At 70.1% G+C, this 48372-nt stretch carries 47 protein-coding genes; 41 read left to right on the forward strand and 6 right to left on the reverse strand.

Translation table 11 applies throughout. The features are described 5' to 3' along the window. The 3 genes from ACZ6SF_RS00005 to coaD all read left to right on the forward strand — a co-directional run. Positions 1 to 696, forward strand: a 696-nt coding sequence (locus ACZ6SF_RS00005) for a biotin/lipoyl-containing protein (protein WP_466059255.1), incomplete at its 5' end; no start/stop codon positions are given. Next, positions 693 to 1286: a 16S rRNA (guanine(966)-N(2))-methyltransferase RsmD gene (gene rsmD / locus ACZ6SF_RS00010; protein WP_466059257.1), complete on the forward strand. Its 594-nt coding sequence runs from the start codon at positions 693 to 695 to the stop codon at positions 1284 to 1286. The genes ACZ6SF_RS00005 and rsmD, both read left to right, overlap by 4 nt. 3 nt (positions 1287 to 1289) lie before the next feature. Next, positions 1290 to 1775, forward strand: a complete 486-nt coding sequence (gene coaD / locus ACZ6SF_RS00015; RefSeq protein ID WP_466059258.1) for a pantetheine-phosphate adenylyltransferase — start codon at positions 1290 to 1292, stop codon at positions 1773 to 1775. Here coaD and ACZ6SF_RS00020 read toward each other — a convergent pair. Continuing rightward, on the reverse strand, positions 1743 to 2222 hold the full coding sequence (locus ACZ6SF_RS00020; protein ID WP_466061278.1) for a GtrA family protein: 480 nt from the start codon (positions 2220 to 2222) through the stop codon (positions 1743 to 1745). The two genes, coaD and ACZ6SF_RS00020, sit on opposite strands and share 33 nt — an antisense overlap. 325 nt (positions 2223 to 2547) lie before the next feature. Here ACZ6SF_RS00020 and ACZ6SF_RS00025 point away from each other — a divergent pair, with 325 nt between their 5' ends. From ACZ6SF_RS00025 to smc, 14 genes are all read left to right on the forward strand, one after another. After that, positions 2548 to 3294, forward strand: coding sequence for a DivIVA domain-containing protein (locus ACZ6SF_RS00025; RefSeq protein WP_466061279.1), 747 nt, complete (start codon positions 2548 to 2550; stop codon positions 3292 to 3294). A gap of 128 nt (positions 3295 to 3422) precedes the next feature. Further along, entirely contained in the window at positions 3423 to 4082 is a 660-nt protein-coding gene (locus tag ACZ6SF_RS00030; RefSeq protein WP_466059260.1) for a YceD family protein, read from the forward strand. A 2-nt stretch (positions 4083 to 4084) separates the two neighbouring features. Further along, a complete protein-coding gene (gene rpmF, locus ACZ6SF_RS00035) occupies positions 4085 to 4267 on the forward strand; it encodes a 50S ribosomal protein L32 (RefSeq protein WP_039825884.1) in 183 nt (60 codons plus the stop codon). A gap of 14 nt (positions 4268 to 4281) precedes the next feature. Then, positions 4282 to 5004: a ribonuclease III gene (gene rnc / locus ACZ6SF_RS00040; protein ID WP_466059262.1), complete on the forward strand. Its 723-nt coding sequence runs from the start codon at positions 4282 to 4284 to the stop codon at positions 5002 to 5004. After that, positions 5005 to 5880: a bifunctional DNA-formamidopyrimidine glycosylase/DNA-(apurinic or apyrimidinic site) lyase gene (mutM, locus tag ACZ6SF_RS00045; protein WP_466059263.1), complete on the forward strand. Its 876-nt coding sequence runs from the start codon at positions 5005 to 5007 to the stop codon at positions 5878 to 5880. It abuts the gene before it with no gap. Between the two features lie 103 nt (positions 5881 to 5983). Beyond that, a complete protein-coding gene (locus ACZ6SF_RS00050) occupies positions 5984 to 6565 on the forward strand; it encodes a dihydrofolate reductase family protein (RefSeq protein ID WP_466059265.1) in 582 nt (193 codons plus the stop codon). 3 nt (positions 6566 to 6568) lie between these two features. Beyond that, positions 6569 to 7627 carry a PHP domain-containing protein gene (locus ACZ6SF_RS00055; protein ID WP_466059267.1) on the forward strand — a complete coding sequence of 353 codons (1059 nt, stop codon included), beginning with the start codon at positions 6569 to 6571 and terminating at the stop codon, positions 7625 to 7627. A 51-nt stretch (positions 7628 to 7678) separates the two neighbouring features. Continuing rightward, the gene (locus ACZ6SF_RS00060; protein WP_466059269.1) at positions 7679 to 8764 is read left to right on the forward strand and encodes a winged helix DNA-binding domain-containing protein; all 1086 of its coding nucleotides are present in this window, start codon (positions 7679 to 7681) and stop codon (positions 8762 to 8764) included. 130 nt (positions 8765 to 8894) lie between these two features. After that, positions 8895 to 10421, forward strand: a complete 1527-nt coding sequence (locus tag ACZ6SF_RS00065; protein ID WP_466059271.1) for a PstS family phosphate ABC transporter substrate-binding protein — start codon at positions 8895 to 8897, stop codon at positions 10419 to 10421. 166 nt (positions 10422 to 10587) lie between these two features. After that, entirely contained in the window at positions 10588 to 10731 is a 144-nt protein-coding gene (locus tag ACZ6SF_RS00070) for a hypothetical protein (protein ID WP_466059273.1), read from the forward strand. Between the two features lie 51 nt (positions 10732 to 10782). Continuing rightward, positions 10783 to 11259, forward strand: a complete 477-nt coding sequence (locus tag ACZ6SF_RS00075) for an OsmC family protein (protein ID WP_466059274.1) — start codon at positions 10783 to 10785, stop codon at positions 11257 to 11259. A 1-nt stretch (position 11260) separates the two neighbouring features. Next, complete coding sequence (locus ACZ6SF_RS00080; RefSeq protein ID WP_466059275.1) at positions 11261 to 11557, forward strand: acylphosphatase; 297 nt, start codon at positions 11261 to 11263, stop codon at positions 11555 to 11557. A 129-nt stretch (positions 11558 to 11686) separates the two neighbouring features. Further along, positions 11687 to 12106 carry a DUF1707 SHOCT-like domain-containing protein gene (locus tag ACZ6SF_RS00085; protein WP_466059277.1) on the forward strand — a complete coding sequence of 140 codons (420 nt, stop codon included), beginning with the start codon at positions 11687 to 11689 and terminating at the stop codon, positions 12104 to 12106. A gap of 144 nt (positions 12107 to 12250) precedes the next feature. Beyond that, positions 12251 to 15877: a chromosome segregation protein SMC gene (gene smc, locus ACZ6SF_RS00090; RefSeq protein ID WP_466059279.1), complete on the forward strand. Its 3627-nt coding sequence runs from the start codon at positions 12251 to 12253 to the stop codon at positions 15875 to 15877. Positions 15878 to 15922: 45 nt separating this feature from the next. Here smc and ACZ6SF_RS00095 read toward each other — a convergent pair whose 3' ends face one another. Next, the gene (locus tag ACZ6SF_RS00095) at positions 15923 to 16312 is read right to left on the reverse strand and encodes a DUF2237 family protein (protein ID WP_280401323.1); all 390 of its coding nucleotides are present in this window, start codon (positions 16310 to 16312) and stop codon (positions 15923 to 15925) included. Between the two features lie 166 nt (positions 16313 to 16478). Between ACZ6SF_RS00095 and ftsY the strand changes: the two genes are divergently transcribed. From ftsY to ffh, 6 genes are all read left to right on the forward strand, one after another. Continuing rightward, positions 16479 to 18062, forward strand: a complete 1584-nt coding sequence (gene ftsY / locus ACZ6SF_RS00100; protein ID WP_466059280.1) for a signal recognition particle-docking protein FtsY — start codon at positions 16479 to 16481, stop codon at positions 18060 to 18062. 221 nt (positions 18063 to 18283) lie between these two features. Continuing rightward, positions 18284 to 19573: an ammonium transporter gene (locus ACZ6SF_RS00105; protein WP_466061280.1), complete on the forward strand. Its 1290-nt coding sequence runs from the start codon at positions 18284 to 18286 to the stop codon at positions 19571 to 19573. Positions 19574 to 19578: 5 nt separating this feature from the next. Then, entirely contained in the window at positions 19579 to 19917 is a 339-nt protein-coding gene (locus ACZ6SF_RS00110; protein WP_357423477.1) for a P-II family nitrogen regulator, read from the forward strand. A 116-nt stretch (positions 19918 to 20033) separates the two neighbouring features. After that, complete coding sequence (locus ACZ6SF_RS00115; protein ID WP_466061281.1) at positions 20034 to 22487, forward strand: [protein-PII] uridylyltransferase; 2454 nt, start codon at positions 20034 to 20036, stop codon at positions 22485 to 22487. Positions 22488 to 22610: 123 nt separating this feature from the next. Next, a complete protein-coding gene (locus ACZ6SF_RS00120) occupies positions 22611 to 22910 on the forward strand; it encodes a hypothetical protein (protein ID WP_466059282.1) in 300 nt (99 codons plus the stop codon). A gap of 97 nt (positions 22911 to 23007) precedes the next feature. Beyond that, entirely contained in the window at positions 23008 to 24582 is a 1575-nt protein-coding gene (gene ffh, locus ACZ6SF_RS00125) for a signal recognition particle protein (RefSeq protein ID WP_466059284.1), read from the forward strand. Between the two features lie 53 nt (positions 24583 to 24635). Here ffh and ACZ6SF_RS00130 read toward each other — a convergent pair whose 3' ends face one another. Next, the gene (locus tag ACZ6SF_RS00130) at positions 24636 to 26516 is read right to left on the reverse strand and encodes a vWA domain-containing protein (RefSeq protein WP_466059286.1); all 1881 of its coding nucleotides are present in this window, start codon (positions 26514 to 26516) and stop codon (positions 24636 to 24638) included. An 83-nt stretch (positions 26517 to 26599) separates the two neighbouring features. After that, positions 26600 to 28492 (reverse strand): vWA domain-containing protein, encoded by a 1893-nt coding sequence (locus ACZ6SF_RS00135; protein WP_466059287.1) that lies wholly within the window; start codon positions 28490 to 28492, stop codon positions 26600 to 26602. 340 nt (positions 28493 to 28832) lie between these two features. Between ACZ6SF_RS00135 and rpsP the strand changes: the two genes are divergently transcribed. The 4 genes from rpsP to trmD are packed head-to-tail and all read left to right on the forward strand — an operon-like array spanning position 28833 to position 30743. Further along, positions 28833 to 29276 carry a 30S ribosomal protein S16 gene (rpsP, locus tag ACZ6SF_RS00140; protein WP_357980826.1) on the forward strand — a complete coding sequence of 148 codons (444 nt, stop codon included), beginning with the start codon at positions 28833 to 28835 and terminating at the stop codon, positions 29274 to 29276. Then, positions 29276 to 29518: an RNA-binding protein gene (locus tag ACZ6SF_RS00145; protein WP_030521790.1), complete on the forward strand. Its 243-nt coding sequence runs from the start codon at positions 29276 to 29278 to the stop codon at positions 29516 to 29518. Before rpsP ends, ACZ6SF_RS00145 begins: the two co-directional genes overlap by 1 nt. Beyond that, positions 29519 to 30043, forward strand: coding sequence for a ribosome maturation factor RimM (rimM, locus tag ACZ6SF_RS00150; protein WP_466059289.1), 525 nt, complete (start codon positions 29519 to 29521; stop codon positions 30041 to 30043). It begins immediately after the preceding gene. A gap of 13 nt (positions 30044 to 30056) precedes the next feature. Beyond that, the gene (trmD, locus tag ACZ6SF_RS00155) at positions 30057 to 30743 is read left to right on the forward strand and encodes a tRNA (guanosine(37)-N1)-methyltransferase TrmD (protein WP_466059291.1); all 687 of its coding nucleotides are present in this window, start codon (positions 30057 to 30059) and stop codon (positions 30741 to 30743) included. Between the two features lie 10 nt (positions 30744 to 30753). Here trmD and ACZ6SF_RS00160 read toward each other — a convergent pair whose 3' ends face one another. Further along, the gene (locus ACZ6SF_RS00160; RefSeq protein ID WP_466059293.1) at positions 30754 to 31605 is read right to left on the reverse strand and encodes a helix-turn-helix transcriptional regulator; all 852 of its coding nucleotides are present in this window, start codon (positions 31603 to 31605) and stop codon (positions 30754 to 30756) included. 89 nt (positions 31606 to 31694) lie between these two features. Between ACZ6SF_RS00160 and ACZ6SF_RS00165 the strand changes: the two genes are divergently transcribed. The 13 genes from ACZ6SF_RS00165 (at position 31695) to ACZ6SF_RS00225 (ending at position 45032) form a co-directional block, all read left to right on the forward strand. Then, positions 31695 to 33326 (forward strand): AMP-binding protein, encoded by a 1632-nt coding sequence (locus ACZ6SF_RS00165; protein ID WP_466059295.1) that lies wholly within the window; start codon positions 31695 to 31697, stop codon positions 33324 to 33326. 183 nt (positions 33327 to 33509) lie between these two features. Continuing rightward, a complete protein-coding gene (locus tag ACZ6SF_RS00170; RefSeq protein WP_466061282.1) occupies positions 33510 to 35972 on the forward strand; it encodes a Tex family protein in 2463 nt (820 codons plus the stop codon). A gap of 28 nt (positions 35973 to 36000) precedes the next feature. Beyond that, positions 36001 to 36954, forward strand: a complete 954-nt coding sequence (locus tag ACZ6SF_RS00175) for a hypothetical protein (RefSeq protein ID WP_466059297.1) — start codon at positions 36001 to 36003, stop codon at positions 36952 to 36954. A gap of 128 nt (positions 36955 to 37082) precedes the next feature. Then, complete coding sequence (rplS, locus tag ACZ6SF_RS00180) at positions 37083 to 37424, forward strand: 50S ribosomal protein L19 (protein ID WP_030521783.1); 342 nt, start codon at positions 37083 to 37085, stop codon at positions 37422 to 37424. A gap of 113 nt (positions 37425 to 37537) precedes the next feature. Then, positions 37538 to 38326 carry a signal peptidase I gene (lepB, locus tag ACZ6SF_RS00185; protein ID WP_466059298.1) on the forward strand — a complete coding sequence of 263 codons (789 nt, stop codon included), beginning with the start codon at positions 37538 to 37540 and terminating at the stop codon, positions 38324 to 38326. 76 nt (positions 38327 to 38402) lie between these two features. Further along, positions 38403 to 39086: a ribonuclease HII gene (locus ACZ6SF_RS00190; RefSeq protein ID WP_466061283.1), complete on the forward strand. Its 684-nt coding sequence runs from the start codon at positions 38403 to 38405 to the stop codon at positions 39084 to 39086. Positions 39087 to 39212: 126 nt separating this feature from the next. Continuing rightward, positions 39213 to 39518: a DUF2469 domain-containing protein gene (locus tag ACZ6SF_RS00195; RefSeq protein WP_011210678.1), complete on the forward strand. Its 306-nt coding sequence runs from the start codon at positions 39213 to 39215 to the stop codon at positions 39516 to 39518. Positions 39519 to 39624: 106 nt separating this feature from the next. Beyond that, complete coding sequence (locus tag ACZ6SF_RS00200; RefSeq protein WP_466059299.1) at positions 39625 to 39981, forward strand: YraN family protein; 357 nt, start codon at positions 39625 to 39627, stop codon at positions 39979 to 39981. Next, on the forward strand, positions 39981 to 41486 hold the full coding sequence (locus ACZ6SF_RS00205; RefSeq protein ID WP_466059301.1) for a YifB family Mg chelatase-like AAA ATPase: 1506 nt from the start codon (positions 39981 to 39983) through the stop codon (positions 41484 to 41486). Before ACZ6SF_RS00200 ends, ACZ6SF_RS00205 begins: the two co-directional genes overlap by 1 nt. Then, positions 41483 to 42682 carry a DNA-processing protein DprA gene (dprA, locus tag ACZ6SF_RS00210; protein ID WP_466059303.1) on the forward strand — a complete coding sequence of 400 codons (1200 nt, stop codon included), beginning with the start codon at positions 41483 to 41485 and terminating at the stop codon, positions 42680 to 42682. Before ACZ6SF_RS00205 ends, dprA begins: the two co-directional genes overlap by 4 nt. A 112-nt stretch (positions 42683 to 42794) precedes the next feature. Further along, the gene (locus tag ACZ6SF_RS00215) at positions 42795 to 43718 is read left to right on the forward strand and encodes a tyrosine recombinase XerC (RefSeq protein WP_466059304.1); all 924 of its coding nucleotides are present in this window, start codon (positions 42795 to 42797) and stop codon (positions 43716 to 43718) included. Between the two features lie 172 nt (positions 43719 to 43890). After that, a complete protein-coding gene (locus ACZ6SF_RS00220; RefSeq protein WP_466059306.1) occupies positions 43891 to 44277 on the forward strand; it encodes a YidH family protein in 387 nt (128 codons plus the stop codon). An 11-nt stretch (positions 44278 to 44288) separates the two neighbouring features. Continuing rightward, a complete protein-coding gene (locus tag ACZ6SF_RS00225; protein WP_466059308.1) occupies positions 44289 to 45032 on the forward strand; it encodes a DUF202 domain-containing protein in 744 nt (247 codons plus the stop codon). Positions 45033 to 45192: 160 nt separating this feature from the next. Here the strand turns inward: ACZ6SF_RS00225 and ACZ6SF_RS00230 are convergent, their stop codons facing one another. Further along, positions 45193 to 45762 (reverse strand): M23 family metallopeptidase, encoded by a 570-nt coding sequence (locus ACZ6SF_RS00230; protein ID WP_466061284.1) that lies wholly within the window; start codon positions 45760 to 45762, stop codon positions 45193 to 45195. A 1588-nt stretch (positions 45763 to 47350) separates the two neighbouring features. On the opposite strand from ACZ6SF_RS00230, the gene rpsB reads away from it, so the two are divergent. Beyond that, a complete protein-coding gene (gene rpsB / locus ACZ6SF_RS00235) occupies positions 47351 to 48193 on the forward strand; it encodes a 30S ribosomal protein S2 (protein WP_466059310.1) in 843 nt (280 codons plus the stop codon). Positions 48194 to 48372 lie beyond the last annotated feature (179 nt).

Genomic DNA, 48372 nt, shown 5'->3' on the forward strand with positions numbered 1-48372 from the left:
TCGGTGATCGGTTTCCTGCGTGGTGAACTCGGTACCCCGGCGGGTGGCTGGCCCGAACCGTTCCGGGAGAAGGCGCTCGCCGGCCGCAGCGCCGCGAAACCGGAGACCCCGCTGACCGACGAGGACGAGGCCGGGCTGGCCGGTACCTCCGAACAGCGGCGGGCCACCCTGAACCGGCTGCTGTTCCCCGGCCCGACCGCGGAATTCCTGGCCCACCGCGAGAAGTACGGCGATACCACCGGATTGTCGGCGAACCAGTTCTTCTACGGGCTGCGTCACGGCGAGGAACACCGGGTCCAGCTGGAGAAGGGCGTCATCCTGCTCATCGGGCTCGAGGCGATCGCCGAACCCGATGAACGCGGGATGCGTACCGTCATGTGCATCCTCAACGGCCAGTTGCGGCCGGTTCCGGTACGCGACCGGTCCATCGCCAGCGAGATCCCGGCCGCGGAGAAAGCCGACCGCACCAACCCGCATCACATCGCCGCACCCTTCGCCGGTGTCGTCACACTGACGGTCGCCGAGGGCGATAGCGTCGCCCACGGCGACACCATCGGCACCATCGAGGCCATGAAGATGGAAGCGGCCATCACCGCGCCCCGCGGCGGTGTCATCGGCCGGGTCGCGATCACCCAGGTGCAGCAGGTGGAAGGCGGTGACCTGCTGGTCGAGCTGACCGAGCGCGAATCCGAATGACCCGGATCGTCGCCGGACGGGCCGGCGGACGGCGCCTGCGGGTGCCGCCCGCCGGCACCCGGCCCACCTCGGACCGGGTGCGGGAGGCCCTGTTCTCCTCGATCGAGTCCCGGATGGACCTCGACGGCGCGCGGGTGCTCGACCTCTACGCCGGATCCGGGGCGCTCGGCCTGGAGGCGCTGTCGCGTGGCGCCGAGGCGGCGCTGCTGGTCGAATCCGACCGGCGCGCGGCCGCGGTGCTGCGTGGCAATATCGCCGATCTGGGGCTCGCCGGTGCGCAGGTCCGGGCCGGTACGGTGACGCAGGTGCTGGCCCAGGGCGGCGCGGGCGCCTTCGATCTGGTCTTCGCCGATCCGCCCTACGATCTGCCCACCGACGCCGTCCGGGCCGATCTGGTGGCGCTCGCCGCCCACGGGTGGCTCGCCGCCGACGCGCTACTGCTGATCGAACGGTCCGCGCGATCGGCCGAAATCGAATGGCCCGCGGGGTTCGCGGCCGGCGCCGCGCGCCGCTACGGGGAGACCCGGATCGAGTCGGCGGTGTACCCGGGCGCTGACCCGGCCGAATCCGGCGAACCTGCTAGCGTCTGAACCATGGCAAAAGCTATGTGCCCGGGGTCGTTCGATCCGGTGACCAACGGCCATCTCGACGTGTTCCGGCGGGTCGCCGAGCAGTTCGACGAGGTCGTCGTCACCGTGAATGTCAACAAGAAGAAACAGGGCATGTTCTCGATCGACGAGCGGATCGAGTTGCTGCGCGACGCCACCGCGGACCTGCCGAACGTGCGGATCGCGTCCTGGGAGGGTCTGACGGTCGATTTCGCCCGGGAACAGGGCATCACCGCCATCGTCAAAGGTCTGCGCGACGCCGGGGACTTCGGCTACGAACTCCAGATGGCGCAGATGAACAAGAAGCTCTCCGGGGTGGACACCTTCTTCATCGCCACCAACCCGGCGTTCGGTTATCTGTCCAGCTCCCTGGTCAAGGAAGTGGCCGCGTTCGGCGGCGACGTCACCGATATGCTGCCGCCGCTGGTGCACAAACGGCTACTCGACCGGCTCGCCGAGCGCGCCGGCTGACCCCACCCGCTCCCGCTGCGCCGTCACTTCCCGTACCCGGCGCAGCGGGCGGAACACCAGGCCGCGCAGCGCCAGGAAACGCAGCCCGCCGACGGCGGCGCTGATCGCCAGCACGGCCCCCGCCTGGGCCGGTTCGGCCAGATCCGGCGCGAGAACCTCCAGGGTGGCCAGTGCCGCGGTGCTGATGCCCAGGCCGAGCAGTGCCAGGCCGCCGCCCTCCCACTGCGCGGTGAACCAGCCCACCCGCTCGGCCGCGTGGAAGGTGAGCCGGCGATGCAGTTCGTTGGCCAGAACGGTGCTGACCACCGAACCGACGATATTGGCGAGCAGCGTCCCGGCTCCGGTGAGGCTCAGGAACAGCAGCACGTAGGAGATATTGCTCAGCCCGCCGACCAGCGCGAACCGGATCAATTGGGGAAACGCGCGGTCGCCGCGCAGGTACCGCATCAATCGCTGCCGCCAGGCGCCGCGCACGAACGGTTCCGGCCATTCGAGATCCAGATCCCCGGGGTCCAGTGCCCGGGGGGAGGGCAGCTGCAGGATGGTCATGGGCGGTTCCGATCGGGCAAGGGATATCCGTCCCGCCGTGGTGCGGCGGGCGTTCTATGAATTTAACACCAAGCGGAGAAAGCGTCTCCATTTGATTGTCCGGAATCGCCTGAATCACGTCGAACCGGCGACACACCGAAAGTAGGTTCGGCACAGCCACCGGCCCGGGGCACACTGGGAACGGCGTGATATCTCGCCGAACGTCAGCAGGAGGACAGTGAGCATGTACCGGGTATTCGAGGCGCTCGACGAACTGGTCGCCATCGTCGAGGAAGCACGCGGGATCCCCGCGACGCGCAACTGCATCGTCCCGCGTCCGGACACCCTCGACCTGCTCGACGATGTACGCGACGCGCTGCCTGCCGAGATCGACGACGCGCAGGATGTGCTCGACCACCGGGACAAGATCGTCGACGACGCCCGCGGGCTCGCCGAGGAAACCGTCCGGGTCGCCGACGAGCAGGCCGCCGGAACCGTCGCCGACGCCCGCGCCGAGGCCGACCGGATCCTCGCCGAAGCGAAGGCACACGCCGACCGCATGGTGTCGGAGGCCACCGCCCACGCCGACCGGCTGGTCGATACCGCCGGCGCGGAGGCCGAACGGCTGGTCGCCGACGCCAAGGCCGAACACGAAGCGGTGACGGGCCGGGCCCGGGTCGAGGCCGATCGGATGGTCGAGGCCGGGAAGGCCGCCTTCGATCGTTCGGTGGCCGACGGTCAGGCCGAGCAGCGGCGGCTCGTCGAGGACACCGAGGTGGTCCGCGCCGCGCACGCGGAATCGGCCCGGCTCATCGATACCGCCCACGCCGACGCCGACCGGATGCGCGCCGACTGCGATCACTACGTGGACAGCAAACTCGCCGAATTCGAGGAGACGCTGGGCGGCGCTCTGCGCACCGTCGGCCGTGGCCGGCAGCAGCTGCGCAACGGGTCGGGGGTCCCGGACTACGCCTCGGAGTTCCGGCGTTGATGTGAAGCCGGCGGTCGGGAAGCGGCTGTGGTTTTACCGGGGGTGGGCGGGTCGCGTACTGTGGGGTGGTTGCCTGCCGATTCCGGCACGAACCCAACAATCCGAACGAACTCGAGTGGAGTGTTTCGATGCCTGCCGATACCACCGCGCGCTCGCGCTCCGGTGCACCACGTGCACACGGCGCGGGTTTCGTGCTGGATGTACGCAGCCTCGGTCGCGCCCCGGGATCGATGCGCGAGCTGGCGCGGACGGTCACCACGACCGAACGCCTCGGACTGGACCTGATCGGGGTGCCGGTCGGTTCCGACGTGGAGCTGGACCTGCGTTTGCAGTCGGTGTCCGAAGGAGTGCTGGTCACCGGCACGCTGACCGCGCCGCTGACCGGGGAGTGCTCGCGCTGCCTGGAGCAGTTCACCGATAGCCTCGAGCTGTCGCTGACCGAGCTGTTCGCCTATCCGGACAGCACCACCGATCAGACCTCCGAGGACGACGAGGTCTACCGGATGAGCGATGACCTGATCGACCTGGAACCCCTGGTCGTGGATCAGCTCGGCCTGGAACTGCCGCTGCAGCCGCTGTGCGCTCCGGATTGCGCGGGACTGTGCCCCGAATGCGGTGTTCGGATGGCGATTGCGGGATCCGATCACGGGCATGAGATACTTGATCCCCGCTGGGCCGGGCTGGCGAAATTCGCCCCCGGATCGCCCGGCAGCGGCAGCCCCGACGAGGGTGCGGCCACCGGAGATCATTCCACCGAGACAGCACGTAACAGTACAGAGGAGAAGTAGTCGTGGCCGTTCCCAAGCGCCGGATGTCCCGTTCCAATACCCGGTCGCGGCGCAGCCAGTGGAAGGCCGCCGCTCCCACCCTGATCACCTGCCCGAACCGGGCCTGCGGCCAGAAGACCCCGCCGCATATCGCGTGCCCGTCCTGCGGTACCTACAAGGGCCGCCAGGTCGTTTCGGCCGTCTGATCCCCGGTCTACCGTTGACCGCGGGCAAGGACGAATCCGGCGAGCGCAGCGATCACGCGGACCTGCTCGCCGCACTCGGCGTCGAGGTCCGGCCCGATCTGCTGCGCTTGGCGCTGACGCATCGCTCGTACGCGTACGAGAACGGTGGGCTGCCGACCAATGAGCGGCTGGAATTCCTCGGGGATTCGGTCCTCGGCCTGAGCATCACCGAACGGCTCTATCACGAGCATCCGGAGAAATCCGAAGGTGAGCTGGCCAAGCTGCGCGCCAGTGTGGTGAATATGCACGCGCTGGCCGAGGTGGCCCGGAATCTGGGCGACGGCGGCCTGGGTGTGCATCTGCTGCTCGGTAAGGGCGAGGAGCTCACCGGCGGCCGTGACAAGCCCAGCATCCTGGCCGACGGGATGGAGTCGCTGCTCGGCGCCGTCCATCTCGAGCACGGGATCGATGTGGCACGCGAGGTCGTACTGCGGCTGTTCGCGGATCTGCTCGAGCGCGGACCGCGGATGGGCGCGGGCCTGGACTTCAAGACCAGCCTGCAGGAGCTGACCGCCGAACGCGGTCTCGGCGTGCCCAGCTACGAGATCACCTCCACCGGCCCCGATCACGACAAGGAATTCACCGCGACCACCGTGATCGCCGGTGATGCCTACGGTCAGGGAGTCGGGCGTTCGAAGAAGGAAGCCGAACAGAAGGCGGCGGGTGCGGCCTACCGCGCTTTGACCGGCGAATCCTGAATGCCCGAACTTCCCGAGGTCGAGGTGGTTCGCCGCGGCCTGACCCAGCACCTGTCGGGACGGACCGTCGAATCGGTGACCGTCACCCATCCCCGGTCGGTGCGCCGCCATATCGCGGGCGCCGCGGATATGGCGGCCCGGCTCACCGGGCTGTCGGTGGACACCGCCGAACGCCGCGGTAAGTATCTGTGGCTCACCTTCCGCGATCCCGGCGGCCATCCGGCCGAGGACGCGCTGGTCGTGCATCTGGGTATGAGCGGGCAGATGCTGGTGCAATCCGCGGACGCACCTGTGGAGAAGCACACGCATATCCGCGCCACCCTCGACGACGGGCGCGAACTACGGTTCGTCGACCAGCGCACCTTCGGCGGTTGGGTGCTGGCCCCGCTGGTCTCGGTCGACGGGACCCGGTTGCCCTATCTGCTGGCGCATATCGCGCGGGACCCGCTGGACCCGTTCTTCGACGACGAGGCCGTGGTCACCGCCCTGCGGGCCAAACGCACCGAGATCAAACGGGTGCTGCTGGACCAGACGGTGGTCTCCGGCATCGGCAACATCTACGCCGACGAGGCGCTGTGGCGGTCGGAGGTACACGGCAACCGCCTCGCCGCCACCCTGACCAAACCCAGGCTGCGGCGCGTGCTCGCCGACGCCCGGGCCGTGATGGGTGACGCGCTGGCCGCGGGCGGAACCTCCTTCGACGCGCTGTATGTCAACGTCAACGGCGAATCCGGCTATTTCGAGCGGGCGCTGGCGGTCTACGGTCGCGGTGATCGGCCGTGCCGGCGCTGCGGGGCGGTCATCGTGCGGGAGAAGTTCATGAACCGCTCCTCGTACTCGTGTCCGCGCTGCCAGCCGCCGCCGCGGCGGCGCTGATCCTCCGGCCCGGAGTCTTCGTCCGGCCTCTCGCCTCGGAGCCCCTCGCGCGTTACGGTTTGTTCCGGGGCAAGATCACCCCGGTCCGTCTGGGAGGGACGCCATGCGCAAACTCACCTACTACGTCGCCGCCACCATCGACGGGTTCATCGCCACCGAGGACGGGTCGGTGGATTTCTTCCCGGTGGGTGGCGATCACGGGCCCACCATCACCGCGCAGTACCCGGAGACGCTGCCGTCGAAAGTGCGCGAGACGCTCGGAATCGAGCGGCCCAACGCGAACTTCGACACGGTGATCATGGGCCGGAAAACCCATGATTTCGGGGTCCGTACCGGCACCTCCAGCCCTTACGCCCATCTCCGGCAGTTCGTGGTGTCCACGACCTTGCCCGGCGCCCCGGACCCGGCCGTGGAACTGATCGCGGCCGATCCGCTGGCCCGGGTCCGGGAGCTCAAACGGGAGAAAGGGCTCGGCATCTGGTTGTGCGGCGGCGGGGAGCTGGCCCAGGTACTGCTGCCGGAGATCGACCAGATCTATCTGAAGTTGTATCCGATCGTGCTCGGGAAGGGCCGGCCGCTGTTCGGCACCGGCCCGCGGCTGCCCGAACCCGCCCATTTCCGGACCATCACCAGTCAGGTCTTCGAGGACGGTGTCGCGTTCGTGAAGTACGGCCGGAGTCGCTGACCCGTGACCGGCGCCGGACCGGACAGCACCGCGGCATCCGCGCCGGGGCCGGTGGCGGCGCTGCGCGAGATCGGGTTCTGGCTCGAACGGGCCCGGGAGCAGACCTACCGGGTCAAGGCCTACCGGCGGGCCGCCGACACCCTGGCCGGGCTCGGCGCCGACGAACTGGATCGTCACCGCGCCGCGACCAGCTGGCGGGAGCTACCCGGTATCGGGCCCAAGACCGCCACGGTCATCGAGGAGGCGTACGCGGGCCGGGTGCCGCGCTACCTGGCCGAACTACGCGCGGCGGCGACGCCGATCGGACCGGAGGGTGCGGCGATCCGGCAGCGGTTACGCGGTGATCTGCACACTCATTCCGACTGGTCCGACGGTGGCAGCCCGATCGCGGAGATGATGGTTTGTGCCGCGGCCCTGGGCCACGAGTACTGCGCGCTCACCGACCATTCACCCCGGCTTACCGTCGCCAACGGATTGTCCGCGCAGCGGCTGCGGCGCCAACTCGACGTGATCGCCGAACTGGCGGCCGAACTGGCGCCCTTCCGGATCCTCACCGGGATCGAGGTGGATATCCTCGACGACGGCTCGCTGGATCAGGACGCCGATCTGCTCGAACAGCTCGATATCGTGGTGGCCAGCGTGCATTCCCGGTTGCGCGACGATCGCGACACCATGACCCGGCGGATGGTGTACGCGGTGGCGAACCCGCGGGTGGATGTGCTCGGTCACTGCACCGGGCGTCTGGTCGAGGGCGGACGCGGGACGCGGCCGGAATCGGATTTCGACGCCGAGATCGTGTTCGAGGCCTGCCGCCGCTACGGAACCGCGGTCGAGATCAACAGTCGTCCCGAACGCCGGGATCCGCCGTCGCGGCTGCTGCGCCTCGCCGCCGAGATGGGCTGCGATTTCGCGCTCGATACCGATGCGCACGCCCCGGGCCAGCTGGACTGGCAGGGTTACGGGTGCGCCCGCGCGGCGGCCTGCGGGATCGACCCCGGCCGGATCATCAACACCCGGCCGGTGGACGAACTCCTGGAGTGGACGCGCGCCTCCGGCGGCTGACCCGGCTCGGAACCGGACGAATTGTCGGTGCCGCCACCGATAATGCCCGGTATGCGCGAACTCTCCCTGCGGGCACTGAACCGGACCCTGCTGGTGCGCCAGCATCTGACGGCCCGCGCCGAGCTGGAGCCCCATGATCTGATCCGGCATCTGGTGGCGGTGCAGGGACAGGAGCCGAACTGGCCCTATATCGGGCTGTGGTCGCGGCTTTCCCGGTTCGGGCCCGACGATCTCGCCGCCCTGCTGCGCGACCGGAAACTGGTGCGGTCGACCACCCTGCGGCGCACCGTGCATCTGAGTACGGCCGAGGATTTCCGCTGGCTGCGCCCCACCGTGCAGCCCTTCGTGGCCGGAGCCCTCAACACCGCGTACTACCGCACCGAGATCGACGGTATCGACCTGCCGGCGCTGGCGGCCGCCGGGCGCGAACTGCTGGCCGGTCGGCAGCTGTCGCGCAGGGACCTGGGCCGCGAACTGGCCGGACGCTTCCCGGGGCGGCATACCCGCCGGCTCGCGGAGTCGGTGGAGGTGCTGGTGCCGATGGCGCACGGCGCCGAATCGGGTGAGTGGGGGCGCTGGCGCAATCGCTACGTCACCATCGGCCTGGCCGACGAATGGATCGGGGCGGCCCTGGCGGCGCCGGATCCGGGCACGCTCATCGTCCGCTACCTGGCGGCCTTCGGCCCGGCGACCGTCGCCGATATCCAGGCCTGGTCGGGTCTGACCCGGCTGGGGGAGGTGATCGTCCCGCTCCGGCCGCGATTGCGGGTGCTGCGCGGTCCGGAGGGCGCGGAGCTCTTCGATCTTCCCGACGCCCCGCTCGCCGATCCCGGTCTGGTGGTCCCGGTTCGTTTCCTGCCCGCGTTCGACAACGCCGTACTCGGCTACCGGGACCGGCGCCGCATCGTCTCCGAGGAGGACAGGCGGCGCACCGCGCGCGAGGCATCCGGCGGTGTGCCGGTGTATCTGGTGGACGGGTTCGTGCACGGCCGATGGGCACTGGACGGGACGACACTGCGGATCCAGCCGTGGCATCCGCTGGGCGCCGGTGCGCGGGACGAGGTCGTGACCGAGGCGCGCCGGCTGCTCGCGTTCGTGGGCGCGGACCCGGACGGCGCGGTCGTCTTCGACGAGTGAGCGTGACCCGGGCGGGCCGCGGATGTCCGGGTGGTGAACGATGGCCGAACAGTTGCCGGGTGCCGCCGCTTTCGGCGGTGACTGTCGAAAGATAAAGGCAACAGGGATGTTTCGGGGAGGGTAGCCGCCGGTGGGTGCACTGCTGTTCAATATCGTTCTCCCGCTGGCCGGTATCGCCATTCCGGTGGGCGCGTTCGTCTGGGAATTCGTCTTCGTCGGACGGAAGCGGCTCGGCTGGCGGGTGCAGATGGACACCCCGGTCACCGGTGAGGCCGATTCGGGGCACGCCGGTGCCTTACGGCATCTGCGGCAGACCGACGACGGCCCGGACCGCAACCTGCAGGATCTGTCGGTGGTCCTGGTCCGGATCGAGAACAGCGGGGCCACCACCATCACCGCCGCCGACTACGTGACCGCGGCGGACGGCCGGGCAGGTCTGCATCTGCTCTTTCCCGACCGCCGGGTGATCGGGATGGCGGTCACCGAACTCAGTGACGACGGACTCGCGGTGTGCTTCGAACCGGAATCCGGGTTCGCGCACCGGGAACTGCCCGGATCGCAGCACATCGGCGTGATCGACCTGCCGAAGGTGCCGCTCAACCGGTCGCAGCACTACAAGATCCTGGCGACTCTGGAACGCACCGCGGGCACCGGCGAGTATCCCGAACCCACCATGCAGGGGGTGGTGACCGCGGGCGGTGTCGCGAAAACCCGCGGCCGCACCGGTGTCTCGATGCTGATGGTGGCGCTCGTCGGATTCCTGGTCACCGTGATCGCCGCGATGACGGTGATCGATGCCGTCGAGCCCGAACCCGCGCCGGCCGGATGCGCCACCGGCACGCTCACGGTCGTGGGATCCACCGCGTTCGAACGGGTGCTGCGGGAGGCCGGCGAACTCTACGAACGAACCTGCCCCGGTTCGGACTTCGCATACGGGTTCGAGGGCAGCGAACGCGGTATGGCGGCGGTGGCCGATGAAAAGGGCCGTGACGGAACGCTGCTGGCGATCGGTGACGCGCCCAAGGACGCCGGCTACCCCGCACTGGTGCAGCGACCGCTGGCGCTCTCGCTGTTCAGCGTGGTCGTACACCCGGATACCGGCGTGCGGGATCTGTCGGTGGGGCAGATCCGGGATCTGTTCCTGGGCCGGGTCACCAATTGGCAGCAGGTGGGAGGCGCCGATCGGCCGGTACGCGTCGTGAACCGCTATCCGGGGTCGGGCAGCCGGTGGAACCTCGAGACGCGGTTGCTCGACTCGGCGCAGCAGTTCGAGGCGGGAATCACCTGCAACGAATTGCGGCGCGGCACCGGGTCCGGCCGGTGCCAGACGCTGACCACCGCCGATGTGCTCGCCGAGGTCACCCAGACCAGCGGTGCGGTCGGTTACAGCGAGAGTGCCGACGCCGCAGCCACCGAGGGCGTGGTGAGCGTCACGATCGACGGGCGGCCGGCGACCCGCGAGGAGGCCGCCGCCCGGGCCTACCCGTTCTGGGGTGTGGAGTACGCGTTCTCCCAGGGTGACTTCGCGCCGGGTTCGCTCGGGGCGAGCTTTCTCCGGTTCCTCACCGCCGAGGCCGGTCAGGACGTGATCCGGTCGTACGGGAACCTGCCCTGTGCCGAACTCGCGGATCCGTCGTGGTGCCGGCCCGGCGACTGAGCGGCGGCCGCCCCGCGCCGACGTGTGCGACGCGACATCGGCGGGGGCGTAAAGATCGCGCAAGCGGCCGGTTCTGCTCCGTGGAACGCGGGTAGTTTCACAGCGCGGCACCGTAGTGGCGGCCGGAGACACCGGTCCCGCGCGATGCGTGAGGGAGAGGACGAGCATGTCCGTGGTGGCGTGTGCGTTGATCGCAGTTTTCATCGCCGGTCTGTTGCTGCTGCGAGTGACCGCGGCGGCGCTGGAGGCCCGGGAACACCGCGCGATACGGGTGCCGGTCCGGGCACCGCGCCCGCCGGGCAGGCGCTGACCGGCGGCGGACGGGTTCGTTCCCCGCGGCCGGGGATGGCAGGATCGCAGCATGGCTGAAGACACCACCGCGGCGCCGGCCGGCGATACGTCCCCCGCCGCCGCACCCGGTCCGACCACGCTGTGGGTCGAGCGCACCGGCACCCGGCGCTATACCGGCCGCAGCTCGCGCGGCGCGGAAGTGCTGGTCGGCTCCGACGGCGTACCGGGGGTCTTCACACCCGGTGAACTGCTCAAGATCGCGTTGGCCGCCTGCTCCGGGATGAGTTCGGATTTCCCGCTGTCGCGCCGTCTCGGTGACGACTACGACGCCACCATCCGGGTGTCCGGCGCGGCCGACCGCGAGAACGAGGTCTACCCGCAGCTCGACGAGGTGTTCGAACTGGACCTCAGCGAACTCGACGAAGCGGCCCGGGAACGGTTGCTGGTCACGGTGCAGCGGGCCATCGACAAGGTGTGCACGGTCGGGCGGACGCTGAAGGCCGGGAGCAAGGTGACGTTGTCCTTCGAGATCGATACCGCCGACTGAGATGACCGGCGGCGTCGACGAGACGAGCCCGGTGCGGTTGAGCGCCTGGGTGCACGGGCTGGTGCAGGGTGTGGGTTTCCGCTGGTGGACCCGGTCCCGGGCGCTGGAACTCGGGCTCACCGGTCAGGCCACCAATGCCCCGGACGGCCGGGTGCACGTGATCGCGGAGGGCGGACGCGACGCGGCGGGCCGGCTGCTGGCACTGCTCCGCTCGGGAGAGACGCCCGGCCGGGTGGATCTGGTGGTGGAATCCTGGGAGCCCGCGCGCGGCGGGTTCGCGGGGTTCGTCGAACGCTGAGGAGCACCGCGCTCGCGGGTCCGTGGGCAATGGGGCGGGCGGCCGCGAACCCTTGACATTCCATTGTGGAAGTAGGATCCTGGATTGAGTTCCACAGTGGAATGTGGGTCGACCTCAAAGGGGAACGCTATGGAGATCTCGACGGGAACCCGGGCCTCCGACGCCGAACGTGATCGCATCGTGGGGGAGCTGGGCCGGCACCTGGGCGAGGGGCGCCTCGACCTCACCGAATACGACCAGCGGGTCGCGCAGGTCTACCGGACCACCACCCGCGAGGATCTGCGGGCCGTCCTGGCGGATCTGCCCGCCGCGCCCGCGCCGGCGCCGAGTCGCCGCCGGCGGCGTTTCCCGATCTGGCAGCGGATCGAGGCGAGCGCCTGGCTGTCGGTGAGTGTGCTGGTGCTGGTGATCTGGGCCGCCGTCTCGCTCGGTGTCGGAGCCTTCACCTACTTCTGGCCCATCTGGGTCATCGGGCCGTGGGGTGCGGTGCTGGCGGTACGCGCGGCCACCGGTCTCGAAGCGGGTGTCTGCCATGGCCGTAAGGCATAACGGCCGGTAGCCTCGGCGCCCGTTCCGGCAATCGGACGGCCACGGCCGGTGCGCCGGATGGGGGCATGACGACGCGGACCTATACGATGACTGATCGGCCTGGGTGAGGCGAACAGTTCATGGAGGCGGAAAGGGTCGTCGGCGTTGCACCTGAAGAGCTTGACGTTGAAGGGGTTCAAATCCTTCGCGTCCGCGACGACTCTGCGGTTCGAACCCGGCATCACCTGCGTGGTGGGCCCCAACGGGTCGGGGAAATCCAATGTCGTCGACGCGCTCACCTGGGTGATGGGCGAACAGGGGGCGAAAGCGCTGCGCGGCGGCAAGATGCAGGATGTCATCTTCGCCGGCACCTCCGGCCGCGCGCCGCTGGGGCGCGCCGAGGTCACGCTGACCATCGACAACTCCGACGGCGCGCTGCCCATCGACTACGCCGAGGTCTCCATCACCCGCCGGATGTTCCGGGACGGCGCCGGCGAATACGAGATCAACGGCAACTCCTGCCGCCTGATGGACGTGCAGGAACTGCTCAGCGATTCCGGTATCGGCCGGGAGATGCATGTCATCGTCGGCCAGGGGCAGCTGTCGGCCATTCTCGAATCGCGGCCGGAAGACCGCCGCGCCTTCATCGAAGAGGCCGCCGGTGTGCTCAAACACCGCAAACGCAAAGAAAAGGCCGTCCGCAAACTGGATGCCATGCAGGCCAACCTGGCCCGCCTCACCGATCTCACCGCCGAATTGCGCCGCCAGCTCAAACCGCTGGGCCGCCAGGCCGAGGTCGCGCGCCGCGCGCAGACGGTGCAGGCGGATCTGCGCGACGCCCGGTTACGTCTGGCCGCCGACGATCTGGTGACCCGCCGCGGCGAACTGGAGAGCCAGCAGAGCAAAGAGGCCTACGCGCGCGAACAGCAGATCACCGTGCAGAGCGAACTGGACGCCGCGCAGGCCGCGCTGGCCCAGCAGGAATACGAACTCTCCCGGCTGACTCCCGGCGCCGAGGCGGCCGGGCAGCTGTGGTTCCAGCTCTCGGCGCTGACCGAACGGGTGAACGCGACCATCCGTATCGCCGGTGACCGGGCCCGCCACCTGGACACCGCGGCCCCCACCGGCACCGGTCGTGATCCGGACCAGCTCGAAGCCGAGGCCGACCGGGTCGAGGCCGAGGAGGCCGAACTCCGCGAGGCGGTGGAGATGGCGGGTGAAACCCTCGAAGCGGCCCGCGACGGACTCGCCGACCGTGAACACGCGGCGAAGGCCGCCGAGCAGGCCCATCTGGCCGCGGTCCGGGCGATCGCGGACCGGCGGGAAGGGCTGGTGCGGTTGTCGGGCCAGGTCGACAACCTGCGCACCAAGGCCCAGACCGCCGATGCCGAGATCGTGCGCCTGTCGACCACACTCGCCGAGGCGCGGGCGCGGGGCACCGAGGCGCAGACCGAGTTCGACTCCGTTCAGGACGAACTCGTCGAACTGGACGCGGGTGAAGCGGGTCTCGACGCCCAGCACGAACACGCGGTGGAAGCGCTGACACTGGCCGATCGGCGGGTCACCGAACTGCGTGCCGAGGATCGCGACGCGGGGAAGAAGGTCGCCTCGCTGACCGCGCGGATCGAGGCACTCGGCATGAACCTGGCCAGCCGCGACGGTGCGGCCTGGCTCACCGAGAACCATCCGGCCGGATTGCTGGGCCCGCTGTCGGAACAGTTGCGGGTGCACACCGGGTACGAGACCGCGGTCGCCGCGGTCTTCGGCCCGGTGGCCGAGGCACTGGTCGCCGATACCGGCGATACCGCGCGCAGCGCCCTGCGCGCCCTCGGTAAGGCCGACGGTGGCCGGGCCGCGCTGGTCTACGCGGGTTCCGGCGGTTCGCCCGGCGCCGAACCGGGGGAGGCACTGCCCGATCCGGCCCGCTGGCTGCGGGATGTGCTCGATTGCCCGGATACCGTGCACGCCGCCGTGGCCGCGCTGACCCACCGGGTGGCGGTGGTCCCGGATCTGGACGCGGCCGCCGCCCTCCTCGGCTCCCACCCGGAACTGCGGATCGTCACCCGTGACGGAGATCTGGCCGGAACCGGGTGGCTCATCGGCGGGTCCGACCGGTCGCCGAGCCGGCTCGAAGTGCAGGCGCAGATCGATGCGGCCGAATCGGAACTGCGCGCCGCGCAGCGCCGTGCCGAGGAATTGGAGGCGAGCCTGGCCGGCGCGCTCGACGAGCAGTCCGACCGCAAGGACGCGGTGGATCAGGCCCTGCTCGCCCTGCACGAATCCGATCAGACCCTCAATGCCGTCTACGAGCGGCTCGGGCGGCTGGGCGCGGCGGTGCGTACCGCCCAGACCGAGTCCGAACGGGTCATCGGTCAGCGGACCACCGCCGAAACCACCCGGGAGCAGACGCTCACCGCGCTTGCCGAACTCGAGGAGCGGCTGCGCCACGTCGAACGCGAACAGGCCGATTCCGGCGGCGACGAGGCCGGCGCCGCCGGAACCGAGGCGGCGGCGCTGGCCCGGGAAGAGGCCGCCGCCGCGCTGGCCGAGGCCCGGACGATGGAGGTCGAGGCCCGCCTGGCGGTGCGCACGGCCGAGGAGCGGGCCGAATCGGTGCGCGGTAAAGCGGATTCGCTGCGCCGCGCCGCCCGGGCCGAACGCGACGCGCGGGCCCGGGCCGAACGCGCCCAGGCGGCCCGGCGCCGGGCCGCGCAGGTGGCCGCGGCCGTGGCCGAATCCGGTGGCGAACTGGCCACCCGGCTGGAACAGGTGGTGGCCGCGGCGGGCGCCCGGCGCGACGATCTGGTGCGCCGGCGTACCGAATGCGCGACCGGTGTGGACCAGATCAAGGAACGGGTCCGGGCATTGAGCACCCAACTCGGGCAGCTCACCGACGCGGTGCATCGCGACGAGGTCGCCAAGGCGCAGGCCGCGCTGCGGATCGAGCAGCTGGAAACCACTATCGCCGAGCAGTTCGGTATCGCGCTGGACGATTTGATCGCCGAATACGGACCCGACGTCGCGCTGGCGCCCAGCGAACTCGAGATGCGGGAATACGAGCAGGCCAAGGAACGCGGGGAAGCGGTCACCGCGCCCGCGCCGATGCGGTTCGATCGCGCCTCGCAGGAGCGGCGCGCCAAACGCGCAGAAAAGGATCTGACCACTCTCGGCAAGGTGAATCCGCTGGCGCTGGAGGAGTTCGCGGCCCTCGAGGAGCGCTACAACTTCCTGGCGACCCAGCTCGAGGACGTCAAGAAGGCCCGGCAGGATCTGCTCGACGTGGTGTCGGAGGTGGACGCGCGCATCCTGCAGGTGTTCACCGACGCCTACGCCGATGTGGAGCGGGAGTTCGTCCAGGTCTTCTCGGCGCTGTTCCCGGGCGGTGAGGGCCGGCTACTGCTCACCGACCCCGGCGATATGCTCACCACCGGTATCGAGGTGGAGGCCCGCCCGCCCGGGAAGAAGGTGAAGCGTCTGTCGCTGCTGTCCGGCGGCGAGAAATCGCTGACCGCCGTGGCGCTGCTGGTGGCCATCTTCCGGGCCCGGCCCTCGCCGTTCTACGTGATGGACGAGGTGGAGGCCGCGCTCGACGACACCAATCTGCGCCGGCTCATCGGGTTGTTCGAACAGCTGCGCGAGAAGAGCCAGCTGATCGTCATCACCCACCAGAAGCCGACCATGGAGATCGCCGACGCCCTCTACGGCGTGAGTATGCGCGGCGACGGGATCACCCAGGTCATCTCGCAGCGACTGCGCGGACAGGATCTCGCTTCCACCGGCTCCGCCGGCTGACCGCGCGACCGCGGCCGGGACACCGCGGCGCCGGGGCCGCGGCGTTCACAGCAGATCGCTGACGTCGTCGGGCACATCCACCGCGTATTTGCGCAGGATCTCCATCGATATCACTTCCAGGGCATTCTCATGGGTCGCCGCCAGCACCACCGGCGCGGCGACACCGTCCTCGTGCGCGTGCAACCAGCGCACCGCCACCACACACCATCTGTCCCCGGGCTGCAGGCCGGGGAAATTGTTCTCCGGACGCGGTGTGCTCAGATCGTTGCCGATGGACGCCTGGTGTTCCAGGAACTCGGCTGTGACGACCGTGCACACGGTGTGGCTGCCCAGATCCTCCGGGCCGGTGCTGCAGCAGCCGTCCCGGTAGAACCCGGTCAGAGGATCGGTGCCGCACTCTTGTAGCGGACCCCCAAGCACGTTTCGATCGGTCACATCGCCGATCCTATTGTCCTGTCGCGAGAAGTTCCGCAGGACAAGAAATCTCATCGGCCGTGTTCCGGGCCCTGAGCTGGGAAAGCGCTGGATGCGTCCATTTGCTCCGGCCTCCCGCCGCGCGGGCCGGGCCGGGTCGCGGGCGGCCCGGTGGCCCTCTGCAAGGATGGTCGGCGTGAGTGCGCAAGCCTGGATTCTGATCGCAGTGATCGCTGCCGTACTGCTGGTCGCGCTCGTGGCCGGTTTCGTCCGGTACAAGCGCGGCCGCGTCTCGCTGGCGCCGCCGGCGGGGAAGGAGGAACTCACCGACCGCTCGGGTGGATATCAGGCGGCGGGTGGTTTCTCCTTCAGCCAGGGCGGCCGGGGAGCGACCGCGACCCCGGCGCCGCCGAGTCCCACTGAGCGGACCGATACCGAGGGTCAGCCCCATATCGGGGACGACGCGGCCGTCCCCCGGGACGCGCCGCGCCGCGGGATCACCGACGTCACACTGCCCGATACCGTGGATTCCGGCGCGGGCACCGCCCCCGCCGAACCGGATGCGGGCGGGTCCGCCGAGACCGCCGCGCCGCCGACTCCCGGGGAGTCGGACACCGCCGATACCGGAACCGCGCCCGGCGCCACCGCGGATACGGCCGAAACCGCCGCCGAATCGGCCGCGGCCTCCGAAGCCGCCACATCCGGCACGGGTACGGCGACCCCCGAAACGCCGGCTCCGGAAACGAAGGCGCCGGCGGCGGAACCCACGGAGGCGGACACCTCCGGCGCCACGGTGATCGCTCCCGACACCGCGGCCGACGCCCATCTGGTGCCCGAGGTCGAGGAGATCGAACCCACCTCCGGCCGGCTGACCCGGTTGCGCGGGCGGCTCTCGCGGTCCCAGAACGCCGTCGGTAAGAGCCTGCTGGGCCTGCTGGGCGGCGGCGATCTGGACGAGGACTCCTGGGAAGAGGTCGAGGACACCCTGGTCCTGGCCGATATCGGCACGGCGGTCACCACGGTGATCGTGGAGCGGCTGCGCGAGGAGATGGCCGCGCGCAGCGTGCGCACCGCCGACCAGGCCCGGGCCGTACTGCGCGATGTGCTCATCGAATCGCTGCGACCGGATCTGGATCGTTCGGTGCGGGCGCTGCCGCACGCCGATCACCCGTCCATCCTGCTGGTGGTCGGGGTCAACGGCACCGGGAAGACCACCACCACCGGCAAGCTCGCGCGGGTGCTGGTGGCCGACGGCCGCCGGGTGCTGCTCGGCGCCGCCGATACCTTCCGCGCCGCCGCGGCCGACCAGTTGCAGACCTGGGGGGAGCGGGTCGGCGCGGAGACCGTGCGCGGGCGTGAGGGCGCCGATCCGGCCGCGGTGGCCTTCGACGCGGTGTCCACCGGTATCGACACCGGGGTCGATGTGGTCCTGGTCGACACCGCCGGCCGCCTGCACACCAAGACCGGGCTCATGGACGAACTGGGCAAGGTCAAACGGGTGGTGGAGAAGAAGGCCTCGGTGGACGAGGTGCTGCTGGTGCTGGACGCCACGGTCGGGCAGAACGGTCTCATGCAGGCCCGGATCTTCGCCGAAGTGGTGGATATCACAGGCGTCGTGCTGACCAAGCTGGACGGAACGGCCAAGGGCGGCATCGTCTTTCAGATCCAGCACGAGCTCGGGGTCCCGGTCAAACTGGTCGGGCTCGGTGAGGGCGCCGACGATCTGGCCCCCTTCGAACCGTCGGCGTTCGTGGACGCGCTGCTCGGCTGAGCCGGGGCCGGCCCGGTCGGTTTCGGGGGGTCTCCCCGTACCGACCGGGCGCCATTTCGGGAGGAAGCAACATACCCGAAACATTTCGGCGCGATCGATTCACCTAGGTGAAACACCAGAGCGTCACGGATGAAACACCGAATGAGCACCCTTCAGTAGCGGGCCCAACGTTGTGCGAACGGCGGGCCAGAAGATGAGGGAGGAAACTGGTGGAAACCGTGATCGGCGCGCCCAATGCCGGCGACACCGCATGGATACTGACGAGCGCGGCGCTCGTCCTGCTGATGACACCCGGCCTGGCGTTCTTCTACGGCGGTATGGTCCGGGGCAAGAACGTGCTCAACATGATCATGATGAGCATCAGCGCGATGGCCGTGGTCACTGTGCTCTGGGTGCTGTACGGCTTTTCGGTCGCATTCGGTACCGACAAAGGCGGCCTGCTCGGTGACCCCGGGCAGTTCTTCGGCCTCAAGACCCTGATCGCCGGATTCGGAGACGAATCCGCCGGCGTACCGCTGATCGGGAACATCCCGGCGACCGTGTTCGTCGCCTTCCAGGCGATGTTCGCGATCATCACCGTCGCCCTGATCTCCGGCGCGGTGGCCGACCGCCTGAAGTTCACCTCCTGGCTGGTGTTCTCCGGTATCTGGGCCACCGTGGTGTACTTCCCGGTCGCGCACTGGGTCTGGGGCGGCGGCTGGATCATGGAGAAGGTCGAGGCCATCGACTTCGCCGGTGGTACCGCCGTCCACATCAACTCCGGTGCCGCGGCGCTCGCGCTGGCCATCGTGGTGGGTAAGCGCGCGGGCTGGCCGAAAACCCCGTTCCGCCCGCACAACCTGCCGTTCGTGATGCTGGGCGCCGCGCTGCTGTGGTTCGGCTGGTTCGGGTTCAACGCCGGTTCCGCGGCGGCCGCCGACGGTGTCGCCGGCGCCGCCTTCATCACCACCCTGGTCGCCACCGCCGCCGCGATGATCGCCTGGCTGGTGGTGGAGAAGATCCGTGACGGCAAGCCGACCTCGCTGGGCGCCGCCTCGGGTATCGTCGCCGGTCTGGTCGCCATCACGCCCTCCTGTTCCTCGGTGAACGTGCTCGGCGCGCTGGCCATCGGCGCCATCGCCGGTGCGGTCTGCGCCCTGGCGGTGAGCCTGAAGTTCAAGTTCGGCTACGACGACTCGCTCGATGTCGTGGGTATCCACATGGTCGGCGGTATTCTCGGCACGGTGCTGATCGGCCTGTTCGCCGCTCCCGAGGCGCCGGCCGCCGCGAAGGGCCTGTTCTACGGCGGTGACCTCGAACTGCTGGGCCGGCAGACCCTCGGCGCGGTCGCGGTGATGCTGTACTCCTTCGTGATCGCCCTGGTGATCGCGTACGCGATCAAGTTCACCATCGGCCTGCGTGCCGACGCCGAAGCGGAGTCCACCGGGATGGACGATTCCGAACACGCGGAAACCGCATACGATTTCGCTGCACTGGGTGGAACCGCACGTTCGGCCGGCAAGGAGGCATGAACCCCATGAAACTGATCACCGCAATCGTCAAACCGTTCACGCTCGAGGACGTCAAAACCGGTCTGGAACAGGCGGGCGTCTTCGGGATGACCGTGAGCGAGGTGCAGGGTTACGGACGGCAGAAGGGCCACACCGAGGTGTACCGCGGTGCGGAGTACTCGGTCGATTTCGTCCCGAAGGTGCGGGTCGAGGTCGTGGTCGACGACAGTTCGGCCGACCGGGTCGTCGATCTGATCGTGGAAGCGTCGCGGACCGGCAAGATCGGAGACGGCAAGGTCTGGGTGACTCCGGTCGAGACCATCGTCCGGGTCCGCACCGGCGAGCGCGGGACCGACGCGCTATAGAACAGCGTCGCGTTGTCGCGACGGCGGGTGTAAACGACGACAGCGGCCCCGCTCCCACCGGACACCGGTCGGGGCGGGGTCGCCTGTGTGAACGGGTGGTGGTTTCGTTGGGTGAGATCCGGCAGGAACGGGAGCCCGAGGGGGCGCGGGGCGGGCCTGGTAAGGCGGCCGCTCTGTCACAGGGCGCGGCCGATCTGGTGCGGGCCCGGGATCAATTGCTCGGCGGCGGGCAGCCCCGCCATCCGCGGCTGGACGCGGAGTCCCTGCGCGAGGCGCTGGTCGACCTGTACGAGCTGTGGCTGACCGGGAAGGGCACCGAGGTCGGTATCACTCCGGACAGTGGGCTGGCGATCATGGCCGTGGGCGGTCTGGGCCGGCGCGAGATGCTGCCCTATTCCGATCTGGATCTGGTCCTGCTGCACGAGGACATGGACCCGAAGAAAGTCGCCGAGATCGCCGACCGGCTCTGGTATCCGCTGTGGGACGCGCATATCAAACTCGACCACAGTGTGCGCACCGTGCCGCAGGCGCTGAAGGTGGCCTCCGACGATCTGGTCGCCGCGCTCGGCATGCTCGACGCCCGACATATCGTGGGCAATCCCGAACTCAGCGAGCGGATCATCGCCGGTATCCGCAAGGACTGGCGCAGCGGGATCCGCGGCCGGTTCGACGAACTCGTCACCGGGGTGCGGGCCCGGTGGGAACGCAGCGGTGAGGTGGCCCATCGCAGTGAGCCCGATCTGAAGAGCGGTCGCGGCGGTCTGCGCGATATCCAGCTGCTGGACGCGCTCGCCATCGCTCAGCTCACCGACGCCATGCCCGGGTTGGGGCCGGACGCGCCGGGCGGCGGTCTGGCCCAGGCACATCGCAAACTGCTCGATGTCCGCACCGAACTGCACCGGGTGGCGGGCCGGGCCCGGGATCAGCTGCGCGCCCAGGACGCCGACGAGATCGGCGCGGCCCTGCGGATCGGCGATCGGTTCGATCTGGCCCGCACGCTCAGCGACGCCGCCCGCACGGTCGTGTACTCGGTGGATGTCGGGATGCGCACCGCGGGCAACGCGCTACCGCGGCGCGGGCTCGCGCGGCTGCGCCGGATGCCGGTGCGGCGGCCCCTGGACGAAGGCGTGGTCGAACACGGCGGCGAGGTCGTACTGGCCCGGGACGCCCGGCCGCAACGTGATCCGGGCCTGATCCTGCGGGTGGCGGCGGCCTCGGCCCAGACCGGTCTGCCGATGTCGGCGACCACGCTGAACCGATTGTCCGAGGACGCCCCGGAACTGCGCGAACCGTGGCCCAAGGACGCGTTGAACGATCTGCTGGTCCTGCTCGGGTCCGGACGCGGTGTCATCGACGCCGTCGAGGCATTGGACCGGACCGGACTGTGGGGCCGGCTGCTACCCGAATGGGGTGCGGTCCGTGACCTTCCGCCCCGCGACGCCGTGCACGTCTGGACGGTGGACCGCCATTCGGTGGAGACCGTCGCCTACGCGAGCGCGCTGAGCACCCGGGTGGCGCGGCCGGATCTGCTGGCCCTCGGGGCGCTGCTGCACGATATCGGCAAGGGCCGCGTCGAGGACCACTGTGCGGTCGGCGCCGAACTCGCCACCCAGATCGGCCGCCGGATGGGGTTGTGGCCGTCGGACGTGGAGATTCTCAGCGCGATGGTGCGCCATCACCTGTTGCTCCCCGATGTCGCCACCCACCGCGATATCGACGATCCCGCCACCGTCCAGTACGTCGCCGACGCCCTGGACAACGACCCGCGTCGCCTCGAACTGCTGCACGCGCTGGCCGAAGCGGATTCGCTGGCGACCGGTCCGGGGGTGTGGGGCGAGTGGAAGGCGACGCTGATCGGCGAACTGGTGCGCCGCTGCCGGACCGTGATGGCCGGTGAGGAGTTGCCCGAGCCCGAACCCATCCCGGACGATTTGCTGGCCCGGGCCGCGGCGGGCGGGGTGCACGTCGAATTGGCCCCCGGCGACGGCAAATACACCCATATCGCCACTGTTATCGCCCCGGATACTCCGGGTTTGCTGTCGAATACCGCCGGAGTGCTGGCCCTGCATTCGCTGCGGGTGCTCTCGGCGTCGGTGGGCGGCGCCGGGGAGTCGGCGGTCAACACCTTCGTCGTCACCCCGACCTTCGGCGGGCCGCCGGATGCCGGACTGCTGCGGCAGGAACTGAAACGGGCCATCGCCGGTGACCTCGACGTCCGGGCGGCGCTGGCCGCCAAAGAACGCGAAACCCTGGGCGCCGCCCGCTACGCGCAGGCCGAACCCCGGCTCATCTGGGCGGAAACCGGCGTTGCGGGACAGGTGATCCTGCAGTTGCGGGCCGAGGACCGGATCGGGCTGCTGTGCCGGCTGGCCGCCGTGCTGGCCGGGGCGGGCGCGGATGTCCGCTGGGCGAAGGTGGTCACCATGGGGTCGTTCGTGGTGGACGTCTTCTCCCTCGACCTGGGCGAAGAGGCCGGCCCGCGGCGGCGCGCGGAACTGGAATCCGCGCTGTTGCAGGAGGTGCCGCGACCCGCGCCGCGTAAACCCCCGGAGGCGGAAAAGGACCGGTGACCGACGCGAAGGTCACCGTTACGCGTCGATTGCCCACCGTTTGCCGTGAGGTCGGGAGCGGCGGGCGATCCGGGCCCTAACATTCCGGAGGTCAGCTGTCGCGCTCACGAGGGGAGCAGGTCGGTGGCAATCCAGGTAGTGACTTCGTCGATCATGACAAGCGATATGACCCCGCATATCGCCCGATGCGTGGGCGACGCCTACTGGGTGGTGACCTGGTTGCCCGGGCGCACGCTCACCGAACCCCAGGCGATGGCCGCCATGAACGTGGCCGCCGCCGTCGCCTCCAACGGGCTCCCACCGGACGACGACTGGTCGCGCCTGGATTCCCTGGCCCGCCAGCTCGGCCTCACCGGCCGGGAGGCGGCCTACCTGGTGGCCGTCGAACAACACGACTACCAAAGAGGCTTCTCCGCTACTTGAGTGCGTACTCCCAGCGGAAGCGGTGGACCGTCCACGGCACCTGGTACGGGACCGTTACCCTGGGACGTGACGTCCCTCGAGATCAGGAGCCTGCCAGGTGTTCGAATCCCTATCAGACCGGTTGACCGGTGCCCTGAAGGATCTTCGCGGTAAGGGTCGCCTGTCGCCGGCGGATATCGACGCCACCTGCCGGGAGATCCGCCTGGCGCTGCTGGAGGCCGATGTCGCGTTGCCGGTGGTGCGCGGGTTCATCGCCAGTATCAAGGAGCGGGCCAAGGGGTCGGAGGTCTCCGCCGCGCTCAATCCGGCGCAGCAGGTCGTCAAGATCGTCAACGAGGAACTCGTGGGGATCCTCGGCGGCGAGACGCGGCGGCTGACGCTGGCCAAGACCCCGCCGACGGTGATCATGCTCGCCGGTCTGCAGGGCGCCGGTAAGACCACACTGGCCGGAAAGCTCGCCAAATGGCTGCGTGACCAGGGTCATCAGCCACTGCTGGTGGCCTGCGACCTGCAGCGTCCCGGCGCGGTGACCCAGCTCCAGGTGGTCGGCGAGCGGGCCGGTGTCCCGGTGTTCGCGCCGCATCCGGGCACCTCGATCGGCGGGGGCGAGAACGCGCTCGGGATCACCGCGGCCGATCCGGTGGCGGTGGCGGAATCCGGTATCGCCGAGGCCCGGGCCAAACAGTACGACGTGGTGATCGTGGATACCGCGGGCCGGCTCGGTATCGACGCCGAGTTGATGGCGCAGGCCGCCGGAATCCGCGACGCGGTGAAACCCGACGAGACGCTGTTCGTGCTCGACGCCATGATCGGCCAGGACGCGGTGTCCACCGCCGAGGCGTTCCGCGACGGTGTCGGCTTCACCGGTGTCGTGCTCACCAAACTCGACGGCGACGCCCGCGGTGGCGCCGCGCTCAGCGTGCGCAACGTCACCGGCGCGCCGATCATGTTCGCCTCCACCGGTGAGAAGCTCGAGGATTTCGACGTCTTCCATCCCGACCGGATGGCGAGCCGGATCCTCGGTATGGGCGATGTCCTCACCCTGATCGAGCAGGCCGAACAGGTCTACGACGCGCAGCAGGCCGAGGAGGCCGCGCGCAAGATCGGCAGCGGTGAGCTCACCCTCGAGGACTTCCTGGACCAGATGCTGGCCATCCGCAAGATGGGCCCCATCGGAAACCTGCTCGGGATGCTGCCCGGTGCCGGGCAGATGAAGGATGTGCTGGCCCAGGTCGACGATAAACAGCTCGACCGGGTGCAGGCCATCATCCGCGGTATGACCCCCGCCGAGCGGGAGAACCCGAAGATCATCAACGCCTCCCGCCGCCTGCGTATCGCCAACGGCTCGGGGGTGCAGGTCTCCGATGTGAACCAGCTGGTCGACCGGTTCTTCGAGGCCCGCAAGATGATGGCCGCGATGGGCCGGCAGATGGGGATGCCCGGCGGCAACCGGCGCAGCAAGAACCGCAAGGGCGGAAAGAAGGGCAAGAAGGGCGGGCGCGGGCCCACCCAGCCGAAGATGCGCGGCGGATTCCCCGGAATGCCGGGCCTGCCCGCCGCCGGCAGCGGCGGCGGAATGCCGGACCTGTCCGGTATGCCGCCCGGCCTGGATCAGCTGCCCCCGGGACTGGAGAACTTCGATATCTCCAAGTTCAAGTTCCCGGACAAGTAACCGCCGGAGGCGGTACCGGCGCCCACGATCCGCGGGAGCCGGTACCGGCACGGTCAGCGGTTGCGACGCCGTGTGATCAGCACGACCGTGACCACGGCGGCGACCAGGACCACCGCGAGAATTCCCACCGCGACCCCGGCGACCGTCCAGATGCCGTCGGCGGGGCCCTCCGGCCCCTCGCCGGTATCTCCCGCCGCGACCGACTTCGAATCCCCGCCGAAGGTCGCGTCGCCGGGGGAGTTGTCCGCGTACCGGGGCCCGGGCTCCGGCGTCCCGGCGATATCCAGCTCCACCTCGATCGGTACCGGCGCGACCTCGTCGGTCGGGCTCAGTTTGACCGCGATGTAGTACCAGCCCGCCACGGCCTGGCCCGCCACCCCGGTGTCCGAGGCCTCGCGGTTGAGATACCGGACCGGGGCGGTCGAGATCGCCGGATCGTGGGTTGGCAGTGTCTGTTCGCTGCCGGTGTAGGCCATGGTGTCGGAATCGAGCTCGGCCCGGTACGGGTTGTAGAGCGCGGTGGCGATATTCGAGGTGAACTCACTGCCCCGCTGCGGGGTCCCGGCGAACCGGACGCGGTAGGCCAGACTCTGTCCCCAGTCGAGTTTCACCCGGTAGAAAACGAATTCGCCGCGTTGCAGGGTATCGCTGTAGCGGCCGGTCCCGGGCAGCTCCGCCGCCATATTGAACGATCCGCCGCCCACGACCGGCGCCGTGGCGCCCTGGGGTGCGGTGAACTCCGCGGGCGCGGGCGCGGCGGCCGGGCCGGGGTCGGTGACCGCGGGTTCGACTCCCACCGACAGCTCCACCGGCAACTGCGCCGGCGCGTTATCGGAGGCCTCACCCCACTCCAGCGCGAAGTAGTAGCGTCCGCCACCCTCGCACCCCGCGGCGCCCGAACCGCCGGAGGCCGGTTCGGCCGCGCCCTTCCAGATACTGCCCACGGTCAGCGCCACCCCGTCGCCGGACCGGGTGGCCAGTTCCTTGTCCTCGTGGTGGCAGTCCTGCCCGTCGGCGCCGTAGACCCGGAGATCGAGCCGGTCGACCGAGCTGACGGAATCCTTGCCGCGCGGGAACGAGACGGTCCCGGTGAAATACGCGGTCGCGCCCTCGGGCACGTCCACGGCGTAGTACCGCGGCTGCTTGCGGCCCAGCACATCCAGATACTGCCCGGGTTCGGCGACCGGTGCGTCCCGGTACTCCGGGGAACCGGTGAGCGGGATCCCCGCCGCGGCGTAGGTCCGTAGGGCGGCGGCACTGACCCGGGGCAGGACCTGTTCGAGTGTTTTTCCGTCGGCGGCGTCGGTGTAGGTGCCGCCGGTGGTCTGGGCGATGCAGGTCAGTTGTGCTCGGGAGGGGTCGTCGACGCCGAAGCCGATCGCGTGTACGACGATGTCGGCGCCCTGGGCGCTCAGTTCGCGGGCGACGTCGCAGGGGTCGGGTGGCGCGCAGGTGTCGAGGCCGTCGGAGACGAGCACGATCGAGCGCGGGCCTTCCTGCGGGAGTGCCGCGGCGGCGGTGCGCAAGGAGGTGCCGATGGGGGTGTACCCGCTGGGCGCTATCGAGTCCGCGGCGGCGGTCAGTCCGGGCTTGTCGATCGGGCCGGCGGGGTGCAGGACCTTCACGTCCCGGCAGCCGGCGGCTTTCTCCGCGTCGGAGTTACCGGTGGCGGTGCCGTAGGCGGTGAGGCCGACTCTCGAGGTGTCCGGTGCGGCGGCGACGAACGACCTGACGGCGTTCTTGGCCGCGTCCATCTTGGTGCCGCCGCCGGGGTCGGGGGCGAGCATCGAGCCCGACGCATCCAGTACCAGCATGGTCGGGGCGTACTCGATTCCCTGCTGCGGCGCCGGCTGTGCCACCGCGGGCGCGGCGGCCGGCATGAGGCCGATCACCGCCACCGCGACGGCCGCCAGGGTCCGGATCGAAAAAGACACGCGGTGGGTTCCCCTTCGTTGCATTGTTTCCACTCGAATCGGATGTGGCCGGGCGGGCGCGTCACCGCCGAGGCGGGACTCGCTCAGCGTCGCCCACGCCGGTGGGTGAGCAGGACGACCGAGGTCACGACAACGAGGGCGGCGACGAGTGCGCCGGCGGCTCCCCACACCAGTGGCGAGATCCCGCTGCCCGATCCCTCGGCGTCCGGGGCGGCCTCGCTCGCGGCGACCGGTTCGGCGTTCTCGCCGAAGGTCCCCGTGCTGTCGGTGTCGTCCCGATATCGCGGCCCCGGTTCCGGCTCCCCGACGACGGAGATCTCCAGTTGGACCGGAACCGGCGGCGCGACTCCCTCGTTGTTCGGGCCGACCTTGACGGCGATGTAGTAGTAACCGGCTACCGCCTGCTCCGCGATGCGGCTGTCGTCGGCTTCCCTGTTCAGATACCGGATCGGCGCGGTCGCCAGCGCGGGGTCGTTGGAGGGAAGGACGATCTCGGGTCCGGAGTAGGAGGTGAAGTCGTCGTCCAGTTCCTTGCGGCTCGGCGCGTACAGGGTGGTCGTGATGTTGGACAGGGTGGCCAGGCCCTGTCCCGGCGTCGCCCCGAAGCGCACCCGATAGGCCAGGCCCTGACCCCAATCGAGTTTCACCCGGTAGAAGACGAATTCGCCGCGCTGCAGGGTATCGCTGTAGCGGCCGGATCCCGGTAGCGTCGCGGCGATATTGAACGAACCCCCGCCCACCACGGGTGTCGCCACACCGGTGGGTTCGGTGAAGGTCACCGGGGTCGGTTCGGCCGCGGGGCCGGGTTCGGCCACGGCCGGTTCGATACCGACCGCCAGTTCGGCCGGAAGCCGGTTCGGGGCGCCGTCGGCGATATGCGCCCACTCCAGGGTGAAGTAGTAGCGCCCGCCGCCCACGCATGCGTCGTGGGTGGCGACACCGTTCGCGGTACCGGCCGCGCCCTCGAATCGTGAGGCCACGGTCAGCGCCACGCCGTCGGTCGAGCGGGTCGCGAGTTCGTTCTCGTAGACGAAGCAGTCCTGACCGTCGCGGCCGTATACGCGCAGATCGAGTCGGTTGTTCGCGGTTGCGGCGTCGTCACCGCCGCGTGGGAACGAGACGGTGCCACTGAAGTAGGCCGCGGCGCCGTCGGGGATATCCACGGCGTAGTAGCGCGCTTTCTTCTGGTCGAGGACGTCGAGGTACTGGCCCGGCTCCGTGATCGGGGCATCCCGGTACTCCGATGTCCCGGCGATCGGGGTACCGATCGCGGCGTAGGTGCGTAACGCGGTGGCGGTCACCCGGGGCAGCACGCGTTCGAGTGTCCTGCCGTCGGCCGCATCGGTGTAGGTGCCGCCGGTGGTGTGGGCGATGCAGGTCAGCTGGGCCCGGGAGGCGTCGTCGACGCCGAACCCGATGGCATGTACGACGATCTCGGCGCCCTGGGCGCTCAACTCGCGGGCGACGTCGCACGGATCCGGCGGCGCGCAGGTATCGAGCCCGTCGGAGACCAGCACGATCGAGCGCGGGCCTTCCTGCGGCAGCGCGGCGGCGGCGGTGCGTAGTGAGGTGCCGATAGGGGTGTAGCCGCTGGGGGTGATGGAGTCGGCGGCGGCGGTGAGTGCGGGTTTGTCGATGGTGTCGACGGGGTGCAGGATTCTCACGTCCTGGCAGCCGGCGGCCTTCTCGGCGTCGGTGTTGCCGGTGGCGGTGCCATAGGCGGTGAGCCCTACTTCCGAGGCGTCCGGTGCCGCGGCGACGAAGGATCTGACGGCGTTCTTGGCGGCGTCCATTTTGGTGCCGCCGGTGGGGTCGGGTGCGAGCATCGACCCCGACGCGTCCAGCACCAGCATCGTCGGGGCGTACCGGGTGGTCTGCGATTCGGGAGACTGCTGGGCGAGCGCCGGGACGGACACCGGGACCAGGCCGATAACCCCCGCCGCGACCGTGGCCAGGGCCCGTTGGAAAAATGACACGTCCTCGGTACTCCCGTTCAACTCCGTCGCATCGTGTTCAACGCAACCTGTCGGACGCTACGCAGGCCGCGCAGCCGGTGCCAACCGCAGCGGTTCCCGTCGGCGGGACGCGGCACCGTTGTCTCCGGGATCGCCGCCCCGGAGGCCGCGCCCTGCGGGAGGTGATTTCCGAGGTGAGCGGACCATCTGGCAGAATGATCGACCGTCCTTCCGGACAGTGCAGCCCGTCTCCGGTCACGTACCGCGCGGCGGTCACACACTTCATTCGCAAAACCGGGCTCGCGATACCGCGTGAGTCGCTGAATTGCGCCGTGACCACTATGAAAGGCAGATCAGCAGCATGGCTGTTCGCATCAAGCTCACCCGTATGGGCAAGATCCGCAACCCGCAGTACCGCGTCGTCGTCGCGGACGCCCGCACCCGTCGTGACGGCCGGGCCATCGAGTCCATCGGCAAGTACCACCCCAAGGAAGAGCCCTCGCTGATCGAGATCGACTCGGAGCGGGCGCAGTACTGGCTGGGTGTGGGCGCGCAGCCGACCGAACCGGTGCAGCGTCTCCTGGAGATCACCGGCGACTGGCAGAAGTTCAAGGGCCTGCCGGGCACCGAGGGCACCCTGAAGGTCGCCGAGCCCAAGCCGTCCAAGCTGGATCTCTTCAACGCCGCGCTGGCCGCCGCCGACAACGAGCCGGTCGCCGAGGCCGTGACCCCGAAGAAGAAGGCCAAGAAGGACAAGGAAGAGGACGCCGCCGAGGCGACCGAATCCGCCGAGGCCGCCGAGTAATGAGCGTCGTCGTCGCCGATGCCGTGGAGCACCTGGTCCGCGGTATCGTCGCCAATCCGGATGATGTCCGCGTCGAGCTGATCACCGGCCGCCGCGGACGTACCGTCGAGGTGCATGTTCACCCCGACGATCTCGGTAAGGTCATCGGCCGCGGCGGTCGTACCGCGACCGCGCTGCGGACCCTCGTCGCCGGAATCGGCGGCCGGGGTATCCGGGTCGACGTGGTCGATACCGATCAGTAGATGGAACTCGTGGTGGGCCGGGTCGCCAGATCGCACGGTGTGCGCGGTGAACTGGTCGTCGAGGTCCGCACCGACGAACCCGAGGCGCGTTTCGCGCCGGGGGTGACACTGCGGGCCCGCGCACCGCGCGGCAAGGAAGTCCGTGACTTCACCGTGGAGTCGGCCCGGGAACACTCGGGCCGGCTCCTGGTGCATCTGGCCGGTGTCACCGACCGCACCGCCGCGGACGCCCTGCGTGGCGCGTTGTTCCTGGTGGACAGTGCCGAGCTGGGTCCGTCGCAGGATCCGGACGAGTTCTACGATCACGAACTCGAGGGCCTGAACGTGACCCTCACCGACGGTACAGCGGTCGGCACGGTCACCGAGGTCCTGCATTCGGCCGCCGGGGAACTGCTCTCGGTCCGGGCCGCCGCGGACGGCCGCGAGATCCTGATCCCGTTCGTCACCGCCATCGTCCCGACCGTATCGCTGGCCGAACGGCTGATCGTCATCGATCCGCCCGTTGGACTACTCGATCCCGAATGAGGCGGTCGGCGTCATGAGAATCGACGTGGTCACCATCTTCCCGGAGTACCTGGACCCGCTGCGTACCGCGCTGCTGGGCAAGGCCGTCGAGAAGGGCGTGCTCTCGGTCGATGTGCACGATCTGCGCCGCTGGACCCACGATGTGCACAAATCCGTCGACGATTCCCCGTACGGTGGCGGGCCGGGCATGGTGATGAAACCCACCGTCTGGGGCGACGCCCTCGACGAGGTGTGCCCGGACGACGCGCTGCTCGTGGTTCCGACTCCGGCCGGGGTGCCGTTCACCCAGGCCACGGCCCGGCGCTGGGCCGGGGAGCGGCATCTGGTGTTCGCCTGCGGACGCTACGAGGGAATCGACCAGCGGGTGTTCGACGACGCGGCGCGGCGGGTGCGGGTCGAGGAGGTCAGTATCGGCGACTATGTCCTCATCGGTGGCGAGGCGGCGGTGCTGGTGATGACCGAGGCCGTGGTCCGGCTGATCCCCGGTGTGCTCGGCAATCAGCTGTCCCACGAACAGGATTCCTTCTCCGACGGCCTGCTGGAGGGCCCGAGCTACACCCGTCCGGTGAGCTGGCGTGGACTGGATGTCCCACCGATCCTGCTCTCCGGCGACCACGCCAAGGTCGACACCTGGCGTCGCGAACAATCCCTCATCCGGACCCGCGAACGCCGGCCGGATCTGGTGCCGGACAACGACTGACGCCGTCGGCTCAGGGGATCAGGCCCAGCCGCCGGGCGGCGACCACGGCCTCGTGCCGGGAGCGGACGCCGAGTTTGTGCATGGCGCTGCGCAGGTAGCTCTTCACGGTCTCGGCGCCGACGGAAAGCCGTTGCGCGGCCTGCTGATTGGAACAGCCCAGCGCGATCTGCAGCAGGACATCGGTTTCCCGGCGGGACAGGCGCGGTGCGCCGGACGCCGGCTCGCCGGTCAGTGCCCGGGTCAATCTCTCACCGACCGCACGCAGTTCGTCGCGCAGTGCCCCGGCGGGCGAGGACTCCGTGAGCGCTCGCAGATCGGCCTGAACGGCCCGTAACTCCTCGGTGGTCGCGCCGTCGGCCGCGGGCCGCGGGACAGCCGCCTCCATCAGGCGCAACCGCCGGTCGACCTCGTCGCGAACCGTGATCTCGGTGGCCAGGCGCCGGCCCGCGAGCAGCAGTGCGTCGGCCGCCAGATCGCCGATCGGTCCGACTCCGCGACTGGCCGCGTACAGCACCGCCCGGGCCCGGCCCGCGACCACCACCGGTACGGCCACCACCGACCGGATCCCCTCGCCGAGCACCGGGCCGTCGTAGTGATGGGTTATCGACATCGCGCTGCGGTAATCGGCGACAGAGGCCGGGCGGCGGCTCTCGAGCACCTGCCCGCCCAATCCGGACGCGCGGGTCACCGACAGTCCGCGCAAACCGGGGGTGCGCACCCCGGAGAACTCCGTGAGCCGGAGGGTGTCGGCGCGTACCTCGCCGCCGAAGAGCACCGGAACGCCGATGGTCCCGGCCAGGCGCCGGATCTCGGCGCGCAGGGCGTCGCCGTCGCGGGGACGCAGCAGGGGGGTCGCGCTCAACGTTTCACCCCTTTTCGGGGGTAGTGCCGGATCGAGTGTGACCTACATCCTATGGCAACACCGGATGCCGACGATCGAGGAGATATGAGATGGGCGCCCACCCGAACCTGCGAGTGCGCGAACTGCTGGACTCCTACGACCACGCCGACGCCTGCGCCGCCCATCTGCTCTGCGATCGGCATCCGCCCGGCGCCGTAGCGTTCACAGTGATCGACGACGATCTGTCGGCCGTCGATCTCACCTACGGTGAGCTGCGCGAACGTTCGGAGCGATGCGCTGCCGCACTGGCCGCGCTCGGGGTGCGACCGGGCGACCGGGTGGCCACACTGATGGCGAAATCCGCGGATCTGGTGGTGGTGCTGCTGGGTCTGTGGCGCTGCGGCGCGGTGCACGTTCCGCTGTTCACGGCGTTCGCGCCGCCCGCGATCTCCTTCCGGCTCCGGGCGAGCGATACCGCGGTCGTCGTCACCGATCCGGATCAGGCCGCGAAACTGGCACCGGGAGGTGATATCCCCGCCGAGCCGCCCTGGCAGACCATCGTCGCCGGCGCTACCGACCTACCCGGGGCCCTGCGCCTCGACGACCTGCTCGCCGACGCCGGCGCCGCCGCGCCGCCCGCCATCGTCGGCGGGGACGGACTGCTGGTCCAGCTGTTCACCAGTGGCACCACCGGGACCCCGAAGGGCGTGCCGATCCCGGTGCGCGCCCTGGCGGCGTTCCACGCCTACCAGGAGTTCGCGCTCGATGTGCGGCCCGGCGATGTGTTCTGGAATGCCGCGGACCCGGGCTGGGCCTACGGCCTCTACTACGCCGTCCTGGGGCCGCTGGCGTCCGGAACCCGCAGCCTGCTGCTGCACGCGGGCTTCTCACCGGAGCTCACCTGGCGAGCTCTGGAGCGTTTCGGGGTCACCAACTTCGCCGCCGCGCCGACCGTCTACCGGGCGCTACGTGCCGCGGGACCGGCGGGCGCGCCGATCCGGCTGCGCCGGGCCTCGTCCGCGGGAGAACCGCTGACGCCGGAAGTGGTCGCCTGGTCGGCCGACGCGCTCGGGGTGGCGGTCCGCGATCACTACGGCCAGACCGAACACGGCATGGTCATCTGCAATGCCTGGCACGACGATCTCGATATCGAGGCGCCGGCCGGTTCGATGGGCCGGGCGCTGCCCGGGTGGGAGTGCACGGTGCTCGCCGACGACGCCGATACCGAGGCGCCGGCGGGACAACTCGGCCGTCTCGCCATCGATACCGAGCACAGCGCGCTGCTCTGGTTCCTCGGCTATCTGGACGCACCCGAACGCTCCGCCTCGCGCTACACCGCGGACGGCCGCTGGTATCTGACCGGCGACGCCGGGTACCGCGACCCGGAGGGTTTCTTCCACTTCTCCGCCCGTGACGACGATGTGGTCATCATGGCCGGATACCGGATCGGGCCGTTCGAGGTCGAGAGCGTGCTCGTCCTGCACGACGCGGTGGCCGAGGCCGCGGTCGTCGGTATGCCCGACGAACTGCGCGGCGAGGTACTGGAGGCGTTCGTGGTGCTGCGCGGGGACACCGCGGGTACCGAGGCGCTCGAATCGGAACTGCAGACGCTGGTGAAGAAGAAGTTCGCCGCGCACGCCTACCCGCGGCGCGTGCATTTCGTCGCCGAACTGCCCAAGACCCCCAGCGGCAAGGTGCAGCGATACCTGCTGCGGCAGCAGGGACGGGCCACCGCGGTATGAGGGTGATCGCCGCGGTGTCACGGTCGCTCACGTGATCGCCGCGGCGTACTGGGCCCCGACCCGCTGTCACCCGGCGGCGGTAGGGTGCGGGTCGTGACGACAGCGCCAGAGACCTCGGGTCCCGACACAACCCACACCGACTCGGCCCCGGCCCCCGGTACCGCCCCGGCGGTATCCGCCACCGTGAGTCGCCGGATCGCCGACGAATTGGCGGTGCGGGAGAACCAGGTCCGGGCCGCCGTCGAACTGCTCGACGCCGGGTCCACGGTGCCGTTCATCGCGCGCTACCGCAAAGAGGTCACCGGCGGTCTGGACGACGCGCAGCTGCGGACCCTCGAGGAACGCATGCACTATCTGCGCGAACTCGACGAACGCCGCGCCACCATCATCGAATCCATCCGCGGCCAGGGCAAACTCGACGACGCCCTGCACAATCAGCTGCTGCTCGCCGAAACCAAGGCGCGGCTCGAGGACATCTACCTGCCCTACAAACCCAAGCGCCGCACCAAGGCCCAGATCGCGCGGGAGGCCGGTCACGAACCCGTCGCCGACGCCCTGCTCGGTGATCCGGGCACCGATCCGGCCGGGTATTCCGCCGAACAGCTCGACGGAGCGCGGGCCATCCTGGTCGAGAAGTTCGCCGAGGACGCCGATCTGGTGGGTGAACTGCGCGAACTCATGTGGAGCCGGGGCCAGGTCACCGCCGCGGTGCGTGCCGGTAAAGAGGAGGCGGGAGCGAAGTTCGCCGACTACTTCGATTTCGCCGAGGAATTCGCCGGCCTGCCCTCACACCGCATCCTCGCGCTGCTGCGCGGTGAGAAGGAAGAGGTGCTGAGCCTGCAGCTCGATCCCGAACCCGCCGATTCCGAACTCGCCCCGGGCGAACGCAGTGTCTACGAGGCGCGGATCGCCCAGCGGTTCGAGATCGCGGATCGGGGCCGCGCGGCCGACGGCTGGCTGCTCGACACCGTGCGCTGGGCGTGGCGCACCAAATTGCAGGTCAGCCTCGGGATCGATACCCGGATGCGGTTGCGGCAGGCGGCCGAACGCGATGCGGTGGACGTATTCGCGGCCAACCTGCGGGATCTGCTGCTGGCCGCGCCCGCGGGTACCCGCGCCACCATGGGTCTGGACCCGGGCTACCGCACCGGTGTGAAGGTCGCGGTGGTCGACGGCACCGGAAAAGTGGTGGCCACCGAGGTGATCTATCCGCACAAACCACAGAATCAGACCGAGAAATCTGTGGCGGTGCTCGCGGCCCTGGTCGAGCGGTTCGGTGTCGAACTCGTCGCCATCGGCAACGGCACCGCGTCCCGGGAGACCGACGCGCTCGCCGCGCAACTGATCGACCGGATCCCGGAGAACAAGCCGACCAAGATCGTGGTGTCCGAGGCGGGCGCCTCGGTGTATTCCGCCTCGGCCTACGCCTCGCAGGAACTGCCCGAGCTGGATGTCTCGCTGCGCGGGGCGGTCTCCATCGCCCGGCGCCTGCAGGATCCGCTCGCCGAACTGGTGAAGATCGAACCGAAATCCATCGGTGTGGGGCAGTACCAGCACGATGTCTCCGAAACGCTGCTGGCCCGCTCCCTGGGCGCGGTGGTGGAGGACGCCGTGAACGCGGTCGGCGTCGATGTGAACACCGCGTCGGTTCCGCTGCTGTCCCGGGTCTCGGGGATCACCGGTTCGGTCGCGGAGAGCATCGTGGCCCATCGCGACGGCAACGGGCCGTTCCGCAGCCGTACCGCGCTGCTGGATGTCCCGCGGCTGGGACCGAAGGCCTTCGAACAGTGCGCGGGCTTCCTGCGGATCCGTGAGGGCGACGACCCGCTGGACACCTCGGCGGTGCACCCGGAGGCCTATCCCGTGGTGCGCCGGATCCTGGACTCCACCGGTGGCGGTATCGCCGAGATCATCGGCAACGGCACCGTATTGCGAGCCCTGCGGCCCGCGGATTTCACCGACGACACCTTCGGTGTCCCGACGGTGACCGATATCATCAGCGAACTGGAGAAACCCGGCCGGGACCCGCGCCCGGAATTCAAGACCGCCGAATTCGCCGCCGGTATCGAGAAGGTCGCCGATCTGCAGCCGGGGATGGTGCTCGAGGGCGTGGTCACCAATGTCGCGGCGTTCGGCGCCTTCGTCGACGTGGGCGTCCACCAGGACGGTCTGGTCCACGTGTCGGCGATGTCGAAGAATTTCGTGCGTGATCCCCGCGAAGTGGTCAAATCCGGCGACGTGGTCAAGGTGAAGGTGCTCGAGGTCGATATCGCGCGCCAGCGCATCGGATTGTCGCTGCGCCTCGACGACGAGCCCGGCGCCGGAAAGCCCGAGCGCGGCCCCGGCGACCGCGGGCGCGGGCAGGGTGGTTCCGACGGCGGCCGGGGCGGTGACCGCGGCAGGCCGGGCCAGGGCCGGGGCGCGAAGGGCCGCGGTGGCCAGGGCCGGGGCGGTCAGGGCGCCGGTGGCCAGGCCGGCGGTGGCCAGGCCGGCGGTGGCCAGGGCAACAGCGGTCAGGGCAACGGCGGCGCGCGCGGCGGAGGCCAGTCGCGCAATCGCGGTCAGGGACGTGACGGACGGCGGGATAATGCACCTGTGAACGGCGCCATGGCCGACGCGCTGCGCCGGGCGGGATTCGGTAAATAGCGGCTGCGATCCGAAGGGGGGCCGGGAAATGCGGGAGTGGTTGTCCGAGGACGTGATCGCCGCGGGCCGGCTCCCTCTGCTGTGCTTCCTGTTCGGGTTCATCATCGGATTCCTGGTGATCCGGGTCAGCGTCCGGCTGATCCGGGCCCAGGTGCGCTGGTGGCCGGGAAACCTGAAATCCGGCGGCGTCCATATCCACCACATGGTGTTCGGCGTAATCCTGGTCCTGATCTCCGGTATCGGGATGATCGCCGACGGCGGTGACAGCGGTACCGCGGTCGCCTCCGGGCTGGCGGCCGCGTTCGGGGTGGGTGCCGCGCTCGTGCTCGACGAGTTCGCGCTGCTGTACTACCTGCGCGATGTGTACTGGGAGAAACAGGGCCGCACCTCGGTGGACGCGGTTTTCGTCGCGCTCGCGGTGACCGGCCTGCTGCTGCTCGGATTCCATCCGCTGTGGCTGCTGGAGATCAACGGGCTGCGCGATCAGCCCGGCGCCTGGGTCCGGGTGGTGGTCGTGGTGTTCGCCCTGGTGAACCTCGCGCTGGCCGCCGTGGTCATCGCCAAGGGCAAGATCTGGACCGGGCTGTTCGGCATGTTCTTCCTGCCGCTGCTGGTGGTCGGGGCCTTGCGGTTGAGCCGTCCGGGGGCGCCCTGGGCGCGCTGGCGTTACGGTCCGAGCAGGCGGCGGCTGATGTACCGCGCGATCGTGCGCGAACGCCGCTACCGCCGTCCGGTCATCCGGGCCAAGATCTTCGTGCAGGATCTGATCGCCGGAAAACCGGATGTCGAGCATGTACGGTCGGCGGCGGAAGAGGAACTGGCCCGCCGGGTGGTACCCGCGCCGCCCGCCCCGGCCCGGCACCACCCGCTGCTGCACGAATTGCATCTGCACCTGTGGTCGCACGACGAGGCCGCCGATACGGCGCCGGCCACCGAGAACGCGGGCGAACGGACGGGGCCGGTTTCCGGAAGCGAGCGCTGATCTGGCACAATGCTCGGGTTGCCCTGGGCATGTATCAGGCCCCGGCGCATCCCACATTCGGAGCACGAACCGGTCGAGCGGTAGCGCCGCCAGGTTCCTCTGTTCGCGCGACCATCAGAAGGATGATCATGAACACCCTTGATTTCGTCGACGAGAGCTCGCTGCGCAGCGATGTACCCGACTTCCGGCCGGGCGACACCCTCAATGTGCACGTGAAGGTCATCGAGGGCTCCAAGGAACGTATCCAGGTCTTCAAGGGCGTCGTCATCCGGCGCCAGGGCGGCGGCATCCGCGAGACCTTCACCGTCCGCAAGGTGTCCTTCGGTGTCGGTGTCGAGCGCACCTTCCCCGTGCACAGCCCCACCATCGATCACATCGATGTGGTGACCCGTGGCGACGTCCGCCGCGCGAAGCTGTACTACCTGCGGGAGCTGCGGGGCAAGGCCGCCAAGATCAAAGAAAAGCGCTGACCTGCTCTTCCCCGCCACGGTTCGCGTGCCACGATGCACGGCGATGACCTCGGCGAATTGCACTTGTAGCCCGGTGCCGCGTATCCGTTGCGGCGCCGGGCTACGCTGTTCGCGTGGCAGACGATAGGTGGTCGGTGTCGGGGTCCGAATCGGCGGACAGGCAGCCGGGGAGACGTCGGGCGCGACGGCCCGTCAAAGCGAAGAAGCAGCGGCCGTTCTGGCAGGAGCTGCCCATTCTGCTCGTCATCGCGGCCATCATCGCGGCCCTCATGGTCACCTTCGTCGGGCGGCCCTACGTGATCCCCTCCCAATCGATGGAACCCACTCTGCACGGCTGCGCCGGCTGCACCGGTGACCGCATCTACGTGCAGAAGGTGAGCTACTACTGGAGCGATCCGAAACCCGGCGACGTGGTGGTCTTCGTCGGCCCGCCGTCGTGGAACGGCCACTACCGCTCGATCCGCTCGGACAATCCGGTGGTGCGCGGGGTACAGAATTTCTTCTCGTATTTCGGTCTCGTCCCCCCCGATGAGAACGACCTGGTGAAACGCGTGATCGCGGTGGGCGGGCAAACGGTCGAATGCTGCGACGACCAGGGCCGGGTCATGGTCGACGGGGAACCGCTCAACGAGCCGTATGTCGAGGACGACTACCCGTGGATGCCGGGCCAGCAGAACGCCTCCTATCCCGTGGGCCGGGTCTTCGGACCGGTGACCGTGCCCGAGGGCAATCTGTGGGTGATGGGCGACAACCGCAACGAATCCGCCGATTCGCGGGCCCACGTCGGGGACGAACTGCAGGGCACCGTGCCGGTGGCCAACGTCCGCGGCAAAGCGGTGTTCAAGATCTGGCCGCCGGGCCGGATCGGGCCGATCGACGGAGTGGATCCGCAGGAGAAGTGAGCCGGGGGCGCATCGAGTGGGTACGAATGTGCGAACGAAACCGATACGGGACGGGAACTGGCCGCCGCGGGTGGTGATGCGCCGCGCGGGTGGTCTGCGCACGCTGGAGTCGGCGCTGCATCGCAGCGGGCTCGGGCCGGTCGCCGGGGTGGACGAGGCGGGTCGCGGACCCAGCGCCGGACCACTGGTGGTCGCCGCGTGCGTGCTCGGGTCGAAGGCCCACAATTCGCTGGCCGGACTCGACGACTCCAAGAAACTGGCCGAGGCCACCCGTGAGGCGCTCTATCCGGTGATCACCCGGCTGGCCGTGGCCTGGTCGGTGGTGGTGGTCCCGGCGGCGGAGATCGACGCCATCGGTATTCACGTGGCCAATATCGAGGGTATGCGGCGCGCCGTCGCCGGACTCGGCCTCGCGCCGGGTTATGTGCTCACCGACGGTTTCCGGGTGCCCGGACTGCCGGTGCCCTCGCTACCGGTGATCGGCGGGGACGCGAGCGCGGCGTGTATCGCGGCGGCGAGCGTCCTGGCCAAGGTCACCCGGGACCGGATGATGGTCGAGCTCGATCGGCGGCGGCCCGGATACGGGTTCGCCGAGCACAAGGGTTACAACACACCACGGCACGAGGAGGCGCTGCGCCGGCTCGGGCCGTGCCCGGAACACCGCCGGTCCTGGCGCAATGTCCGGGAGTGCGCCGTCGCGGCGCCGACGGCCGCGCAACTGCTGGCGGAGGTCACCGCCGGATCGGGCGGCGCGGCCTGACGGGTCCGGACCGGCGGCCCGCCGGTGTGGTGACCGGCCGCGGCGCAGCCCACGGTGACACGCCCGGGCGGTATGAGCGATGATGTCAACACACGCAAGGTGGCGAGAAGGAGGACGTTCCACCCGATGAGCGCCGAGGACCTCGAGAAGTACGAAACCGAGATGGAGCTCTCCCTCTACCGGGAGTACAAGGACATCGTCGGTCAGTTCTCGTATGTGGTGGAAACCGAACGTCGCTTCTATCTGGCCAATTCGGTGGAACTGCGGCCGCAGAACGCCGACGGCGAGGTCTACTTCGAAGTCCGGATGAGTGATGCCTGGGTCTGGGATATGTACCGGCCGGCGCGCTTCGTGAAGCATGTCCGGGTGATCACCTTCAAGGACGTCAATATCGAGGAGCTGGAGAAGCCCGATCTCCGCCTGCCCGAATAGGCGTCCCGCCGGAGCCGTTGTCCACAGGGCCCGGGTTATCCACAGGGTTGTCGTTTCCGCAGGTCGTATCGTGCGGCCTGCTCGATGACCGGCAGATGCTGGGCGGGTGGCACACAACACGGCGCTCGGCGCACAAGGGGAGGGACTGGCGGCGCATTTTCTGCGATCCGCCGGTATGGAGATCGTCGCCCGTAACTGGCGCTGCCGGTACGGCGAACTGGACCTGATCGTCCGCGACGCGGGAACCACCGCGTTCGTCGAGGTGAAAACCCGGTCGGGGGTCGGCTTCGGCCTCCCCGCCGAGGCCGTCACCTTCCGGAAGCGGCAGCGTATCCGCCGCCTCGCCCTGCTGTGGCTCGCCGAACAGGAGGGCCCCTGGCAGCGGATCCGCTTCGATGTGGTGTCGGTGCTGCTACCGCGCGGCGGCGAACCGGAGATCGAGCATCTGCGGGCGGTGTTCTGATGCCGCTCGGACGAGCCTGCTCGATCGCGGTCCGCGGGATCGACGGGCAGGTGGTGGAGATCGAGGCCGATATCGGGCAGGGGTTGCCCTCGGTGCATCTGGTCGGTCTGCCGGATGCCTCGCTGCAGGAATCCCGGGACAGAGTGCGCGCGGCGGTCGCCAACACCGGCGAGAAATGGCCCGACGGCCGGGTGATCCTGGCCCTGTCCCCGGCGACCCTGCCGAAGGTCGGCTCGGTCTATGACCTGGCGCTCGCCGTGGCCGTGCTCGATGCCGCCGATATCGTGCCCTCCGCCCGGCTCGCCGGGACGGTTCTACTGGGGGAACTGGCCCTCGACGGCCGGCTGCGGCGGGTCCGTGGCATCCTGCCCGCGGTGCTGGCGGCACGCAGCGCGGGGCGCAAGGTGGCGGTGGTGCCGGTGGAGGCCCTGCCGGAAGCCGGGCTGGTGACAGGTATCCGGGTCCTGGGCGCGCCGACCCTGCGCGCGGTGCTCGACTGGTTGCGCGGCGAGGGCGAACTCGCCGAATCCGGCGCCGCGGTCGTCCGGCAGGCACCCGTGGCCGGCGATCTCGCCGATGTCGCGGGCCAGCAGGAGGCCCGGTGGGCGCTGGAGGTGGCGGCCGCGGGCGGACACCACCTGCTGTTCACGGGAGCGCCGGGCATCGGGAAGACCATGCTCGCGCAGCGGTTGCCGGGTGTGCTGCCGCCGCTGTCGGAGGACGAGGCGCTGGAGGTCACGGCCGTCCATTCGGTGGCGGGCACCCTGTCCGACGACCGGCCCCTGATCACCACCCCGCCGTTCGTCGCGCCGCATCATTCGACCTCGGTGAGCGCGATGGTGGGCGGCGGTTCGGGCGCGGCCCGGCCCGGCGCGGTGAGCCGCGCGCATCGCGGAGTGCTGTTCCTGGACGAATGCGCCGAGGTCGGGGCGAAGGTCCTGGAAGCTCTGCGGACACCTCTCGAGGAGGGCGAGGTGCGGATCGCCCGGCGCGACGGGGTCGCCCGGTATCCGGCTCGATTCCAGCTGATGCTGGCGGCCAATCCGTGTCCCTGCGCACCGGCGCGGGACGTGGACTGTATCTGCGCGCCCCTGGCCCGGCGGCGCTATCTCGGCAAACTGTCCGGTCCATTGATGGACCGGATCGATATCTGGATGCAGATGCACCCGGCGGGCCCCGGATTGGCAGCGGGGGATTCGGAGAACAGCGCCGCCGTGCGCGAACGGGTCACCGCGGCCCGGGCCGCGGCCGCCGCCCGGTGGCACGAACACGGGTGGCGCACCAATGCCGAGGTCCCGGGCCATGCCCTGCGCCGCCGGTTCCCGCTGCCGAGCGCGACCACGGCCCTGGTGGAGGCGGCCCTGCGCATGGGCCGCATCTCGGCACGCGGCGCCGACCGCGCGCTGCGGGTCGCGTGGACTGTCTGTGATCTGCGGGGCGGCGATGAACCGACAGCGCACGATGTGATGCAGGCGCTGAACTTCCGGCAGCGGGGTACGCAATGAGCGCCGCCGTCGGATCGCCGGGGGCGCAGGGGGCCGCCGGCGAGTCCGAGGAACGGCAGCTCGCCTGGGCCTACCTGTCCCGGGTGGTGCTCGGACCGTGTCCCGCGCTGAGCGCGTTGATCGATGCGGTGGGAGTGCGGGAAGCCGCCCGGGCGGTCCGGGAGAGCGCGCTACCGGAGGTGCTGCGCGCGCCGACCGCACAACGCCGCGAACTCGATCTGGCCGCCCGCGATATCGAGACGATGCACGGTCTCGGCGGGCGCCTGGTGACCCCGGACGATCCGGAATGGCCCGCCTGGCGGGTGCTCGGCCTCGCACAGCTCACGCCCGGCCGCGACCCGGACGGCGCCGTACCGCTGGTGTTCTGGGTGCGGGGCAACCGCAGTCTCGCCGAACTCACCGAACGGGCGGTGGCCGTGGTCGGGGCGCGCTGCAGCACCGCATACGGCGACCGGGTGACCGGCACGATCAGCGGCGAACTGGCGGCCAACGGGTGGACGATCGTCTCCGGTGCGGCATTCGGAATCGACGGTATGGCCCATCGCGCGGCGCTGGCCGTGGGCGGCGCCACCCTCGCCGTACTGGCCTGTGGCGCCGACCGGCCGTACCCCGCGCAGCACGACCGCCTCATCGCCCGGATCGCCGAAACCGGGCTGGTCGTCAGCGAGTATCCACCCGGAACGGCGGCCCGCAAACATCATTTCCTCGCGCGTAACCGCCTGGTCGCGGCGCTCGCCGATGCCGTACTGGTGGTGGAGGCCGGAGTGCGCAGCGGTGCCCGCAACACGGTGAAATGGGCACGGCGGATCGGCCGGCCGGCGTTGGCGGTACCGGGGTCGGTGGATTCGGCGGCCTCGGCGGGCTGCCACCGGATGATCCGCGACGGGGAAGCCGTTCTGGTCGGCGGCGTCAACGATGTCGTCGCCGAAGCCGCGCCGCTGCATCTGCCGCTCGCGGCGGGGCCGCAGGGCTGGATGCCGGGCGGGCTCGGGGCGGCCGAGAACCGCGTCTACGCGGCGCTGCCCGCGACGGGCGGCAGATGGCCGCACCAACTCTGCGTGGATACGGGATTGGCGCCGGGCGAGGTCCGGGCGGCGCTGGCCGCGCTCGATCTCTCGGATTCCGCACGCTGCGGGGGAGAGGGGTGGTTCCGGACCGCACCCGCCACGGCGGCTCCTCCGGGGAACTCGCGGTAGGCGGTGGCGAGGGGTCGTGTGCGCGGTGTCCGGCGGGTTCGGTGCGCCGGGTTTCCCGGTGATATCCGCGCGGGGGCTTGCGGTACCGCAGGCGGCGGGTGACGGTTGAGCCGTGGCGGAGTTACCCCAGGACCTGGAGGCATTGCTCACCGAGTACGGCAGGCACTTGCGGCTCGGGCGGAACCGGTCGGCGCATACGGTCCGGGCCTATCTGGGTGACGCGCGATCGCTGCTGGCGCATCTGGTCGGGCACAGTCCCGACGCCTCGGTCGCCGAACTCGATCTCACCACCCTGCGTGCCTGGCTGGCAGTGCACGCCGATCGAGGAGCCGCCCGGACGACCACCGCGCGCCGGGCGTCGGCGGTCCGGGCCTTCACCGCGTGGCTCACCCGCACCGGCCGCCTCACCGTGGACCCGGGGCTGCGGCTGGCAGCGCCGAAGGCCCATCGGAGCCTGCCCGCCGTGCTGGGGCAGGAACAGGCCGGGCGCGTGCTGGGAGCGGTGGAATCGGGGGCCGCGCAACGGGACCCGATGGCCCTGCGGGACCGGCTCGTCATCGAGCTGCTGTACGCCACCGGAATCCGGGTCAGCGAGCTGTGCGGGCTGGATATCGACGATCTCGATCGGGAGCGGCATCTTGTCCGGGTGCTCGGCAAAGGCAACAAGGAGCGGTCCGCGCCGTTCGGGGGGCCCGCCGACCACGCCATCCAGGAATGGCTGACCTACGGCCGTCCGCTGCTGGCCCGTCCGGATTCCGGGCGGGCGCTGCTGCTGGGGCGGCGTGGGCGGAGACTGGATCAGCGGCAGGCCCGCAGCGTGGTCCATGCGGCGGTATCGGCGGTACCGGGTACGGCGGATATGGGTCCGCACGGGCTCCGGCACACCGCGGCGACCCATCTGCTGGAAGGCGGCGCCGATCTGCGGATCGTGCAGGAGTTGCTCGGGCACGCCAGTCTGGCGACCACACAGCTCTACACCCACGTGTCCGTCGACCGCCTGAGAGCGGCACACGACCAGGCCCATCCCCGGGCGTGAACACCGACGTTCCGGCCGCCGGTCGATATCCGGTACGGCGGATCGCGGCGCGCACTCGGCGGCCTATGACGGTGGCTCGCGGTGGCGTTACGCTGACCGGCGGATCCGTCAACTGTGACCGGCCGGTGGCCCGGGAGGTGAGCGTGCAGACCACGATCGGCGCGGGCGCCGGATGAGCCCGCGGGAAACACGATCTTCGGACCCCGGCCCCGGTGGGCCGCCGGCCGAGCGCACGGCACCCGTGGACTATCGGTTCACTCTCGCCAACGAACGCACCTTCCTGTCCTGGATTCGTACCGCGCTGGGACTACTGGCGGGTGGGGTCGCCGTGCACGCCGTCGTCCTCGAGCAATGGGAGGGGAATTTCCGGACGGCACTGGCGGTGAGCTGCCTGCTGCTCTCGTTGCTGGTCGCCTCGGGTGCCTATCTGCATTGGCGGCGGATTCGCGTCGCGATGGATGCGGGCCGGCCGCTGCCGGGAACCGTGCTCGTGCCCCTGCTGTCCGCCGGGACCGCCTTCGTGGCGGCCCTGGCCTGCCTCGCCGTCCTGCTGCACTGAGGCCGGCGCCGATGGCCGATCCTCTCGAACTACGGCTGGCCGCCGAGCGCACCGCGTTGTCGTGGCGGCGGACCTGCCTGGGCGCGGTCGCCGTCGGACTCCTGCTGCTGCGCGCGGTTGTCGAATCGGGCTGGAGCCCGGCCGCGCTGGCCCCCGGTATCGCGTGCCTGATCCTGCTCTCGGTGGCCGCGCTGGGTTACCGGCGCAATCTTCTGCTCCGTCATGCCGAGGCCGGTGCGGCGGGACCGACGATCCGCTGGGTGACCGTGGCCGTGGTGGTGGCGGCCCTGGTCACTCTCGGTTTCGTGGCCACCACGGCCGGTCCGCCGCACCGGGATATGCGCTGGACAGCGCCACCGAACGCGACCCCTCGCCCGGTGGTGGCCGCCCGAACGCCGGTATCCGCGGAGGGAACCTCGCTGCGCGCCCGGCTGGGTGCCGCACTGACCGCGGCATCGCGAGACGGCGATCGGAGGTCGGCCGCGCTGCTGCGCGCGACGCTCGTGGCCATCGACAACACCGAGGCCCTGGCACTCGGCGAACACCCGGCCTCGCCGCCGGACGCGCTGTCGACAGGTCGCCCGGCCGCCGCGGAGGCCCCGCGCCGGCGCCTCACCGACACCGATCTCGCCGCCATCGTGCGATCCGAGATCGCCGACCGCCTGACCGCGGCGGGCGAGAACGACCGCGCGGGTCGCGCCGACCGGGCGGCCGCGCTTCGCGCCGACGCCGCCATGCTCGCCACCTTCCTATGATCCCAGGTCTCGCGGCCGTGCTTTGGATCCGGCGGCACGCGTAGCCGGAGAGCCGGAAGAGGACGCGTATCCGTCCTCCCGCGTGATCTGTCCACGAGCAGGAATCAGCGCCCACCGCGAGCAGGGACGGACGCGCCGGCGTCCGGTGACCTGCCCGCGCTCATCGGGCCGGTGCTTCCACCGGTTTCAGCCGGATCGGGGCGAGCAGGAGCAGCCCGAGCGGATCGAGATATTCCCGGTCACCGTGCTCGGTGCGTTCCCGGCGCAGCCCCCAGTGCAGGCAGGCCGCCGCGCCGCAGCCCTCGTGCCCTCCGGCGAGTGCCCCCACCGGCGTTCCGCGACTCACCCGCCGGCCCACTGTCACCTCTGCTTCCACCGGTTCGTATGTGGTGCGCAGGCCGCCGTCGTGGGCGATCGACACCACCGGCTTCCCGGCCACCTCGCCGGCGAAGACGACGACACCCGGACCCGCGGCATACACGGTCTGTCCCGGCGAACCGGCGAGATCGACCCCGCGATGCCCGGGCAGCCAGTCGTGCTCGGGTGGGTCGAACGGCCGCACGAGCGCCGGGCGCGGCCGGAGCGGCCAGTCGAAGGTTCCGTCCGGGGCCGCGGTCGCCGTCCCGAGCGGAAGAATCGCGAACAAGGCCGGCGTCAGCGCGGCCTTTACCGCGAATGTCCGGCCGGGCGAACCCCCTCCCTTCGCCCGGCCGGACCGCGGGAAGGTCATCGGATACGTGCCGGGCACGCACAGGGCGCCGTGGCGCGCGGAGCGAGCCGGATCAGCGCACGCACCATATCGGTCAGCAGCGGGAGAACCCCGCAGAGCGAGCCGGTCGCGGAGCCGTGGCCGACGCCGAGGCCGCATCCGGCGGACCCTGTCGATGTCCCGCCTCGTCCGCTACCGGGAAGCCGGAGTGGCCCCTTCTTCGCGGTGTCGCCGGCGACCGTGCCCGAGGTGGGATCGGAAGCGGCCGGTGGTGGCACCGCCCCCGTCGTTCCTCGGACCGCCTGCACCCTGACCACACGCGGGGCCTGGCCACCGCTCTCGGCGAGTGGGGTGGCCGGTCCGGCGGCCGGGGCCGGTCCGGGGTGTGCCGCGTGGGCGGCGAGGGTGGTCCCCGGGCCCAGTGGGAGCGCGAGGAACACCGTGGTGAAGACCGCGCCCCACAGGAGCCCGGGATACCGGCGCACCGAATATCGCCGTCCCGGGCCGGGAATCCGGTGCCGCACCCGGCAAGCCGGTCCCGGGCTCGGCGGCTCGTGAAGCCGGGCCGGATTCCGGCCCGGTGAGCGCCCGACGAAGCGGTCCGGATCGCTCCGCGCAGGGATACACCCGGGCCACAGGGTGGTGTGGGGTGATATTCCGGGAAACCCGGTGCGGGGCCCGGAGAGGATCGGATCCGCTCTCCACGCCGGTCCGGTATCGGAGAATTCCGGTCTCGCGGGCCGGGCCGCCGCATCGGTGTGGCCGGATCGAGAGCCCGCGTGATCCATTCTGCGCTCGTAGCGGCGGGCCCGGCGCTCGACCTCGCTCGGTCCTCCCGGGGCGGCCGCTCCCGGCTCGTGACGGTGCTCCGCCGAGGTTCGGGCGGGCGTGGAACAGCGGCGCACAGGAGGGCCGCCGACGATACCCCGACCCGGAACGGGGGCGTCCCGGGTCGATGCCGGGCGCCGGTACGGGCGGCCGCGGAGGTTGGCCCGATGCTCCGCCTTTCGCCGGGGCCACCCGGCTGGTGGAGGCGGGGTCGCGAGTTCTCCGGAGGAGGTGGCCGGGCGCCGGAGGGTGGTATGCGGCCAGTGCGCCGGCGCGGGCGGACGGTCGCCGGGCGCCGTGGTGGCAGGCCCCGTCCCGGTGGTGTCATCACAGGTCATATGCCGAGCCTGCCGGGGTCCCGAGCGGCCCGGAACCCGGAATCCGGCATCTGTGGATTACTCGAAGCTGTGAATAATCAACGTTTCACTGGAGGTCTTCCGGCAGGTCACCGACGGCCGTTCCGATCGGCCGATTTCCGGTTCTCGCAGCGCAGGTCGTAAACTGGCCGGGCGGTCTGTGTTCGCACTGTATTCGTGTTCGCACTTCGGTGTCGGCACGACGTTCGTGTTCGCACCGGCCGACTTCGCGCACCACCGTGCTTGTTCATCACGGCGCTGCTCGCCTCGTGCTCCCCGCGGAGCCGAAGGTCGTCGGCGCAATTCCGGAACAGGGAACGTCTCGGCTGGTCCCGATCCACATCGGGTCCGAGCGTTCGGTGGTGCCAGGGCAGTGGGCCGCCGGCCTGCTGCGACAACCGGCAACGAAAGAGAGTACGAGAGCCATGGCTGTCGTAACCATGAAGCAGCTGCTCGACAGCGGCGCGCATTTCGGGCACCAGACCCGTCGCTGGAACCCGAAGATGAAGCGGTTCATCTTCACCGACCGCAACGGCATCTACATCATCGATCTGCAGCAGACGCTGACCTACATCGACAAGGCCTACGAGTTCGTCAAGGAGACCGTCGCCCACGGCGGCACCGTCCTCTTCGTCGGCACCAAGAAGCAGGCCCAGGAGTCCATCGCGGCCGAGGCCACCCGGGTCGGTATGCCGTACGTGAACCAGCGCTGGCTGGGCGGCATGCTCACCAACTTCTCCACCGTGCACAAGCGCCTGCAGCGCCTCAAGGAACTCGAGGCCATGGAGCAGACCGGTGGCTTCGAGGGTCGCACCAAGAAGGAAATCCTCATGCTCACGCGTGAGATGAACAAGCTGGACCGCACCCTCGGCGGTATCCGGGATATGCAGAAGGTGCCCTCGGCCATCTGGGTCGTCGACACCAACAAGGAGCACATCGCCGTCGGCGAGGCCCGCAAGCTGAACATCCCGGTCATCGCGATCCTGGACACCAACTGCGATCCGGACCTGGTCGACTACCCGATCCCGGGTAACGACGACGCGATCCGTTCGGCCGCGCTGCTCACCAAGGTCGTCGCCTCCGCGGTGGCCGAGGGCGTGCAGGCCCGGGCCGGCCGTTCCGCGGGCGACGACAAGCCCGAGGCGGGCGCCGAGCCGCTGCCGGAGTGGGAGCAGGAGCTGCTGGCGCAGGCCGCGCCGAGCGCCGACGCCCCCGCCGCCGCCGAGACCCCTGCCGAAGCTCCGGCGGAGACCCCGGCCGAGGCCTGAGTCGTAACCTCGCGTTCGGGCGGCGCTCACCGGCCACTGCCAAGGTGAGCGCCGCCCGGGCGGAACCCTTCCACAGTGGTGGGGGGGACACGGGGGGGGGAGGCAACCACAACACCCGAAACTACTATAAAGAATCGAGCGCGGCCCCCCCGGCGAAAAAAAACCCCCCCGACGGGAAG

Source organism: Nocardia sp. NPDC049935 (assembly GCF_055586645.1).

What these genes read in the sequence shown, in the direction of transcription:
- rsmD (WP_466059257.1), top strand. Translation starts at nt 693, where the DNA reads ATGACCCGGATCGTCGCCGGACGGGCCGGCGGACGGCGCCTGCGGGTG.
- coaD (WP_466059258.1), top strand. Translation starts at nt 1,290, where the DNA reads ATGGCAAAAGCTATGTGCCCGGGGTCGTTCGATCCGGTGACCAACGGC.
- ACZ6SF_RS00020 (WP_466061278.1), bottom strand. Translation starts at nt 2,222, where the DNA reads ATGCGGTACCTGCGCGGCGACCGCGCGTTTCCCCAATTGATCCGGTTC.
- ACZ6SF_RS00025 (WP_466061279.1), top strand. Translation starts at nt 2,548, where the DNA reads ATGTACCGGGTATTCGAGGCGCTCGACGAACTGGTCGCCATCGTCGAG.
- ACZ6SF_RS00030 (WP_466059260.1), top strand. Translation starts at nt 3,423, where the DNA reads ATGCCTGCCGATACCACCGCGCGCTCGCGCTCCGGTGCACCACGTGCA.
- mutM (WP_466059263.1), top strand. Translation starts at nt 5,005, where the DNA reads ATGCCCGAACTTCCCGAGGTCGAGGTGGTTCGCCGCGGCCTGACCCAG.
- ACZ6SF_RS00050 (WP_466059265.1), top strand. Translation starts at nt 5,984, where the DNA reads ATGCGCAAACTCACCTACTACGTCGCCGCCACCATCGACGGGTTCATC.
- ACZ6SF_RS00060 (WP_466059269.1), top strand. Translation starts at nt 7,679, where the DNA reads ATGCGCGAACTCTCCCTGCGGGCACTGAACCGGACCCTGCTGGTGCGC.
- ACZ6SF_RS00070 (WP_466059273.1), top strand. Translation starts at nt 10,588, where the DNA reads ATGTCCGTGGTGGCGTGTGCGTTGATCGCAGTTTTCATCGCCGGTCTG.
- ACZ6SF_RS00075 (WP_466059274.1), top strand. Translation starts at nt 10,783, where the DNA reads ATGGCTGAAGACACCACCGCGGCGCCGGCCGGCGATACGTCCCCCGCC.
- ACZ6SF_RS00080 (WP_466059275.1), top strand. Translation starts at nt 11,261, where the DNA reads ATGACCGGCGGCGTCGACGAGACGAGCCCGGTGCGGTTGAGCGCCTGG.
- ACZ6SF_RS00085 (WP_466059277.1), top strand. Translation starts at nt 11,687, where the DNA reads ATGGAGATCTCGACGGGAACCCGGGCCTCCGACGCCGAACGTGATCGC.
- ftsY (WP_466059280.1), top strand. Translation starts at nt 16,479, where the DNA reads ATGGTCGGCGTGAGTGCGCAAGCCTGGATTCTGATCGCAGTGATCGCT.
- ACZ6SF_RS00110 (WP_357423477.1), top strand. Translation starts at nt 19,579, where the DNA reads ATGAAACTGATCACCGCAATCGTCAAACCGTTCACGCTCGAGGACGTC.
- rpsP (WP_357980826.1), top strand. Translation starts at nt 28,833, where the DNA reads ATGGCTGTTCGCATCAAGCTCACCCGTATGGGCAAGATCCGCAACCCG.
- ACZ6SF_RS00145 (WP_030521790.1), top strand. Translation starts at nt 29,276, where the DNA reads ATGAGCGTCGTCGTCGCCGATGCCGTGGAGCACCTGGTCCGCGGTATC.
- rimM (WP_466059289.1), top strand. Translation starts at nt 29,519, where the DNA reads ATGGAACTCGTGGTGGGCCGGGTCGCCAGATCGCACGGTGTGCGCGGT.
- trmD (WP_466059291.1), top strand. Translation starts at nt 30,057, where the DNA reads ATGAGAATCGACGTGGTCACCATCTTCCCGGAGTACCTGGACCCGCTG.
- ACZ6SF_RS00165 (WP_466059295.1), top strand. Translation starts at nt 31,695, where the DNA reads ATGGGCGCCCACCCGAACCTGCGAGTGCGCGAACTGCTGGACTCCTAC.
- ACZ6SF_RS00175 (WP_466059297.1), top strand. Translation starts at nt 36,001, where the DNA reads ATGCGGGAGTGGTTGTCCGAGGACGTGATCGCCGCGGGCCGGCTCCCT.
- rplS (WP_030521783.1), top strand. Translation starts at nt 37,083, where the DNA reads ATGAACACCCTTGATTTCGTCGACGAGAGCTCGCTGCGCAGCGATGTA.
- ACZ6SF_RS00190 (WP_466061283.1), top strand. Translation starts at nt 38,403, where the DNA reads ATGCGCCGCGCGGGTGGTCTGCGCACGCTGGAGTCGGCGCTGCATCGC.
- ACZ6SF_RS00195 (WP_011210678.1), top strand. Translation starts at nt 39,213, where the DNA reads ATGAGCGCCGAGGACCTCGAGAAGTACGAAACCGAGATGGAGCTCTCC.
- ACZ6SF_RS00205 (WP_466059301.1), top strand. Translation starts at nt 39,981, where the DNA reads ATGCCGCTCGGACGAGCCTGCTCGATCGCGGTCCGCGGGATCGACGGG.
- dprA (WP_466059303.1), top strand. Translation starts at nt 41,483, where the DNA reads ATGAGCGCCGCCGTCGGATCGCCGGGGGCGCAGGGGGCCGCCGGCGAG.
- ACZ6SF_RS00220 (WP_466059306.1), top strand. Translation starts at nt 43,891, where the DNA reads ATGAGCCCGCGGGAAACACGATCTTCGGACCCCGGCCCCGGTGGGCCG.
- ACZ6SF_RS00225 (WP_466059308.1), top strand. Translation starts at nt 44,289, where the DNA reads ATGGCCGATCCTCTCGAACTACGGCTGGCCGCCGAGCGCACCGCGTTG.
- ACZ6SF_RS00230 (WP_466061284.1), bottom strand. Translation starts at nt 45,762, where the DNA reads ATGACCTTCCCGCGGTCCGGCCGGGCGAAGGGAGGGGGTTCGCCCGGC.
- rpsB (WP_466059310.1), top strand. Translation starts at nt 47,351, where the DNA reads ATGGCTGTCGTAACCATGAAGCAGCTGCTCGACAGCGGCGCGCATTTC.